The organism is Marinomonas dokdonensis, from assembly GCF_052747885.1.
The window spans coordinates 1-54,377 of sequence record NZ_JBRAND010000007.1 but is presented as its reverse complement, the minus strand read 5'-3'; the positions used below and the strand labels follow the sequence as shown (position 1 = coordinate 54,377).

General features: G+C 46.0%; 65 protein-coding genes (1 of these 65 running past the window's edge). 58 read left to right on the top strand and 7 right to left on the bottom strand.

All coding sequences use genetic code 11. From position 1 onward, the window contains the following. The 30 genes from fusA to rplQ form a co-directional block, all read left to right on the top strand. Positions 1-149, top strand: the final stretch of a protein-coding gene (gene fusA / locus ACUM5Y_RS14940; RefSeq protein WP_445977684.1) for an elongation factor G. Its footprint begins 1,945 nt before the window's first position; 149 of the gene's 2,094 nt are visible here — the last part of the coding sequence; its start codon lies beyond the left edge, outside the window; its stop codon occupies positions 147-149. Between the two features lie 35 nt (positions 150-184). After that, entirely contained in the window at positions 185-1,408 is a 1,224-nt protein-coding gene (gene tuf, locus ACUM5Y_RS14935; RefSeq protein WP_445977683.1) for an elongation factor Tu, read from the top strand. A 212-nt stretch (positions 1,409-1,620) separates the two neighbouring features. Next, entirely contained in the window at positions 1,621-1,932 is a 312-nt protein-coding gene (gene rpsJ, locus ACUM5Y_RS14930) for a 30S ribosomal protein S10 (RefSeq protein WP_067207662.1), read from the top strand. 128 nt (positions 1,933-2,060) lie between these two features. Beyond that, positions 2,061-2,699 carry a 50S ribosomal protein L3 gene (gene rplC / locus ACUM5Y_RS14925; RefSeq protein WP_445977682.1) on the top strand — a complete coding sequence of 213 codons (639 nt, stop codon included), beginning with the start codon at positions 2,061-2,063 and terminating at the stop codon, positions 2,697-2,699. Positions 2,700-2,711: 12 nt separating this feature from the next. Beyond that, positions 2,712-3,317, top strand: a complete 606-nt coding sequence (gene rplD / locus ACUM5Y_RS14920) for a 50S ribosomal protein L4 (protein WP_445977681.1) — start codon at positions 2,712-2,714, stop codon at positions 3,315-3,317. Beyond that, positions 3,314-3,610 (top strand): 50S ribosomal protein L23, encoded by a 297-nt coding sequence (gene rplW, locus ACUM5Y_RS14915; RefSeq protein ID WP_191596020.1) that lies wholly within the window; start codon positions 3,314-3,316, stop codon positions 3,608-3,610. Before rplD ends, rplW begins: the two co-directional genes overlap by 4 nt. Before the next feature lie 14 nt (positions 3,611-3,624). Next, positions 3,625-4,449, top strand: coding sequence for a 50S ribosomal protein L2 (rplB, locus tag ACUM5Y_RS14910; protein ID WP_445977680.1), 825 nt, complete (start codon positions 3,625-3,627; stop codon positions 4,447-4,449). A 15-nt stretch (positions 4,450-4,464) separates the two neighbouring features. After that, complete coding sequence (gene rpsS, locus ACUM5Y_RS14905) at positions 4,465-4,740, top strand: 30S ribosomal protein S19 (protein WP_036163121.1); 276 nt, start codon at positions 4,465-4,467, stop codon at positions 4,738-4,740. Between the two features lie 14 nt (positions 4,741-4,754). Then, a complete protein-coding gene (gene rplV, locus ACUM5Y_RS14900; protein ID WP_067020136.1) occupies positions 4,755-5,087 on the top strand; it encodes a 50S ribosomal protein L22 in 333 nt (110 codons plus the stop codon). A gap of 14 nt (positions 5,088-5,101) precedes the next feature. Beyond that, on the top strand, positions 5,102-5,782 hold the full coding sequence (gene rpsC, locus ACUM5Y_RS14895) for a 30S ribosomal protein S3 (protein ID WP_445977679.1): 681 nt from the start codon (positions 5,102-5,104) through the stop codon (positions 5,780-5,782). Positions 5,783-5,792: 10 nt separating this feature from the next. Next, positions 5,793-6,206 (top strand): 50S ribosomal protein L16, encoded by a 414-nt coding sequence (gene rplP / locus ACUM5Y_RS14890; protein WP_013659455.1) that lies wholly within the window; start codon positions 5,793-5,795, stop codon positions 6,204-6,206. Then, positions 6,207-6,398 carry a 50S ribosomal protein L29 gene (gene rpmC, locus ACUM5Y_RS14885; protein ID WP_012071928.1) on the top strand — a complete coding sequence of 64 codons (192 nt, stop codon included), beginning with the start codon at positions 6,207-6,209 and terminating at the stop codon, positions 6,396-6,398. It abuts the gene before it with no gap. 1 nt (position 6,399) lies between these two features. After that, complete coding sequence (gene rpsQ / locus ACUM5Y_RS14880) at positions 6,400-6,660, top strand: 30S ribosomal protein S17 (protein ID WP_445977678.1); 261 nt, start codon at positions 6,400-6,402, stop codon at positions 6,658-6,660. Positions 6,661-6,707: 47 nt separating this feature from the next. Continuing rightward, on the top strand, positions 6,708-7,076 hold the full coding sequence (rplN, locus tag ACUM5Y_RS14875) for a 50S ribosomal protein L14 (RefSeq protein WP_445977677.1): 369 nt from the start codon (positions 6,708-6,710) through the stop codon (positions 7,074-7,076). 17 nt (positions 7,077-7,093) lie between these two features. Further along, complete coding sequence (gene rplX, locus ACUM5Y_RS14870) at positions 7,094-7,411, top strand: 50S ribosomal protein L24 (protein ID WP_445977676.1); 318 nt, start codon at positions 7,094-7,096, stop codon at positions 7,409-7,411. A 17-nt stretch (positions 7,412-7,428) separates the two neighbouring features. Next, positions 7,429-7,968 (top strand): 50S ribosomal protein L5, encoded by a 540-nt coding sequence (gene rplE / locus ACUM5Y_RS14865; RefSeq protein ID WP_445977675.1) that lies wholly within the window; start codon positions 7,429-7,431, stop codon positions 7,966-7,968. A gap of 12 nt (positions 7,969-7,980) precedes the next feature. Further along, positions 7,981-8,286, top strand: a complete 306-nt coding sequence (gene rpsN / locus ACUM5Y_RS14860; protein ID WP_067020116.1) for a 30S ribosomal protein S14 — start codon at positions 7,981-7,983, stop codon at positions 8,284-8,286. Positions 8,287-8,416: 130 nt separating this feature from the next. Next, positions 8,417-8,809 carry a 30S ribosomal protein S8 gene (gene rpsH / locus ACUM5Y_RS14855; protein WP_445977674.1) on the top strand — a complete coding sequence of 131 codons (393 nt, stop codon included), beginning with the start codon at positions 8,417-8,419 and terminating at the stop codon, positions 8,807-8,809. 8 nt (positions 8,810-8,817) lie between these two features. Continuing rightward, on the top strand, positions 8,818-9,351 hold the full coding sequence (gene rplF, locus ACUM5Y_RS14850; protein WP_445977673.1) for a 50S ribosomal protein L6: 534 nt from the start codon (positions 8,818-8,820) through the stop codon (positions 9,349-9,351). A gap of 10 nt (positions 9,352-9,361) precedes the next feature. Beyond that, a complete protein-coding gene (gene rplR, locus ACUM5Y_RS14845; RefSeq protein ID WP_445977672.1) occupies positions 9,362-9,712 on the top strand; it encodes a 50S ribosomal protein L18 in 351 nt (116 codons plus the stop codon). A gap of 10 nt (positions 9,713-9,722) precedes the next feature. Further along, complete coding sequence (gene rpsE / locus ACUM5Y_RS14840; RefSeq protein WP_445977671.1) at positions 9,723-10,223, top strand: 30S ribosomal protein S5; 501 nt, start codon at positions 9,723-9,725, stop codon at positions 10,221-10,223. A gap of 6 nt (positions 10,224-10,229) precedes the next feature. Beyond that, positions 10,230-10,415 carry a 50S ribosomal protein L30 gene (rpmD, locus tag ACUM5Y_RS14835; RefSeq protein ID WP_445977670.1) on the top strand — a complete coding sequence of 62 codons (186 nt, stop codon included), beginning with the start codon at positions 10,230-10,232 and terminating at the stop codon, positions 10,413-10,415. A gap of 1 nt (position 10,416) precedes the next feature. Then, complete coding sequence (gene rplO, locus ACUM5Y_RS14830) at positions 10,417-10,851, top strand: 50S ribosomal protein L15 (protein ID WP_445977669.1); 435 nt, start codon at positions 10,417-10,419, stop codon at positions 10,849-10,851. After that, entirely contained in the window at positions 10,852-12,183 is a 1,332-nt protein-coding gene (gene secY, locus ACUM5Y_RS14825) for a preprotein translocase subunit SecY (RefSeq protein WP_445977668.1), read from the top strand. A 19-nt stretch (positions 12,184-12,202) separates the two neighbouring features. Next, a complete protein-coding gene (gene rpmJ / locus ACUM5Y_RS14820) occupies positions 12,203-12,316 on the top strand; it encodes a 50S ribosomal protein L36 (RefSeq protein ID WP_012071915.1) in 114 nt (37 codons plus the stop codon). 120 nt (positions 12,317-12,436) lie between these two features. Then, positions 12,437-12,793, top strand: coding sequence for a 30S ribosomal protein S13 (gene rpsM / locus ACUM5Y_RS14815; RefSeq protein WP_445977667.1), 357 nt, complete (start codon positions 12,437-12,439; stop codon positions 12,791-12,793). A 67-nt stretch (positions 12,794-12,860) separates the two neighbouring features. Then, complete coding sequence (rpsK, locus tag ACUM5Y_RS14810; protein ID WP_009836290.1) at positions 12,861-13,253, top strand: 30S ribosomal protein S11; 393 nt, start codon at positions 12,861-12,863, stop codon at positions 13,251-13,253. Positions 13,254-13,269: 16 nt separating this feature from the next. Continuing rightward, entirely contained in the window at positions 13,270-13,890 is a 621-nt protein-coding gene (gene rpsD / locus ACUM5Y_RS14805; protein ID WP_445977666.1) for a 30S ribosomal protein S4, read from the top strand. A gap of 33 nt (positions 13,891-13,923) precedes the next feature. Continuing rightward, entirely contained in the window at positions 13,924-14,928 is a 1,005-nt protein-coding gene (locus tag ACUM5Y_RS14800; protein WP_445977665.1) for a DNA-directed RNA polymerase subunit alpha, read from the top strand. A gap of 42 nt (positions 14,929-14,970) precedes the next feature. Further along, positions 14,971-15,348 carry a 50S ribosomal protein L17 gene (rplQ, locus tag ACUM5Y_RS14795; protein ID WP_445977664.1) on the top strand — a complete coding sequence of 126 codons (378 nt, stop codon included), beginning with the start codon at positions 14,971-14,973 and terminating at the stop codon, positions 15,346-15,348. A 151-nt stretch (positions 15,349-15,499) separates the two neighbouring features. Here rplQ and uvrA read toward each other — a convergent pair whose 3' ends face one another. Beyond that, the gene (gene uvrA / locus ACUM5Y_RS14790; protein ID WP_445977663.1) at positions 15,500-18,322 is read right to left on the bottom strand and encodes an excinuclease ABC subunit UvrA; all 2,823 of its coding nucleotides are present in this window, start codon (positions 18,320-18,322) and stop codon (positions 15,500-15,502) included. A gap of 157 nt (positions 18,323-18,479) precedes the next feature. Here uvrA and ACUM5Y_RS14785 point away from each other — a divergent pair, with 157 nt between their 5' ends. From ACUM5Y_RS14785 to ACUM5Y_RS14770, 4 genes are all read left to right on the top strand, one after another. Beyond that, positions 18,480-19,838 (top strand): MFS transporter, encoded by a 1,359-nt coding sequence (locus ACUM5Y_RS14785; protein ID WP_445977662.1) that lies wholly within the window; start codon positions 18,480-18,482, stop codon positions 19,836-19,838. A gap of 35 nt (positions 19,839-19,873) precedes the next feature. Beyond that, positions 19,874-20,584 (top strand): single-stranded DNA-binding protein, encoded by a 711-nt coding sequence (gene ssb / locus ACUM5Y_RS14780; RefSeq protein WP_445977661.1) that lies wholly within the window; start codon positions 19,874-19,876, stop codon positions 20,582-20,584. A gap of 260 nt (positions 20,585-20,844) precedes the next feature. After that, the gene (locus ACUM5Y_RS14775; RefSeq protein ID WP_445977660.1) at positions 20,845-21,753 is read left to right on the top strand and encodes an AbiJ-NTD4 domain-containing protein; all 909 of its coding nucleotides are present in this window, start codon (positions 20,845-20,847) and stop codon (positions 21,751-21,753) included. A 553-nt stretch (positions 21,754-22,306) separates the two neighbouring features. Next, positions 22,307-23,233 carry an energy transducer TonB family protein gene (locus ACUM5Y_RS14770; RefSeq protein ID WP_445977659.1) on the top strand — a complete coding sequence of 309 codons (927 nt, stop codon included), beginning with the start codon at positions 22,307-22,309 and terminating at the stop codon, positions 23,231-23,233. A 14-nt stretch (positions 23,234-23,247) separates the two neighbouring features. Here the strand turns inward: ACUM5Y_RS14770 and ACUM5Y_RS14765 are convergent, their stop codons facing one another. Beyond that, on the bottom strand, positions 23,248-23,706 hold the full coding sequence (locus ACUM5Y_RS14765; RefSeq protein ID WP_445977658.1) for an Lrp/AsnC family transcriptional regulator: 459 nt from the start codon (positions 23,704-23,706) through the stop codon (positions 23,248-23,250). A gap of 126 nt (positions 23,707-23,832) precedes the next feature. Here ACUM5Y_RS14765 and ACUM5Y_RS14760 point away from each other — a divergent pair, with 126 nt between their 5' ends. The 5 genes from ACUM5Y_RS14760 (at position 23,833) to ACUM5Y_RS14740 (ending at position 29,960) form a co-directional block, all read left to right on the top strand. Next, positions 23,833-24,741, top strand: coding sequence for an EamA family transporter (locus ACUM5Y_RS14760; RefSeq protein WP_445977657.1), 909 nt, complete (start codon positions 23,833-23,835; stop codon positions 24,739-24,741). Positions 24,742-24,929: 188 nt separating this feature from the next. Beyond that, positions 24,930-27,011 (top strand): DUF4962 domain-containing protein, encoded by a 2,082-nt coding sequence (locus ACUM5Y_RS14755; RefSeq protein WP_445977656.1) that lies wholly within the window; start codon positions 24,930-24,932, stop codon positions 27,009-27,011. A 170-nt stretch (positions 27,012-27,181) separates the two neighbouring features. Further along, a complete protein-coding gene (locus ACUM5Y_RS14750; protein WP_445977655.1) occupies positions 27,182-28,339 on the top strand; it encodes a winged helix-turn-helix domain-containing protein in 1,158 nt (385 codons plus the stop codon). A gap of 128 nt (positions 28,340-28,467) precedes the next feature. After that, positions 28,468-28,863, top strand: coding sequence for a VOC family protein (locus ACUM5Y_RS14745; RefSeq protein WP_445977654.1), 396 nt, complete (start codon positions 28,468-28,470; stop codon positions 28,861-28,863). A gap of 128 nt (positions 28,864-28,991) precedes the next feature. Beyond that, positions 28,992-29,960 (top strand): hypothetical protein, encoded by a 969-nt coding sequence (locus tag ACUM5Y_RS14740; protein WP_445977653.1) that lies wholly within the window; start codon positions 28,992-28,994, stop codon positions 29,958-29,960. 10 nt (positions 29,961-29,970) lie between these two features. Here ACUM5Y_RS14740 and ACUM5Y_RS14735 read toward each other — a convergent pair whose 3' ends face one another. Beyond that, positions 29,971-30,870 (bottom strand): LysR family transcriptional regulator, encoded by a 900-nt coding sequence (locus ACUM5Y_RS14735; protein WP_445977652.1) that lies wholly within the window; start codon positions 30,868-30,870, stop codon positions 29,971-29,973. A 91-nt stretch (positions 30,871-30,961) separates the two neighbouring features. Between ACUM5Y_RS14735 and ACUM5Y_RS14730 the strand changes: the two genes are divergently transcribed. From ACUM5Y_RS14730 to ACUM5Y_RS14700, 7 genes are all read left to right on the top strand, one after another. Beyond that, positions 30,962-31,699 carry an SDR family oxidoreductase gene (locus tag ACUM5Y_RS14730; RefSeq protein ID WP_445977651.1) on the top strand — a complete coding sequence of 246 codons (738 nt, stop codon included), beginning with the start codon at positions 30,962-30,964 and terminating at the stop codon, positions 31,697-31,699. 34 nt (positions 31,700-31,733) lie between these two features. Next, complete coding sequence (locus ACUM5Y_RS14725; RefSeq protein WP_445977650.1) at positions 31,734-31,994, top strand: hypothetical protein; 261 nt, start codon at positions 31,734-31,736, stop codon at positions 31,992-31,994. Between the two features lie 102 nt (positions 31,995-32,096). Beyond that, positions 32,097-32,792 carry an META domain-containing protein gene (locus tag ACUM5Y_RS14720; RefSeq protein WP_445977649.1) on the top strand — a complete coding sequence of 232 codons (696 nt, stop codon included), beginning with the start codon at positions 32,097-32,099 and terminating at the stop codon, positions 32,790-32,792. A 116-nt stretch (positions 32,793-32,908) separates the two neighbouring features. Next, positions 32,909-33,490, top strand: coding sequence for a DNA endonuclease SmrA (gene smrA, locus ACUM5Y_RS14715; RefSeq protein ID WP_445977648.1), 582 nt, complete (start codon positions 32,909-32,911; stop codon positions 33,488-33,490). A 152-nt stretch (positions 33,491-33,642) separates the two neighbouring features. Next, positions 33,643-36,564, top strand: a complete 2,922-nt coding sequence (locus ACUM5Y_RS14710) for an insulinase family protein (protein WP_445977647.1) — start codon at positions 33,643-33,645, stop codon at positions 36,562-36,564. A gap of 47 nt (positions 36,565-36,611) precedes the next feature. Further along, the gene (locus ACUM5Y_RS14705) at positions 36,612-37,718 is read left to right on the top strand and encodes a lysophospholipid acyltransferase family protein (RefSeq protein WP_445977646.1); all 1,107 of its coding nucleotides are present in this window, start codon (positions 36,612-36,614) and stop codon (positions 37,716-37,718) included. 18 nt (positions 37,719-37,736) lie between these two features. Next, complete coding sequence (locus ACUM5Y_RS14700) at positions 37,737-38,492, top strand: lysophospholipid acyltransferase family protein (protein WP_445977645.1); 756 nt, start codon at positions 37,737-37,739, stop codon at positions 38,490-38,492. A 103-nt stretch (positions 38,493-38,595) separates the two neighbouring features. Here ACUM5Y_RS14700 and fabB read toward each other — a convergent pair whose 3' ends face one another. Together fabB and fabA are read right to left on the bottom strand one after the other, a co-directional pair. Beyond that, entirely contained in the window at positions 38,596-39,810 is a 1,215-nt protein-coding gene (gene fabB, locus ACUM5Y_RS14695; RefSeq protein ID WP_445977644.1) for a beta-ketoacyl-ACP synthase I, read from the bottom strand. Positions 39,811-39,836: 26 nt separating this feature from the next. Next, positions 39,837-40,352, bottom strand: coding sequence for a 3-hydroxyacyl-[acyl-carrier-protein] dehydratase FabA (gene fabA / locus ACUM5Y_RS14690; protein WP_445977643.1), 516 nt, complete (start codon positions 40,350-40,352; stop codon positions 39,837-39,839). Between the two features lie 292 nt (positions 40,353-40,644). Between fabA and ACUM5Y_RS14685 the strand changes: the two genes are divergently transcribed. Continuing rightward, positions 40,645-41,538, top strand: coding sequence for an alpha/beta fold hydrolase (locus ACUM5Y_RS14685; protein ID WP_445977642.1), 894 nt, complete (start codon positions 40,645-40,647; stop codon positions 41,536-41,538). A gap of 45 nt (positions 41,539-41,583) precedes the next feature. Here ACUM5Y_RS14685 and ispB read toward each other — a convergent pair whose 3' ends face one another. Then, complete coding sequence (gene ispB, locus ACUM5Y_RS14680) at positions 41,584-42,564, bottom strand: octaprenyl diphosphate synthase (RefSeq protein WP_445977641.1); 981 nt, start codon at positions 42,562-42,564, stop codon at positions 41,584-41,586. Positions 42,565-42,843: 279 nt separating this feature from the next. On the opposite strand from ispB, the gene rplU reads away from it, so the two are divergent. The 5 genes from rplU to ACUM5Y_RS14655 all read left to right on the top strand — a co-directional run bounded on the left by rplU (position 42,844) and on the right by ACUM5Y_RS14655 (position 46,286). Further along, entirely contained in the window at positions 42,844-43,152 is a 309-nt protein-coding gene (rplU, locus tag ACUM5Y_RS14675) for a 50S ribosomal protein L21 (protein ID WP_445977640.1), read from the top strand. A 33-nt stretch (positions 43,153-43,185) separates the two neighbouring features. Continuing rightward, entirely contained in the window at positions 43,186-43,443 is a 258-nt protein-coding gene (rpmA, locus tag ACUM5Y_RS14670; protein ID WP_445977639.1) for a 50S ribosomal protein L27, read from the top strand. 108 nt (positions 43,444-43,551) lie between these two features. After that, on the top strand, positions 43,552-44,742 hold the full coding sequence (gene cgtA / locus ACUM5Y_RS14665) for an Obg family GTPase CgtA (RefSeq protein WP_445977638.1): 1,191 nt from the start codon (positions 43,552-43,554) through the stop codon (positions 44,740-44,742). Positions 44,743-44,781: 39 nt separating this feature from the next. Continuing rightward, on the top strand, positions 44,782-45,906 hold the full coding sequence (proB, locus tag ACUM5Y_RS14660) for a glutamate 5-kinase (protein ID WP_445977637.1): 1,125 nt from the start codon (positions 44,782-44,784) through the stop codon (positions 45,904-45,906). A 17-nt stretch (positions 45,907-45,923) separates the two neighbouring features. Continuing rightward, entirely contained in the window at positions 45,924-46,286 is a 363-nt protein-coding gene (locus ACUM5Y_RS14655; RefSeq protein WP_445977636.1) for a diacylglycerol kinase, read from the top strand. Between the two features lie 59 nt (positions 46,287-46,345). Here ACUM5Y_RS14655 and rpsT read toward each other — a convergent pair whose 3' ends face one another. Beyond that, positions 46,346-46,609, bottom strand: coding sequence for a 30S ribosomal protein S20 (rpsT, locus tag ACUM5Y_RS14650; RefSeq protein ID WP_445977635.1), 264 nt, complete (start codon positions 46,607-46,609; stop codon positions 46,346-46,348). Between the two features lie 232 nt (positions 46,610-46,841). Between rpsT and murJ the strand changes: the two genes are divergently transcribed. The 6 genes from murJ (at position 46,842) to ispH (ending at position 54,208) form a co-directional block, all read left to right on the top strand. Continuing rightward, positions 46,842-48,413: a murein biosynthesis integral membrane protein MurJ gene (gene murJ / locus ACUM5Y_RS14645; protein ID WP_445977634.1), complete on the top strand. Its 1,572-nt coding sequence runs from the start codon at positions 46,842-46,844 to the stop codon at positions 48,411-48,413. A gap of 127 nt (positions 48,414-48,540) precedes the next feature. After that, complete coding sequence (gene ribF, locus ACUM5Y_RS14640) at positions 48,541-49,476, top strand: bifunctional riboflavin kinase/FAD synthetase (RefSeq protein WP_445977633.1); 936 nt, start codon at positions 48,541-48,543, stop codon at positions 49,474-49,476. 27 nt (positions 49,477-49,503) lie between these two features. Beyond that, positions 49,504-52,326 (top strand): isoleucine--tRNA ligase, encoded by a 2,823-nt coding sequence (gene ileS, locus ACUM5Y_RS14635; protein ID WP_445977632.1) that lies wholly within the window; start codon positions 49,504-49,506, stop codon positions 52,324-52,326. Next, positions 52,327-52,833 carry a signal peptidase II gene (lspA, locus tag ACUM5Y_RS14630; RefSeq protein ID WP_445977631.1) on the top strand — a complete coding sequence of 169 codons (507 nt, stop codon included), beginning with the start codon at positions 52,327-52,329 and terminating at the stop codon, positions 52,831-52,833. Continuing rightward, a complete protein-coding gene (locus tag ACUM5Y_RS14625; protein ID WP_445977630.1) occupies positions 52,830-53,261 on the top strand; it encodes an FKBP-type peptidyl-prolyl cis-trans isomerase in 432 nt (143 codons plus the stop codon). The genes lspA and ACUM5Y_RS14625 overlap by 4 nt, the downstream gene beginning before the upstream one ends. Then, positions 53,258-54,208 carry a 4-hydroxy-3-methylbut-2-enyl diphosphate reductase gene (gene ispH, locus ACUM5Y_RS14620; protein ID WP_445977629.1) on the top strand — a complete coding sequence of 317 codons (951 nt, stop codon included), beginning with the start codon at positions 53,258-53,260 and terminating at the stop codon, positions 54,206-54,208. The genes ACUM5Y_RS14625 and ispH overlap by 4 nt, the downstream gene beginning before the upstream one ends. Positions 54,209-54,377 lie beyond the last annotated feature (169 nt).

Here is a 54,377-nt window from a genome sequence, read left to right as displayed (position 1 = left end):
GTGCTGAAGTGCCTCTCGGGGAGATGTTCGGTTATGCAACTGACGTGCGTAGTTTGTCGCAAGGGCGTGCAAGTTATGCAATGGAGTTTGAGAAATACGCTGAAGCACCGGCTAGTGTGGCAGACGCGATCATCAAAAATGAAGATTAATCATCATACTTACTAATTCTTAAGGTGTATGTATCATGGCAAAGAGTAAATTTGAACGTAATAAACCGCACGTTAACGTTGGCACAATCGGTCACGTTGACCATGGTAAAACAACACTTACAGCTGCGCTAACTCGCGTATGTGCTGAAGTATACGGCGGTGAAGCTGTAGCATTTGACGGTATCGATAATGCTCCTGAAGAGCGTGAGCGTGGTATCACTATCGCTACTTCACACGTAGAATACGATTCTCCAGATCGTCACTATGCACACGTAGACTGTCCTGGACACGCCGATTATGTTAAAAACATGATCACTGGTGCTGCTCAAATGGACGGCGCGATCCTAGTATGTGGCGCAACTGACGGCCCTATGCCTCAGACTCGTGAGCACATCCTTCTTTCTCGTCAAGTAGGTGTACCTTACATCGTAGTATTCCTAAACAAAGCTGATCTATTGGCTGAAGACTGTGGCGGTGCGGATTCTGAAGAATACGCTGAAATGCTAGAGTTGGTTGAAATGGAATTGCGTGACCTTCTTTCTGAATACGACTTCCCAGGTGATGACACTCCAATCATCCCAGGTTCTGCTCTAATGGCATTGAACGGCGAAGACGACAACGAAATGGGTACTACTGCTGTTAAGACTCTAGTTGAAACTCTAGACTCTTACATTCCTGAGCCAGAGCGTGCAATCGACGGTGCATTCATCATGCCTATCGAGGACGTATTCTCTATCCAAGGTCGTGGTACAGTTGTAACTGGTCGTGTTGAGCGCGGTATCATCAAAGTTGGTGAAGAAGTTGAAATCGTTGGTATCAAAGATACTACGAAAACTACTTGTACTGGTGTTGAGATGTTCCGTAAGCTTCTAGACGAAGGCCGTGCTGGTGAGAACTGTGGTGTTCTTCTACGTGGTACTAAGCGTGAAGACGTTCAGCGTGGTCAAGTATTGGCTAAGCCTGGTTCTATCAACCCTCACACTGAATTCGAAGCAGAAGTATATGTTTTGGGTAAAGATGAAGGTGGTCGTCACACTCCTTTCTTCAAAGGCTACCGTCCTCAGTTCTACTTCCGTACAACTGACGTAACTGGTGCTTGTGAGCTTCCTGAAGGTGTTGAAATGGTAATGCCTGGTGACAACGTTCAAATGTCTGTTACCTTGATTCACCCAATCGCGATGGACGAAGGTCTACGTTTCGCGATCCGTGAAGGTGGCCGTACTGTTGGTGCTGGTGTTGTAGCTAAAGTACTAAAATAATCCCTTAATCGATATTTAATATCGAAGCTAAGTGATTCAAAAAAAGGCTGCTCGTTAATCGAGTGGCCTTTTTTATTTTAAGCTCCATTCTTTTTAAAGTTGGTTACTTGACAACCAGTTTGTGAATGGCTAATATTCGCCGTCCTTAAAAAAGGATTGTGGCCTAATAAATGTACAATTAGGTCATTTAAAAACTGTATTTGGAGTTGGAAATGCAAAGCCAAAAAATCCGTATTCGTCTGAAAGCATTTGATCACCGTCTGATTGATGCTTCAACACAAGAAATTGTGGACACAGCGAAACGCACAGGTGCGCAAGTACGTGGACCGATTCCGCTTCCTACTCGCAAAGAACGTTACACAGTATTGGTTTCTCCACACGTAAACAAAGATGCGCGTGATCAGTATGAAATCCGTACACACAAACGTGTTCTAGACATCGTTGAGCCAACAGAAAAAACTGTTGATGCTCTAATGAAGCTAGACCTTGCGGCAGGCGTGGAAGTACAAATTTCTTTAGGTTAATCCCTAAAGCTTGGGGTGCGAGAACCGGCTGGTTATCAGTCGGCTTATGCACTAAATAGTGGAACGATCTGGAATGGTCGGCCGTAGCGGGTGATAGCCCCATACACAACTGGCAAATGAGGTAAAAAATGACTATTCAATTAGTCGGACGCAAAGCCGGAATGACACGTGTCTTCAATGAAGAAGGTGTATCCGTGCCAGTAACCGTTATCGAGGTAGAACCGAACCGCGTTACTCAGGTGAAAACTGCAGAAACTGATGGCTACCAAGCTGTTCAAGTAACTGTTGGTACTCGCCGTTCGAGCCGCGTCAACAAAGCTGCTGCTGGACATTATGCAAAAGCTAGCGTTGAGGCAGGTCGTGGTTTATGGGAGTTCCGCCTGTCTGGTGACGAGAAAGAAATCAATGTTGGTGACGAGCTAACTGTAGCTGATTTCGAATCGATCCAATTGGTTGACGTAACTGGTCAATCTAAAGGTAAAGGCTTTCAAGGTGCCATCAAGCGTCATAACTTCTCTATGCAAGACGCTACACATGGTAACTCATTGTCTCACCGTGCTCCTGGTTCCATCGGTCAATGTCAAACACCTGGTCGTGTTTGGAAAGGCAAAAAGATGGCTGGTCACATGGGCGCAGCACAAGTAACTACACAATCACTAGAAGTGGTTCGCGTAGATACAGAACGTAACCTTATCCTTGTGAAAGGTGCGGTTCCTGGCGCTGTGAACGGTGATGTTATTCTTCAATCAGCTGTTAAAGCTCGCTAAGAGGGGTAGACAATGAACTTGAATCTTACAGGTACGGAAGGAACAGTAGAAGTTTCTGAAGTAGCCTTTGCCCGTGAATACAACGAAGCACTAGTACACCAAGTAGTTACATCTTACTTGGCTGGCGCTCGTCAAGGTTCACGCGCTCAGAAAACTCGCTCTGAAGTAGCCGGTGGTGGACGTAAACCTTGGAAACAAAAAGGTTCAGGTCGCGCACGTGCAGGTACTATCCGTAGCCCAATTTGGCGCTCTGGTGGTGTTACTTTCGCTGCAAAACCGCAGGATCACTCTCAGAAAGTAAACAAGAAGATGTACCGTGCAGCAATGCGCACCATCTGGTCTGAACTTGTACGTCAAGACCGTCTTGTTGTTGTTGAAGATCTGAAGTTAGAAGCTCCAAAAACTAAGCTCTTCAAAGCAAAAATGGCAGAATTGAATGTTGAGAACGCTTTGATTGTTTCCCACGAGTTGGACGACAATCTTTTCCTAGCGGCTCGCAACATACCAAACGTAGATGTGCGTGATGCAGCGTCTATCGACCCTGTTAGCTTGATTGCTTACGACAAAGTGTTGGTGACAGTTGGTGCTCTGAAACAAGTTGAGGAGGCACTAGCATGATCGGCGAACGCATTTATAAAGTTCTGTTGGGTCCACACATCTCTGAAAAAGCGACTATCGTTGCCGAAGGTAATGGTCAGTACGTTTTCCGAGTAACTGGTGACGCAACGAAACCAGAAATCAAACAAGCTATCGAAGCACTGTTTGAAGTCAAAGTTGAGTCTGTACGTACGTTGAACCAAAAAGGTAAAACAAAACGCACAGTTCGTGGTCTAGGCAAGCGTAGCGACGTGAAAAAAGCGTACGTTCGTTTAGCTGAAGGTCAAGACATTGATTTCATGGTCGCTGAATAAGGGGAGATAGGTCAATGGCTGTTGTAAAAAGTAAGCCAACGTCTGCAGGCCGTCGTCACGTTGTTAGTGTTGTTAACAACGACTTGCATAAAGGTGCGCCTTACGCTCCTTTGCTTTCTAAAAAGAGCAAGTCGGGTGGACGTAACAACAACGGACGCATCACTACGCGTCACGTAGGTGGTGGTCATAAGCAGCATTACCGTATGATTGATTTTCGTCGTAACAAAGACGGAATTCCTGCGGTAGTTGAGCGTTTGGAATATGATCCAAACCGTTCTGCAAACATAGCATTGGTTAAATATGCTGATGGTGAGCGTCGTTACATTATCGCTTCCAAAGGTATGGTAGCTGGTTCTGTAGTTTCCAGTGGTGCAGATGCACCTATCAAAGCTGGTAATACTTTGCCTCTGCAAAATATTCCAGTAGGTAGTGTTGTTCACTGTATCGAGCTTAAGCCAGGTAAAGGTGCACAAGTTGCACGTTCAGCCGGTGCTTCTGCTCAGCTAGTTGCTCGTGAAGGTCGCTACGTTACGCTTCGCCTACGTTCAGGTGAAATGCGTAAAGTGTTGACTGAATGTCGCGCTACTTTGGGTGAAGTTTCTAACTCCGAGCATAGCTTGCGAGTTCTGGGTAAAGCTGGTGCTAGTCGCTGGCGTGGTGTTCGCCCAACCGTTCGCGGTGCAGCGATGAACCCAGTTGATCACCCACATGGTGGTGGTGAAGGACGTAGCTCTGGTGGTCGTCATCCAGTGTCTCCATGGGGTGTGCCTACTAAAGGTTACAAAACGCGCAGCAACAAGCGTACTGATAAACTTATTGTACGTCGCCGTACTAAGTAATAAGAGGAAACGACTGTGCCACGTTCACTAAAAAAAGGTCCTTTTATCGACCTTCATTTGTTGAAAAAGGTAGAGGCTGCGGTAGAGAAAAAAGATCGACGTCCAATTAAGACTTGGTCACGCCGTTCTACTATCTTCCCTGATTTTGTAGGGTTGACTATCGCTGTCCATAATGGTCGCCAGCATGTTCCAGTTCTAGTAACTGAAGACATGGTCGGTCATAAACTGGGTGAGTTCGCTCCGACCCGTACATATCGTGGTCATGCTGCGGACAAGAAAGCCAAACGGTAATTAGGAGTATTAACATGAGTGAAGTAAGCGCTTCATTAAAAGGTGCTCGCCTCTCAGCGCAGAAGGCCCGTTTGGTTGTAGATCAAATCCGCGGCAAATCTGTTAGCGAAGCACTGAACATTCTAACGTTCAGTCCTAAGAAGGCGGCAGTAATTGTCAAGAAAGTACTAGAGTCTGCTGTAGCTAACGCTGAGCATAACGAAGGTGCTGATATAGATGACTTGCGTGTTTCTACGGCGTACGTTGATGAGGCTATGACTCTGAAACGTATTATGCCACGTGCTAAAGGCCGTGCTGACCGTATTCTAAAACGCGGTTGCCATATAACAGTTAAAGTCGCTGACTAATTAGGAGAAACCCAATGGGTCAGAAGGTTCATCCAACTGGTATACGCCTAGGGATAGTTAAAGATCATACTTCTACTTGGTATGCGAACAATCAAAACTACTCTAAGCTGCTATTAAATGATCTTCAGGTTCGTGAGTACTTGGAGAAAAAATTGGTTCAGGCTTCTGTTTCTCGTATCGAGATTCAACGTCCTGCTCAAACAGCTCGTATTACAATTCACACTGCCCGTCCAGGCATCGTGATTGGTAAGAAAGGCGAAGATGTTGAGAAACTACGTAATGCAGTTTCTGAAATGATGGGCGTTCCTGTCCACATCAACATCGAAGAAATTCGTAAGCCTGAAATGGATGCGAAATTGGTTGCGCAAAACATTGCTAGCCAATTAGAGCGTCGCGTTATGTTCCGTCGTGCAATGAAACGTGCAGTACAGAATGCTATGCGTGCAGGCGCGAAAGGTATCAAGGTTCAGGTTAGTGGTCGTTTAGGCGGTGCTGAAATCGCACGTGCTGAGTGGTATCGTGAAGGTCGTGTGCCTCTACATACACTACGCGCTGATATTGACTACTCTACTTATGAAGCAAACACAACTTACGGCATCATCGGTGTTAAAGTGTGGATCTTCAAAGGCGAAATCTTGGGCGGTATTGAACAAGTGCGTGCTGATAAAGGCGCACAAAAGAAGAAGTCTAAGTAGGGGGTAAGTCATGTTACAACCGAAACGTACTAAATTCCGTAAGATGCAAAAAGGCCGTAACCGCGGTCTTGCATTACGCGGTAATCAGGTTAGCTTTGGTGAATTCGGTTTGAAATCGACTGCTCGCGGTCGTATTACTGCTCGTCAAATTGAGGCGGCGCGTCGTGCAATGACTCGTCACATCAAACGTGGTGGTAAAATCTGGATTCGTGTATTCCCTGATAAGCCGATTACTCAGAAACCTCTTGAGGTTCGTCAGGGTAAAGGTAAGGGTAGCGTAGAATACTGGGTTGCACAGATTCAACCTGGCAAGATGCTTTATGAAGTTGAGGGCGTTTCAGAACAGCTAGCACGCGAAGCATTCGCGTTGGCTGCTGCTAAGCTTCCTCTGTCCACAACTTTCGTAACGCGTACGGTGATGTAGATGAAAGCAAAAGAAATGCAAGAAAAGTCTGTAGCTGAGCTACAAGCGACCTTGATCGAACTACTGCGTGAGCAATTTACTCTGCGTATGCAGAAAGCCACTGGTCAGTTAGCGCAAACACATTTGCTCTCACAGGTTCGCCGCAATATCGCACGTGTTAAAACCGTGCTAAACGATAAGGCAGGTAACTAAGATGGCAGAAACAAAAGCGCGTACAGCTACTGGTAAAGTAGTTAGCGACAAGATGGATAAAACCATCACGGTACTTGTTGAACGTACTGAAAAACACCCTTTATACGGTAAGTTTATTCGTCGTTCTACAAAACTACACGCTCACGATGAAAACAATGAGTGTCAGATCGGTGATACCGTTAAGGTCGTAGAAACACGTCCTTACTCTAAGTCTAAGACTTGGAATCTGGTTCAAGTTGTTAGCAAAGCGGCAGCTGTTTAAGCTGCCCCTTCGTGAGACTTGTTATCTAATTTGATTGGAGAGCAGTAATGATTCAAACAGAATCGATGCTTGATGTTGCAGATAACAGCGGCGCAAAGCGTGTTCAGTGTATTAAAGTACTGGGTGGCTCACATCGTCGTTATGCTGCTATCGGTGACATTATTAAGGTCACAGTGAAAGAAGCGATCCCTCGTGGTCGTGTTAAAAAAGGGCAGGTTCTTAACGCAGTTGTCGTTAGAACTAAGAAAGGTGTTCGTCGTCCAGATGGCTCTGTAATCCGTTTTGATGTAAACTCTGCGGTATTATTGAATGCGTCAGGACAGCCACTTGGTACTCGTATCTTTGGCCCTGTAACACGTGAATTGCGTACTGAGCAGTTCATGAAAATTGTTTCTCTTGCACCAGAAGTGCTGTAAGAGGGAGAGGGGACATTATGCGTAAAATCAAACGTAACGACGAAGTTATCGTGATTGCCGGTAAAGACAAAGGCAAACGCGGTAAAGTGGTTAAGGTAGTAGACGATAGTCGAGTTCTTGTTTCTGGTGTTAACACCGTTAAGAAACACGAAAAACCAAACCCTATGAAGGGTTCAACTGGCGGCATCGTTGAACAAGAAGCACCTATCCAAATTTCTAATGTAGCTATCTATAACGATGCTACTGGCAAAGCGGATCGCGTCGGCTTTAAATTGAATGAAGACGGTACTAAGGTACGTATCTTTAAATCAAACAGTGAAGCGATCGACGCCTAAGAGCGAGAATTATAGCCATGGCGAGACTTAAGCAAGTTTATAAAGATCAAGTTGTAGCAGCTCTAACTGAAGAGTTTGCATACAAAAACGTGATGGAAGTGCCTAAAATCACTAAAATCACATTGAACATGGGTGTTGGTGAAGCAATCGCAGACAAGAAACTTCTTGAGCATGCGGTTAACGATCTTCAAGCACTTAGCGGCCAAAAAGTTGTAGTAACTAAGGCGCGTAAATCAGTAGCAGGCTTTAAAATCCGTGACGGTTACCCGATCGGTTGTAAAGTTACTCTACGTGGTGAGCGTATGTGGGATTTCTTCGACCGTTTGGTTGATGTAGCTATCCCACGTATCCGTGACTTCCGTGGACTTAATCCTAAGTCTTTCGACGGTCGTGGTAACTACAGCATGGGTGTTAAAGAGCAGATCATCTTCCCAGAAATCGACTACGATAAAGTAGACCGCGTACGTGGTATGGATATTACCATTACAACGACTGCTCGTACCGACGAAGAAGGTCGTGCTTTGCTAGCCGCCTTTAGTTTCCCTTTCAAGAAATAAGAGGTAGGAATCATGGCAAAGATCTCAATGATTCAGCGCGAAGCAAAACGCACCAAATTAGTAGCTAAGTACGCTGAAAAGCGTGCTGCTCTAAAAGCGATCATTAGCGACGTTAATGCATCGGACGATGAAAAGTGGGAAGCAACCTTGAAACTTCAAGCGCTTCCACGCGATTCATCTTCTTCTCGCCAACGTAACCGTTGTCAAGTTACAGGTCGTCCACACGGTGTTTACCGTCGTTTCGGCTTGTCTCGTATCAAACTGCGTGAAGCAGCGATGCGCGGTGACGTACCAGGCTTGAAGAAAGCTAGTTGGTAAGCAAGTAGAGCACGATCATAATACATTGCAGTGGGTGGGGTGTCTAAAAGCTGGACATTCTGCTCGCTGCTGTGTACTATGCGCGAGCTCTATTTGCTGCACAATGGTTTTTTCAATTAGGAGCTCTTAAATGAGTATGCAAGATACCCTTGCGGATATGTTTACACGCATCCGTAATGCACAGATGGCCTCAAAGACCACTGTGAGCATGCCTTCATCAAAAATGAAAGCATCAGTCGCATCTGTACTACAAGAAGAAGGTTACGTAGGTAACATCTCTGTAGACGAAGCGATCAAACCGACCCTAACTATCGAGTTGAAATACTACGAAGGTAAGCCGGTTATCGAAGAAATTAAACGCGCATCTCGCCCAAGTTTGCGTCAATACAAAGGCACTTCTGATCTACCTAAAGTAGAAGCAGGCCTTGGTGTTGCAATCATCTCTACCTCTAAAGGTGTGATGACAGACCGTGCAGCTCGTGCTGCAGGTATTGGTGGCGAAGTAATCTGCACTGTATTCTAGGAGTTAGTATGTCTCGAGTTGCTAATAGTCCCGTGACGCTTCCTAGTGGTGTAGATTTGACTCTTAATGGCCAAAACGTTGTTGTAAAAGGCGGCAAAGGCACTTTAGAGTTTAATGTTCACACAAGCGTTGTTGTGTCTAAAGAAGAAAACGTTATCACTTTCGCTGCGCGCGATGGTGCAAAACAAAGCCGTGCCTTAGCTGGTACTACTCGCGCTTTGGTTAACAACATGGTTGTTGGTGTAAGCCAAGGTTTTGAGAAAAAATTGCTTCTTCAAGGTGTAGGTTACCGTGCTGCTGTTAAAGGCAAAGTACTTAACCTGTCTCTGGGTTTCTCTCACCCAGTTGACTACGAACTTCCTGAAGGCATTACAGCTGAATGTACTTCTCAAACAGAGATCGTGATCAAAGGTGTTGATAAACAAGCCGTTGGTCAGGTAGCTGCAGAAGTTCGCGGTTTCCGTCCACCTGAGCCATACAAAGGCAAGGGTGTTCGCTATGCAGACGAAATCGTTCGTCGTAAAGAAGCTAAGAAGAAGTAGGTAAGCATTCATGAACACTAAAAAACAATCTCGAATTCGTCGTGCACGCCGTGCGCGCTTGCATATTCGTGAGTTAGGTGCGAATCGTCTTACTGTACATCGCACACCACGCCATATGTATGCTCAAGTGATTTCTCCATGTGGTAGTAAAGTTCTAGCGAGCGCTTCTACTCTTGAAGAAGCTCTACGTGCTAAAGCGACTGGTAACAAAGCAGCGGCTCAAGAAGTCGGTACTTTGATTGCTACACGCGCTAAAGAAGCAGGTGTCACTTCGGTCGCTTTTGACCGTTCTGGCTTCAAATACCACGGTCGCGTTCAAGTACTTGCTGACGCTGCACGTGAAGCCGGTCTAGAGTTTTAAGGGGTAGCAAATGGCAGTTAATGATCAACAAACTAGCGACCTCCAAGAGAAGCTAGTTCAAGTAAACCGCGTTGCTAAAGTTGTAAAGGGTGGTCGTATCTTCTCTTTCACAGCTTTGACAGTAGTCGGTGATGGTAATGGTAAGGTTGGCTTTGGTCGTGGTAAAGCACGCGAAGTTCCTCAAGCAATTCAAAAAGCTATGGAACAAGCTCGCCGTAACCTAGTGTCTGTTAAGCTTAATGGCGATACTCTTCAGTACCCTGTTAAAGCAACACATGGCGCTTCTAAAGTTTACATGCAGCCTGCGTCTCAAGGTACTGGTGTAATCGCCGGTGGTGCAATGCGTGCGGTTCTAGAAATCGCTGGCGTTCACAACGTATTGGCAAAATGTTACGGCTCTACAAACCCAGTAAACGTAGTTCGCGCTACGATCAAAGGTTTGCAGGATATGAAAGCACCTGAGCAAATCGCAGCAAAACGCGGTAAGTCAGTCGATCAAATTTTGGGGTAATGTGTCATGGCTAACAAAACCATCACAGTTCAACTAACCCGCAGCCCGATCGGTCGTCTTCCAAAGCACCGTGAAACTGTTAAAGGCTTGGGTTTAAGTAAGATTGGCCAAACTCGTCAGTTGGAAGATACTCCAGCTGTTCGTGGCATGGTTAATAAAGTTTATTACATGGTAAAAGTGGTAGGAGAATAACATGTTCTTAAATACACTTCGTCCTGGCGAAGGTAGCAAGCATGCTCCTAAACGTGTTGGTCGCGGCATTGGTAGCGGCTTGGGCAAAACTGGCGGACGAGGCCATAAAGGTCTTAAATCTCGTTCAGGTGGCTCAGTAAAACCTGGTTTTGAAGGTGGTCAAATGCCTTTGCAGAAACGTCTGCCAAAATTTGGTTTTACTTCACGTCAGGCAAAGTATGTTGCTGAGGTTCGTTTAAACGAACTTGCTGCTGTAAATGCTGAAGTTGTAGATTTGGCTGCCCTTAAGAGCGCCGATATCCTTGGTCATCAATTTAAATCTGCACGTGTTATCTTGTCTGGTTCTATCGACAAAGCTATCACGGTTCGCGGTCTTAAAGTGACTAAAGGTGCTCGTGCCGCTATTGAAGCAGCTGGCGGAAAAGTCGAGGAATAGATGGCAAAGCGTGGCTCACTACCCGCTGGGATGCAAAGTGGATTAAGCGAGCTTTGGGCTCGCATCCGCTTCGTTTTCTTAGCAATTATTGTATACCGAATCGGTGCACACATCCCTGTGCCAGGAATCAATCCTGATAGGCTGTCAGCACTGTTTGATCAAAATGAAGGCACAATTCTGAGTTTATTCAACGTATTCTCAGGGGGCGCACTCGAGCGTATGAGTATTTTTGCGCTGGGTATTCTGCCTTACATTTCTGCCTCTATTATTATGCAGTTATTGACGGTTGTGAGTCCGCAGCTAGAGCAACTTAAGAAAGAGGGTGAGGCGGGTCGTCGTAAGATTACTCAATACACTCGTTACGGTACGGTGCTACTTGCGCTTGTTCAGTCTGCTAGTATGGCAGTCGGTTTGGCAAGTCAAGGTATCTCCTTTAGCAGTGGTCTAGAATTCTACGCAGTTGCGGTAGTTACTCTGGTTGCTGGTACTGTTTTCTTGATGTGGTTAGGCGAGCAGGTAACAGAGAAAGGTATTGGTAATGGTATTTCCATCCTTATCTTCGCTGGTATCGTTGCAGGTCTTCCATCCGCTCTAGGTCAATCTTTTGAGTCGGCTCGTCAAGGCGATATTAATATTCTTGCCCTGTTGTTGATTGGCATCATAGCCATTGCCACTGTCGCATTCGTTGTTTTCATCGAACGTGGTCAGCGTCGCATTACTGTGAACTACGCTAAGCGCCAACAAGGTAAAAAAGTGTTTGCCGCACAGAAGAGTCATTTGCCACTTAAAGTGAACATGGCGGGTGTTATCCCACCTATCTTTGCTTCAAGTATCCTTCTGTTCCCTGCGTCGATCGGCCAATGGTTCGGTCAAGGTGAAGGAATGGAATGGTTGCAGAACATCTCTTTAGCACTCGCTCCAGGGCAACCGCTCTACGTGCTGTTGTTTGCGATAGCAATTGTTTTCTTTTGCTTCTTCTATACAGCGCTAGTGTTCAACCCTAAAGATGTGGCAGATAACTTGAAAAAGTCCGGTGCTTTTTTACCGGGTATTCGTCCAGGCGATCATACAGCTCGATATATTGATGGTGTAATGACCCGTTTGACATTGTTTGGTGCTTTATACATCACTCTAGTGTCACTGATGCCTCAGTTCTTTGTTGTTGCGTGGAATGTTCCATTCTACTTTGGCGGTACTTCTATGTTGATCGTAGTCGTAGTTGTCATGGACTTTATGTCGCAAGTACAAAGCCACTTGATGAGTCAGCAATACGAGTCATTAATGAAGAAATCTAATCTGACTGGTTATGGTCCAAATGGCCTAATGCGTTAAGCATAGGTTGGAGTTGAACATGAAAGTACGTGCATCTGTAAAAAAAATCTGTCGTAACTGTAAAATCGTTCGTCGTAACGGTTCAGTTCGAGTGATTTGCGTTGAGCCTCGTCACAAACAACGTCAAGGTTAACAGCGAGTTCGCTCGATGATAGGAAAGGGTGGTTGATTTATAGTCTAAATGTAGGCATAATCAGCCGCCCTAATTATGTAAAGTGATGATTAATTCATCCATAACAACGGAGTAAAGTGAATGGCTCGTATAGCCGGTGTCAATATTCCTGACAATAAACATGCGGTCATTTCTCTGACTTACATCTTCGGAATCGGTCGCACTCGTTCACGCGCAATCTGCGCTGCAGCAAGTGTTGCTGAAACTGCGAAAATCGGTTCATTAAGTGATGAAATCCTTGATGAACTTCGTGGTGAAGTTGCTAAGTATACTGTAGAGGGTGATCTTCGCCGTGAAGTCAGTATGTCTATCAAACGTTTGATGGACTTAGGCTGTAATCGCGGTATTCGTCACCGCCGCAGCCTACCTGTTCGTGGTCAACGTACCAAAACGAACGCTCGTACGCGAAAAGGCCCTCGTAAGCCAATTCGTAAGTAATTTAAACGCGTTTCGCTCTAGCTACCTAAGTTAGCTAGAGCTGAGCATTAAATAGGAAAAGTGCAATATGGCTAAGCCAGCTACGCGCAATACCAAGAAAAAAGTCAAAAAGACGGTTGTCGACGGTGTTGCTCATGTACACGCGTCATTTAACAACACGATCGTGACTATCACCGACCGCCAAGGCAATGCATTGTCTTGGGCTACTGCCGGTGGTTCTGGTTTTCGCGGTTCTCGTAAAAGTACTCCTTTCGCAGCTCAAGTAGCAGCGGAACGTGCCGGTGCTGTCGCACAAGAGTTCGGCCTTAAAAACGTTGACGTAATGATCAAGGGCCCAGGTCCAGGTCGTGAGTCCGCAGTTCGTGCATTGAATGCATTGGGCTTGCGTATCAATAACATCACAGATGTGACGCCAATCCCGCACAACGGTTGCCGTCCACCTAAGAAACGTCGCGTTTAATTGAGGAGACAGATACATGGCTCGTTATATAGGTCCAACTTGTAAGTTGTCTCGTCGTGAAGGTACCGACTTGCAATTGAAGAGCGGTTCACGCGCTCTTGAGTCGAAATGTAAAGCAGAAACAGTTCCTGGTGTGCACGGTGCACGTCGCGGTCGTCTTTCTGATTACGGCTTACAATTACGTGAGAAACAAAAAGTACGTCGTATGTACGGTGTTCTTGAAAAACAATTCCGTAACTACTACAAATCTGCAGCACGTCTAAAAGGCGCAACTGGCGAAAACCTTTTGCAACTTTTGGAATCACGTTTAGATAACGTTGTATACCGCGCAGGTTTTGGTTCTACACGTGCGGAAGCGCGTCAACTAGTTGGCCACAAAGGCATTCTAGTTAACGGTGCAACGGTTAACATTCCGTCTTACCAAGTTAAAGCTGGTGACGTTGTGTCTATCCGTGAAAAAGCTAAGAAGCAATTGCGTGTTCAAAGCGCACTAGAGCTATCTAAAAATCGCGCACCGATCCATTGGATCGAAGTTGATTCAACTAAATTGGAAGCAACTTACAAAGCTGCTCCAGAACGTGCCGATTTATCAGCTGAAATTAATGAGAACCTAATTGTCGAACTTTACTCTAAGTAAGTTGGTAATTGGGATTAAGAAATAGGTGGATCTATGCAGCGTTCAGTGAGCGAATTGTTAACCCCACGCAACATTGAAGTTCAGGAATTAGGTAACACGCGAGCTAAAGTTACACTACAACCACTAGAACGTGGTTTTGGTCACACTTTGGGTAATGCGTTGCGCCGTATTCTTTTGTCTTCAATGCCTGGTTGTGCAATTGTTGAAGTAGAAATCGACGGTGTATTGCACGAATACAGCGCAATTGAAGGGGTTAAAGAAGATGTAATTGAGATTCTTCTTAACCTAAAAGGAGTTGCGATCGCTCTACACGGGCAAGATGAAGCAACTCTTACTTTAAGTAAAAAGGGTCCTGGTGTTGTAACTGCTGCTGATATTCAGCTAGTTGCAGATGCAGAGATCGCTAACCCAGATCACGTAATTGCTCACTTAGATGATACTGCAGAATTAACTATGCAGATCAAAGTAGCTCGTGGTCGTGGTTATGAGCCTGCTGATGCTCGTGTTGCTGGCGACGATGAGACTCGTCCTATTGGCCGCTTGCAACTGGATGCCTCTTTTAGCCCTGTACGTCGTGTTGCTTACAGTGTCGATAATGCTCGTGTAGAGCAGCGTACTGACTTGGACAAACTTGTTTTAGACATCGAGTCCAACGGTACGATTGATCCAGAAGAAGCAATCCGTCGCGCAGCGACTATTCTTCAACAACAAATCGCAGTATTTGTCGCTCTTGAGAGCGAAAGCGAAGCACCTGTTGAAGAAGAAGAGGATGAAATCGATCCAATTTTGCTACGCCCGGTTGATGATCTTGAATTGACCGTTCGAAGTGCTAACTGTTTGAAAGCAGAAAATATTTATTACATCGGTGACTTGATTCAGCGTACCGAGGTTGAGCTTCTTAAGACGCCTAACCTAGGTAAGAAATCATTAACTGAAATTAAAGATGTTTTAGCACAGCGTGGTTTGTCTTTGGGAATGCGTTTAGAGAACTGGCCACCGGCTAGTTTGAAAGACGATAGCAAAGTACTAGCTCGCTAGGTCATCGTTTCCTGACCTCAGTAGTTTAGTAAGGAATGTATAATGCGTCATCGTAAGAGTGGACGTCACTTAAACCGTACTAGCTCGCATCGTAAAGCGATGTTTAAAAACATGGCCGCTTCTTTATTTGAGCACGAAGTTATCAAAACTACGTTGCCAAAAGCGAAAGAACTACGTCGTGTTGCAGAGCCTTTGATCACATTGGCGAAAATCGATTCTGTTGCGAATCGTCGCCTTGCTTTTGCTCGTACTCGTAGCAAAGATGCAGTAGGTAAATTGTTCTCTGAACTTGGTCCTCGTTACCAAGCTCGTCCTGGTGGTTATGTTCGCATTCTTAAATGTGGCTTCCGCGCAGGTGACAACGCCCCTATGGCTTACGTTGAATTGGTCGATCGACCAGTTGCTGAAGCCGCTGAGTAATATCAGCAAGTAACAAAAAAGCCGAGCTTATTACAGCTCGGCTTTTTTTGTGCCTAAATTTTAGTGTTCCAGCTCCAGCTTCTTTCCTAGAATTTTTAGTAAAAAAAATCCCTTCACATTTTTGCAAAGGGATTATGGGTTCGCTTAGCGGTTAGTTAAGCATGGTCTTTAAGAAGCGTCCGGTATGGGAACCTTCTGTCTCAGCGATCTTCTCAGGCGTGCCTTCCGCAATAATGTAACCACCACCGCTACCGCCTTCTGGCCCAAGGTCTACAATCCAATCCGCCGTTTTGATCACATCAAGATTATGCTCGATAACCACCACGGTATTGCCATGATCTCGTAGACGATGCAGAACTTTTAGTAACTGCTCAATATCCGAGAAGTGCAAACCTGTGGTCGGCTCATCCAATATGTACAAAGTGCTGCCTGTATCTCGTTTGGAAAGCTCTTTGGCCAGTTTTACCCTTTGCGCTTCACCGCCTGAGAGGGTCGTAGCGGCTTGTCCAAGGCGAATATAGCCTAGGCCAACATCGATTAGAGTTTGCAGCTTACGAGCAATGCTAGGCACAGGATCGAAGAATTCTCGTGCATCTTCGATGGTCATATCCAAACACTCGTGAATATTCTTGCCCTTGTACTGTATTTCTAGCGTTTCACGATTGTAGCGTTTCCCCTTACAGACATCACACGGCACATACACATCCGGTAGGAAATGCATTTCTACCTTGATAACACCGTCACCTTGGCAGGCTTCACAGCGCCCGCCTTTGACGTTAAAACTAAAACGCCCAGGTTTATAACCACGAGATCTGGCTTCTTGAGTCGCGGAGAACAGTTCACGCATGGGCGTAAAAATACCCGTGTAGGTAGCAGGGTTTGAACGTGGTGTACGACCGATTGGGCTTTGGTCTATGTCCACACACTTATCAAATAAATCTAAGCCCTCGATATGTTCATGAGGTGCTGCTTTTAACGTAGTTGCCCCATTAAGTGCTGTGGCCGCCAGTGGGTAAAGAGTGCCGTTGATCAAGGTGGATTTACCCGAACCAGATACCCCTGTTACACAGGTCATTACGCCGACAGGGATATTTAAGGTCACGTCGTTTAGGTTATTACCTTTTGCCCCAATCAAGCTCAGAGACTGCTTGTTTTTGGCTTGATGACGAAGTGCTGGAATGTCTATCTTACGTTTACCCGTCAAAAACTGACCAGTGACTGATTCAGGACAATCCATAATGTCTTCTGGTGTACCGCTCGCAATGATCTGACCGCCATGTACACCTGCCCCAGGGCCGATATCCACCACATGGTCGGCAATGCGAATGGCATCTTCATCGTGCTCCACCACAATCACCGTATTACCCAAGTCACGCAAGCGTGTCAGTGTGGCGATTAGGCGTTCGTTGTCTCGCTGGTGTAAGCCAATGGAAGGCTCGTCTAATATGTACATAACGCCTACTAGACCCGCACCAATTTGGCTGGCAAGTCGAATACGTTGCGCTTCACCACCAGACAAAGAGTCGGCTTTACGGTCTAGAGTGAGATAATCCAAACCTACGTTGACCAAGAAGGTTAGGCGATCGCGTATTTCTTTCAGAATCTTAGAAGCGATTTCGCCTCGTGCCCCAGCCAGTTCTAACGTTTCAAAATACTTCAAACATTCGGCAATAGGGTAGGTGACAATCTCGGGTAAGGTTTGCTCAGCAATGAAGACGTTGCGTGCTGAACGGTTCAAGCGGGAACCATGACAATCAGGACAAGCGCGAGTACTAATATATTGGGACAAGTCATCGCGTACCGAGTCAGATTCGGTTTCATGGTAGCGACGCTGCAAATTCGGAATGACCCCTTCAAACACATGGGAGCGGGTCATCTTGTCGCCCCGCTCATTAATGTACATGAACTCTATTTTGTCTTTGCCAGAACCATGCAAAATGCTCTTTTGAAATTCTGCCGGAATGTCTTTGAAAGGCGCTTCAATATCAAAGCCATAATGCTGGGCAAGAGCGCTCAACTGTTGGTAGTAATAAATACTACGACGTCCCCAACCACGAATCGCGCCTTCAGCAAGCGTCAGCGTATCGTCTTGGATAATACGTTCTTGGTCGAACATTTGATGAGTACCAAGGCCATCACAGGTCTGACACGCACCATTGGGGTTGTTGAAGGAGAAGAGTCTAGGTTCCAACTCGGTTAGGCTGTAGCCACAAACAGGACAGGCAAACTTGCTGGAAAAAATATGCACGTCGTCTTCGTCGTCCATATTGATCACTTTGGCAATACCGTCGGACAAGCCTAAACACGTCTCGAAAGATTCCGCCAAGCGTAGCTGTAAATCTGAGCGCACCTTAAAGCGGTCGACGACTACCTCAATGGTGTGCTTTTTGTTCTTTTCCAATGCAGGAGCATCGTCCAAGTCAACCACTATGCCGTCGATACGAGCACGGATAAAGCCTTTTGATAGCAAGTCATTGATAGTGTGTAAGTGCTCACCTTTTCGATCTTTAACGATCGGTGCCAACAGCATCATTTTGCTTTCTTCTGGCAGGGAGATTATCTTATCGACCATTTGTGATATGGTCTGCGCTTCAAGTGGTTCGCCGTGGTCAGGACATCTTGGCTGGCCTGCACGAGCAAATAACAAACGCAAATAGTCGTAGATTTCGGTGATGGTACCGACCGTAGAACGAGGGTTGTGTGACGTCGACTTCTGCTCAATAGAGATAGCGGGCGATAACCCCTCGATATGATCAATATCGGGTTTTTCCATCATGGATAAAAACTGGCGAGCGTAAGTTGATAAAGATTCAACATAACGGCGTTGGCCTTCGGCGTATAACGTATCGAAGGCGAGGGAAGACTTGCCCGATCCTGACAAGCCGGTAATCACGACTAACTTATCGCGAGGTATGTCTAGGTCCACATTTTTTAGGTTGTGGGTGCGGGCCCCGCGTATAGTAATGGTATCCATGTGTCTCCAATGTGAAGTTAGCTAACAGTAAATGTTTTGTTAGTTAATGAAATTACTGTCTATTTTTACAGTAGTTGAAATGGAGCTTCAACGGTATTTTTTGTAAAATTGACATATTTCTGTCTTAACCCTTTAGCTGGTTGGTTATATTTTCCTTATGGATGCTCTCGAACGTCGCTCTGTACTTGCATTAGCGCTGATCTACCTATTCAGAATGCTAGGATTATTCCTTATCATGCCAGTGATAAGTGTGGCCGCAGATGGCATAAACGGTGCCGACGCAGCGATGATAGGCATGGCCATCGGCATCTATGGTTTTACCCAAGCATTCCTACAAATTCCCATGGGCATGTGGTCCGATAAAATAGGCCGTAAACGCGTCATTATCATCGGCTTATTACTGTTTGCACTAGGTAGCCTGATTTGTGCCAACGCTAACGATATCATGGTATTAATTATCGGTCGTGCCGTGCAAGGGGCAGGTGCCATTGCCAGCACCCTAATGGCCTTATTAAGTGATGTGACCCGCGAGCAAAACCGTACCAAAGCCATGGCGACCGTCGGCATAAGCATTGGTGCCTCTTTTATGTTGTCCTTGGTGCTGGGACCATGGTTGTTTGACCTAGTCGGACTGGCGGGGCTGTTTTACCTATCCTTCTTCTTCTCGTTATTGGGCATTGGCTTAATCGTCTTCGCTGTACCAAACATAGTGCAACATACCTTTCGCCGAGACACCACGCCAAGCTTAGTCGCCCTAGGGCGTGTGCTTAAAGACGGCCAACTGCGCTTTTTGAACATCAGCGTATTATTACTGCACGGCAGCCTAACCGCCTTGTTTTTAACCATTCCAAACCTATTAATTAATCAGTTTGATTTACCCTTGGCACAACATAGCTGGTTATATCTGGCAGTCATGGGTTTTGCCTTTGTGGGTATGGTACCATTGGTCATTATTGCCGAGACAAAAGGCAAAATGAAAGGCGTGCTTATTTTTGTAGTGGCCATGCTAGGTTTCAGCGCCTTGCTACTACAGTGGGCACCACAGATTTGGATATTTGGGCTATTATTGTGGCTATACTTTATTGGCTTTAATACCCTCGAAGCGACCTTGCCATCACTCATCAGTAAACTCGCACCAGTCGGCTACCGAGGTACCGCCATGGGCGTGTTTTCCACACACCAATTTATGGGCTCCTTTATTGGTGGTTTATGTGGTGGTTGGCTATTACAGTATTATTCATCGAGTGCCGTTTTTTGGGCAGTAGGTGGCGTGTTATTGGTTTGGACGCTCGCTTGTTACTGGCAGACACCGCCAAAACAACTGAGCAGCTTAGCGTTTAGCCTAACGGAGACAAACGACCAGGCAGTCAGCGAACTCAGCGCAAAACTTGCTCAAGTCCAAGGAGTGGAAGATATGCAGATTTTTTCAGATGAGCAAACCGCCTATTTGAAAGTAGACAAGAAATTATTAGACAAAGACGCTTTGCGACAGATTGCTCCGCAAATAAATCTTTAACAGACAATATCTATTTATAGTTGGAGAACAACGTCATGGCACGTGGAATAAATAAAGTCATCTTAATTGGTAACGCAGGCAACGATGCAGAAGTACGCTTCATGCCATCGGGTGCAGCCGTTGCAAACGTTAACTTGGCGACAACAGAAAGCTGGCGCGACAAGCAAACCGGTCAAATGCAAGAACGTACAGAATGGCACCGAGTGGCCTTCATGGACCGTGGTAACTTCCGCCTAGGACAGATCGCTGGTGATTACATCAAAAAAGGTTCCAAAGTCTACGTAGAAGGCTCTTTGCGTACTCGTGAGTGGGAAAAAGACGGCATCAAACGTTACACCACAGAAATCGTTGCCAACGAAATGCAACTACTAGACGGACGTGGTGATAACAACGGCGGCCAACAAGGCGGTTACGATGGCGGACAGGGCGGCTACGGCAACAACGCTCCAGCTCAGCAACCAGCACAAGGTGGCTACAACCAAGCACCACAGCAGGCAGCGCCACAACAACACGCACCACAAGGTGGCTTTAACCAGCAACCTGCTCAAGGTGGTTACGGACAGCCTCAGCAAGCACCACAACAGGCTCCGCAACAAGCTGCACCACAATCTTTCGGTAGCTGGGGCAACGCGCCACAACAGCCAGCACCAGCTCAGCGTGCGCCACAACCGGCACCTAAAGCGCCAGAGCCAAAACCACAGCAAGCACCGAACTTCGACGACTTCGACGACGATATCCCGTTCTAAGACTTGTGGTTTAAGCTCCAAAATAGAAAGCCTCGCAACAGCGGGGCTTTTTTGTTTTTTTTGATTGGGAGATTGAATATCTGCTCGTTATGGGGGTAAATTGCAATATGAGGAAGTTGTTAATTTAACTCTGACCCGTTTTATTTGCAGTTTGATTGGTTTAGTTCGGTCGAATTATTTGAGCAATATGCTGTTTGTATTCAGTCTAGTTGACTGGTGGCGATTCAATTTATATTAGTGTTAACCCAACTAAGGAAATTATGAAGTACTTTAGTGATTCTGAAAGAGGTGCTTTGCCTCGAACAAATAATGAAATTCCCTACAATGTTTGGTATGGGTTAACTGCGTATATTCAACAGCTAATCGATACAGGATATTTCGGAGATGAATTTCCAGATATTTGTCCTGATGGGCAAGGGTGCTGTGGAACCGATGAAAGAATATTTTCGTCACATTTAAAAGCTGAAATACCGAGAATTGAATATCCATTTATTACAGAAAAAAAAGTCTCTGATGATTGGATGTCTAAAAGAGTTCCTTTTACTCCTGACTACTTAGAAGTACTAGACTTAGTGCAGTTTTGTTATGCGAATGTATCTAAGCCAACGTTGAGGCAGTTTCATTCATTTTTTGGGCATCACCACATAACATCATTTGATCGCTCGGCCGGACAAGCTGAATTTTTAGATAAAGTTGACACCATGTTCTCTAGAAATGGAGTAGCTTACCGATTGAATGCGGACGGGCAGATTACAAGAATACTCAATCCATCATTAGGTTCAGTTATTGGGCAAGTAAGCAAGACGCTTGATCAGGAACTTGACGATCTGATTGAAAAAGCAAATACGAAAATATGTAACACCGATGTCCAAGTGCGTTATGAAGCACTGAAACAACTTTGGGATGCTTTCGAACGTATAAAAACAGTCTTCAATCCTAGTCAAAGTAAAAAACAATCAATGACACAACTGCTTGATGTATGTGCATCAGATAAAGAATTCAGAGACCAACTAGAATCTGAGGCTAAAGCTCTGACTGATATTGGTAACACGTTTTTTATTCGTCACTCAGAGGTTACTCAGGTCAAATTAAATGACAGTGACCACATTGAATATCTTTTTCATCGCCTAGCAAGCTTTATTTGCTTATTGGCAAAGAAATTGGGTTGACAAACTATTAAGACTGCATAGCTAATGAAGCGATTAATCAAGAGTATGTGGAGCAATCATTTGTATAGGGTTGACTGGGTGTCTCTGCATAGCTTTCAATCCATCATATAGCTCTAAAAGGGGTACTAGTCTTGGTTTAAATGGTTGTTTTTTTACTTTCTATTGAAAAATGTAAAAAAATAAAATAGGGGTGGTTGTTTTAATTATTGAAATAAAATGGTTTTTCATTTTTACCGACCCTGTTTTTGATGAATTTGTCTTTGTTTTCCTTTCTAAGACTTGTAGTTTAAGCACCAAGATAGAAAGCCTCGAAATTGCGGGGCTTTTTTGTTTTTTGATTGGGAGATTGAATGTCTGGGCGTTATGGGAGTAAATTGGAGTAGAGGAGTTATTCATTTAACCCCATTTTATCATAGCCTAAGCTTTAGGATTTAAGTAAGCTGTTAATCATATAATCAAGAGTTGACATATTTTTAAATTCGCCTGCTTATTTGCTATTAACATGATAGGTATAAAGCTCCTAAAATTTATAATCGACAAAGGATGGTCACTTATGCTCTTAAAATCTAGTCTGTTTTTAGTGCTAATTTTTCCTCATATTATTGGGGCAGAAAATCTGTCTAACAGCATCTGGTTTGTTTCTAAGTCAATTGATGACTTTACAGAGGAGCGGTATGTCAGTGCTATTGGTTTTAATGCCGAAGAAGAGTCAGGGGTCATGATGGTGTGTAACACAGATCAAGGGTCTTTAAGCGGTGCAATATTTAATGTAGTGCGAACTAGACCAAAAGGGATAGGCAGTAAGCGTGCTTTTGTTAGAACTAAAATTGATGACTTTCCCGTTAGTCAGTCATACTGGGAATCATATGTTTCACGGTACACCCATGTAAGCAGAGTCAATCCGGATCATCTCTCTACTTTGATAGAGCAAATCAAGGTTGGGAATCTCCTATCGGTTCAGGTAGTGCTTGATAACAACGAAACTTTAATGCTTCATCTCTCTTTGAAAGGTTCCAATAAATCTATTAAGAATGCATTAAACGAGTGTTATAAAAGTGGTGATATTACACATAGTATTATTCCCCACACCATTGCCTATAACTACTTCTACGATGTGCTAAAGGGTATAGATGAAGAAGGGCGAAAGGCATCAATAGAGCGTGAAAAAGAAAATAATAATAAAGCCTTGCTTATTGTTATGGAGACAATCAAATCTAGAATAGAGAGGCGGTGGCGAATACCTGTATTTTCTGAACCGGGTACGGAAAATACGGTTAGTGTCAGATTTAACTATGATGGCACCGTACGGCACGCTCAGGTTGTCCTGCCTAGTGGAGACAAAATGTTCGATCAAAGCACTTTAATAGCGGCAAAGTCATTAAGCGGTGTTCCTAATTTTCGTAATATCTCTATCCCATTCTTCAAAGTTGTATTTCAACCACTCGAACTAAAATTTAAAAAACCATTAGTTAGTAATTAAGATAATTGTGACTGCTACCCCGCTGGCGGTATTGGGCTGTTGGCTTTGGAGTGTTTGAGTACCACTAGGGTGCGGAAGTATTTCACGCTGTCGTCTTTGTGCAGCACTCGGTTGGTGAAGTCGTCGAAGGCTTCCATATCGGTAGATAGCACTTGCAATACCACATCATGATCTCCTGTAACACACCATGAATCGAGCACTTCTGGCTCCTTGTTAACCCGAGCAAGGAAGCTGTTTATGATGGTGTTATGGTCTCTTTCGAAGGTGACCATAACGAGCATGCTTAGAGGCCAACCCATGGTTTTGGGTTTGACGATGGCCATTTCCTTTTCAATAACACCACTAGCACGCAGTTGTCTCACTCGGCGATAACAGGCAGGTTCCGACAGGCCAACTTTTTCGGCAATCGAACCCATGGAAGCTTTGGCATCTATTTGCAGCTGTTCGAGGATCTTCTTATCTAATGCGTCCATCAGGTTTTGGCCTTTCTTAGGGAGATTTTGATAAAAATTATCAAATCTAAGTGAATAATGACTTAGAAATATACGCCAAGCTGATAAATTTTATCTCATATTTTTCGACTTATTAGAGATTAACTTATGCTGATGGCATCTCCTTCGTTCAAACTCATGACTTCTGTGGCAGCATTGCTGCTGGCCATTGTTTCGATTACCGCAGGGGCGGCCTTGGCGAAATCCATGTTCTCGCTGCTCACGCCAAAAGATGTCACAGTGCTGCGTTTGTCTGTGTCGGCGGTGATCTTATTCTTCCTGTTAAAAGCTTGGCGGGTGCGCTTTAACCGCAACAGCTTAGGGACGGTCTTGGCTTACGGCATAACCGTTGCCGGTATGAATCTGTTCTTTTATATGTCCATCAAAACAGTGCCGGTCGGTGTGGCATTGGCGGTGGAGCTGATTGGCCCTTTGTGTGTGGCGGCGTTTTATTCGAAAAATCGTTCCGATTATCTGTGGGTGTTATTGGCGGCAACGGGGATTTTTTTGCTGCTGCCAAAGTCAGCGCAAGTGGAAAGCCTCGATGTGCTAGGGCTGTTCTACGCGCTGGTGGCAGCGTTTTTCTGGGGAGCTTATATCCTCATGGGCAAGAAGGCGGGTAAGCGCTTTGGCAGTAAAGCGCCATCGCTCGGTTTGGTGGTCGCTTCCTTGATCGTGATGCCCGCAGGTGACACAGGCTCACTTTCCCAAATATTAGAATTTAATGTGTTTTTGTTAGTGGTGGTGATCGCTCTGTTATCCAGCGCCATACCTCTGATGCTTGAGATGTTTGCTCTGCGCAACTTGCCCACCCATATATACGGCGTCATGGCCAGCGGCGAGCCGGTGATGGGGGCGATCGTCAGCTTTTTGATATTAGGGGAGCAGTTGTCCTTACTGCAATGCTTGGGCATTGGCGCAATCGTGGTGGCTTCTATAGGTATTGTGTTGTCGCCTTTCACCCCTAAACCCGCATTGAAACAGGCTTTGGAGGGAGAGCAATCGTTAAGCGAGTGAGTGCTACGCTCATTTGTATGACAATTAAAGAAAACAACGTTAAAATAGCCGCCAGTGCAGGGTGTGATACCCATTTTAATAACAAGATTACACAAGCCTGAATGAGCTTAGCGGTTAATACGCTGTGCTCAATTGCCATTGAAAACGTTAAGGCTTGTGACTGCTCCCTTTTTAGAAAGAGGTTTTGAATGTCTGATAAGAAATCTTTTGACGCCATTAAAGCGATCAAATTAGAAAACGATAAGTCCGCGGGTAATCTAGTGGATGTCATGCCGATTAAGGTACAAGAAGCCGATATCGACCTTTCTTTTTTGGATAACTTGAGTGTCGAGCACCCACGTTTATTAGTACAAAGCAAAGGCCTAGCGGCCTTTCGTGAGAATCTAAAAAAGGATGCCAGCTACTGCAAGTTCGACGCCTTTATGAATAACTCCACACTCAAATTTATCGATGTGGAGCCTTATGCCGAGCCGCAACCTTACCCTGAAGAAACCGTTGGCAAGGCCTCTTTATGGCGTCCTTACTGGCGTCAAATGTACGTTAGCTGCCAAGAAGCTTTTAACGCCACCCGTAACTTGTCCATTGCTGGTATCGTGCTAGAAGACCAAGCCATGATCGCGAAAGCCAAAGCTTGGACATTACAACTAGCCTCTTATGACCCAGAAGGCGTGACTTCGCGTGGTTATAACGATGAAGCGGCTTTCCGTGTGATTGCGGCGATGGCTTGGGGTTACGACTGGTTACACGCTTACTTCACTGAAGCGGAACGTGACACCATTAAACAGGCGCTTATTGCTCGTTTAGAAGAGATCATGCATCACCTGCAAGTAACAGTGGATCTATTAGCGAACCCATTAAACAGCCATGGGGTGCGCAGTATTAGTTCCGCAGTGATCCCGACTTGTATCGCCCTTTACAATGAATACCCGAAAGCGCGTGAATATATCGAGTACGGCATCGAGTATTATGCGAAACATTATCCGCCATGGGGTGGACAAGATGGCGCATGGGCAGAAGGCCCAGACTACTGGAATACTCAGATGGCATTCCTTGGTGAGTCGTTCGATCTGCTGAAAAGCTACACGTCCATCAATATGTTTAATAAAGAGTTTTACAAAAACACAGGGGATTTCCCGCTCTACTGTATGCCGGTGCACTCTAAGCGTGCCAGCTTCTGTGACCAATCCAGTATTGGTGATTTCCCCGGTTTGAAACTGGCCTACAACATCAAGCATTTTGCGGGTGTGAACAACAAGCCTGAGTACATCTGGTATTACAACCAATTGAAAGCTCGTGACACGGAAGCACACACCAAGTTCTATAATTTTGGCTGGTGGGATTTCGGTTACGATGATTTGCGCTTTGATTACCTATGGAACGATATGCCAGAGGTTGCGCCGTCTAACGAGCCGTTACTAAAAGTCTTCCCGATTACTGGCTGGGCCGCTTTCCATAGCAACATGACGAAGCGTGATGAGCATATCCACATGGTGTACAAATGTAGCCCATTTGGTTCGATCAGCCATTCACACGGTGACCAAAACGCTTATACCTTGCATGCCTTTGGCGATACGTTGGCGGCCATTACGGGTTACTACGGTGGCTTTGGAGTAGACATGCACATTAAGTGGCGTCGTCGCACCTTTTCTAAAAACTTGCCATTGTTCGATGGCAAAGGCCAGTATGCCGAGAACACTACGTCGAACTTCGAAGGCGAGCACCAAGACCGCTACTGTATTGAAGCGGGCGGTAAGATCAGTGATTACGACACTGAGTCAGAGGTTTTGTTTGTGGAAGGGGATGCTTCAACGTCTTACCAATTCCATAACCCAGAGTTAGAAAGCTACAAGCGTAAGATCTGGTTTGCCAAGGGCAAGGTGTTCGTAATGCGTGATACCGCGACGCTAAAAACGGAACAAGATTTAACTTGGTTGTTGCACACAACTTTCCAAACACAAACCAGCGATGCGTCTTTCCAGATCATTGGTGACAATGCGCTATTGGATGTGACTTTCATCAATGACTGCACGGACGATCTATTATCCATCGAGAATGTCGAAGGCTTTGGTGAAGTAGACCCAGCGGAATTCCAAGACTTAGAAGTTCATCGCCACATTGAAGCCAAGTTTAAAGCGAAGAAATCGCATAATATTTTGACTCTGCTGGTACCAAGCAAAGTCGATGGGGCAAAAACGCAAGTGTCTCATAAGCTGGTGGGTAATACCCTAGAGCTGACCATTGATGGTGAGCAGGTAGTGATCGAGCTATAACCTAGGCTGATCAAGACAAGCGAAATACAAAGGCTGCCAAGCAATTGTTTGGCAGCCTTTTTTATGTCCCCGTGAAAGGATTTTAAGGTCTGGTTTTGCATACTGGAATTAAGGCAGGTAGCTTTAACCTCTGGCGAACGTTTATTTATATTGGGTGTAACACAAAGGTGATGATGTCTTTATCTCTTGAACAGGCGCAGAAAATTGTTCTCTTATCCCAAGGCTTGCTGACTAAAGCCCCTGCAGGCTCGGCTTATCAGCAGACGTTGGCGGAGCTAGAACGATTGGGTTATGTGCAAATCGACACCATATCTGTGGTGCAAAGGGCGCATCATCATGTGCTTTGGAGCCGTAACGCCAAGTATCAGCCAGAGCATTTGGATCGCTTAATTAAAGAGCGTAATGCGTTTGAGTATTGGTCTCATGCGGCGGCGTATCTGCCGATGCAGGACTATCGCTATTCACTACCGCGTAAACAGGCTATCAGGTCGGGAGTGCAAAGCCATTGGTATAAAAGAGATGCCAAATTGATGGACTATGTGCTCGACCGCATTCGTGCAGAAGGGCCGCTAATGGCCAAAGACTTTGAGTCCAGTGTGGCAAAGCGTACGGGTTGGGAAAGCAAGCCGACCAAGCAAGCGCTCGAAACCCTGTTTATGCAGGGGGACTTAATGATCAGTGAGCGGCAAAGTTTTCATAAGGTTTATGACCTCACCGAGCGGGTATTGCCAGCCGGCATTGATACCAACCTGCCAAGCCCAGAAGAACATGCGGAACACTTGATCCTGAGTTACCTTAGCGCCCAAGGTTTAGGCCAGTTGCAAGAAATGATTTACTTGCTAAAAGGAGTGAAGCAAGAGGTGCAGGCCGCCTTGAGTCGCCTAATGGAAAAAGGCGTGATACAGCAAGTGAGCGTTCAAGATAATGTATATTATGTAACTCAAAACTCCCTAGACTTACTTGACCAAAGGTTGAAGCGTAACAAGGTTTGTATATTGTCACCCTTTGATAACCTCGTGATTCAAAGGCCGCGCTTAAAAGCCCTATTCCAATACGACTACACCATTGAATGCTATGTGGCTGCCAACAAAAGGCAATTTGGCTATTTCTGTTTACCTATCTTATGGCAAGGTCAGCTGGTGGGGCGTTTGGATTGCAAGGCTCATCGCAAAACTAATACTCTGGAAATCAATCAGTTATTTATTGAGAAAGAGCTCAACAACGAAGACGCTTTTAGAGCGGAGTTTGCCGAACAGTTACAGGCTTTTGCTGATTTTAATCAGGTGGCGCCGCCTGCAAATTTTAGTCTGCAATATGTGTCTTCATAGGGCCAACAATAGTTTGATTGGGCAGGGCTCGGGATGTCAACTCGTCAGTCGCGTTACAGCGTGATCGATTAAAACCCTGTAAACTGCTCCCTCAGACGATCAAGTTAAGTAAACAATAGGATGATTTTATGCTGTTAGGCGTCACTCTTGGCACTAATGATTTAGAAAAGGCAGGGGCGTTTTACGATACTCTGCTCGCCACTCTTAATATGGTACGTACCATGACGGTAGAAGGCGAAATCGGCTATGGCCCTGTGGGTTGCCCGAGTTGTTTTTGGGTGCTGACACCCTTCAATAAACAGCCTGCAAGCGTGGGGAATGGTGTGCAAATCAGTTTTCAGGCACAGAGTAACGAAGCGGTGGAACGCTTTTATCAAGCCGCCTTAGCAGCGGGGGGAACAGATGAAGGTGCTCCCGGTTTCCGTTATCGCCCCCATTATTATGGCGCGTATTGCCGTGATTTGGATGGTAATAAGCTCCATGTAATGCATGAAGCTGTGCCCGGCGAATCATCGATTGATTAGCTGAGTTCTTGCTAGTGAGTTGAGTGCAGGAGAACTTTACGCTTTTCCTCAACTCGCTGACATAGATTTACGGATAGCTGGTTATAATCGAAAATATTAACCGACAACTTGAAGAAGGATGAATCCGTATGTCTAAAATTCAAATTAGCCCGATAGGGGCCATGGTCCTGTTAAGTCTAGGGCTGTCCGGATTAGCGGCGGCCAGTTCACCTTCTGCTTATCAAGGTACAGGCAGCTTAACGCAAGGCTCTGCCACTACCTTAGTGCCAAATTTATTTGAATGTGCCAATGGCTATAGCCGCGTTTCTCCTATGGGGGAAATCACAGACCTGAACGGTAAAGTTTGGACTGTCCCGGCGGATAATCACTTCCAGACGGGCCCCAAAGCTCAAAACCTATACGAAGAGTGCCAGGGCCTTACGCCTGCAAACTTAGGGCAGGTGGATCAGGCTTCAGTGCCTGTGGTGGAAGTGGACCCAGACGGTGAAGTGATAACAGGTTATATCTTTGCCGATAACTACTTTGAGCTTTACGTGAACGGTCAGCTTATCGGTGTCGACGCCGTGCCTTTTACGCCTTTTAACTCCAGCATTGTTAAGTTTAAGGTTAGCAAGCCTTATACCTTGGCGGTTAAAGTCATCGATTGGGAAGAGAACTTAGCTCTAGGCTCAGAGCGCAATCGTGGTACTCAGTATCATCCGGGGGATGGCGGCTTCATCGCCAGCTTTAGTGATGGCACAGTAACCAATGGCGACTGGCAAGCGCAAACCTTCTATACCTCTCCGGTTTATGATCTAAGCTGTTTAAGCGAAAAAGCGGGAGCGAGACTTTCTGATTCCTGCCAGACCCGCGGACAAAACGACCAAAGCGGTGTCTATGGGGTGCATTGGGACGTTCCTGAAGATTGGGCAACCCAAGACTTTAACGACAGCACTTGGCCTCAAGTCACTCTATACACTGAAGATGCCATCGGCGTGGATAATAAACCCAGCTACATGAATTTCATTGAGCAATTTAGTGGTGCCGGTGCGCAATTTATCTGGTCGAGCAATGTGGTGCTCGATAACGAAGTGCTATTAAGATATCAAGTAAAGTAACGAAGTTTACTCATTGATTGAAGTCTAGGTCTTTTAACCACTCGATAAATGCTTTTACTCGGGGAGAGTGAGAGCGATTTCTGGGGTACAACAACGAAACAGGCGAGGGGAGTGGTGGTGTATCCGCGAGGATAGTGACTAATTCTCCCTTCGCGAGTTCCTGCTCTATATGATATTTGGGAACTTGTATGATGCCCAAGCCGAGTTTGGCAGCCGCAACAAAGGTTTCTGCCGAGTTGACCGTCATGGACGTGGGCACACTTAGTTCGATGATCTGTTTGTTATGAGTGAACTCTAAGGGCATAGGCTTGCTATGGCCTGATGCCTTAAAGCCGACCATAACGTGCTGCGTTAGCTCTTCAATATTTTTCGGTGTGCCATGCTTTGCTAAGTAGCTAGGAGCCGCCACTGTCACTTCGATCAGTTGAGTGATTTCTTTAGCAACGAGATCCTCTGCTTTGAGTTTCCCCACCCTCAATACGCAATCAATGCCTTCTCGCACTAGATCAACCAGCTGATCGCCTTCGCTCATGAACACTTCTATATCTGGATACTGAGCCAAAAACTCAGGAAGCTTTGGTAATAGGAAGTGCCGCGCAAGTGAACCATGTACATCGACTCGTAATTGCCCCTTTGGCTGATGCCCAGAAAAAGTGCTTTCAGCGTCTTCGACATCATTAATGATGGCGATGCAACGATGGTAAAAATGCTCGCCGTCTAATGTGGGGGTGACTTGTCTGGTTGTACGCTCAAGTAAACGCACACCTAATTTAGATTCTATCTTTTTAACTGCTTCCGTCACTGTCGATCTAGGCAAGTTGAGGTCTGTCGCAGCTAGGGTGAAACTGCGTAATTCTAAAACGCGAGTAAACACTCGCATGGCGTCTATTCTGTCCATGATTGTTTGCATTTTTCGAATTCTGATAACAAATTTTAGATGATTATTCGTGAAAAATGAAGTGATAGTCTGTTGTCATTCAATCGTAGAAGAGGGTGGAATCATGACAGCAAACAGAAAAGTAGCGCTTGTAACGGGGGCATCAAAAGGCATAGGGGCGCAAATCGCCAAACACTTGGCAATGAAAGGTTACCGAGTCGTGATTAATTACAGCCAGAATAAGCAGACAGCAGAATTGGTAAAGGAAGAAATAGAGGCTAAGGGGGGCGAGGCAAGCTTGTATCAAGCCGATGTTTCAGACCCTCAGCAGGTAGATGACATGTTTGCGGGCGTTATTGCGGAATGGGGAGGCGTTGATTTTCTTATTAATAACGCCGGGGTAATGGCTTTATCACCTTTGCAGGACACCTCGGATGAGTCCATTGATAGACATATAAACATCAATCTAAAAGGCTCACTTTATACCATGCGAGCAGCAGCAAAGAGACTTAATCAAGGGGGCAGTATCGTAAATTTATCGACCAGTGTGGTCGGACTAAAACTGGAAAATTACAGTGTTTATGCCGCCACGAAAAGCGCAATAGAGACAGCCACTGGCATTTTAGCCAAAGAGCTTAGAGGCCGACAAATTACGGTTAACGCTATTGCCCCAGGGCCAACGGCAACGGATTTGTTCTTGCAAGGGAAGCCCGCTGAACTCATTGATAAGATGGCAAAAATGAGCCCTTTAGAGAGGCTGGGTGAGCCCCAAGATATCGCCAATCTGGTGGCATTTTTGATCGGCTCAGAAGGTAGCTGGGTGAATGGTCAGGTCATACGAGCGAACGGTGGTGTGATCTAACTAGGGTTATTGGTCAAAAATTGATGGAGCAGACATGCACACATTATTGATGCTGACACTGGGCTTATTTATGCTGCTGTGCTGTGTTTTACTGGGGGATTTGTGTCCCTTGAACAAAACGGCAAGAGACAAGGCGCTGGTGGCTTTTATACCCATATGGGGTCTTATTTCTCTACTAAATATGACGGTAGGAGTGATCAAGGGTTTTCCTCTTGTGTTTGAAGCTGGCATTTTTATTCTGGTGTATCTGCCTCCTTGTTTAATCGCTTACTTCCTATTGAGAAGGGCTAGGTAGCCGCTTTAAGATTATTTACTAAGCTTTACATTAAAAGGCCATGACAGTGTTTTTGAATTGTGATTGCATAGCGGTCATAGTGGACAGTTATAGAGTGTATTTATGCAGAAGCGTGCTTGGTCTTTGACAGTAGTAATGACAGGGTTGTTAATGGGGTGTTCTGAGCCGCTTATTCAACATAGTGAAGCAACAGAAGAAGAGGTTGTGATCTTGCCTCATGGAAGTTGGCAAATAGAAGCCCTTGATCAAACGGAAGTGAGCGGATCTCGCCCGCTCACTTTAGTGTTCTCGGAGGACGATCGGGTGTCTGGTTTTACCGGCTGTAATCGCTTTACCGGTAAAGTAACGATAAATACAGATAGCCTAGTGTTTACCAATATAGTGTCCACCAGACGAGGCTGCCCAGTTGAGATTGGCTCCCAAGAGCAGCGTTTTTTCTCCGCGATCAATGAAACCGTGCGCTACACGCTTAAAGCCGATAAGAAATTAAAGCTTTACGATAGTGATGGCCTGCTAAGAATGAAATTTAGTAAAGCGACTGAAGTCGCTGTTGAAGACCCAAATAGAACTTCCACCTACCAATATCAGTGCGACAGTTTGGGGGAGGTTACCCTTGCACAGCAAACAGCTGAAACCGTTAAATTGATGGTTGGTCACAGTAGTGACGTGTTACAGCGTTCACCCACTGCTTCTGGCGTGCAATACGTTAATACCGAGATGAGCTTCTGGCAAAAAGGCCAACAAGCTATGTTTACTCATCATGGGCTGCAGCACCGCTGCACTATGATTAACGCTTAGGGAGCAAACTTTCTTACTCCCTTGCTACAGGCAAACTTGATAATCGGTATAATGGAGCCATTTTAAGACTAAGCCGTTGCAGCGTTTGCAGCGGGATGATGTGTAGAGGTGGCATTGTGCACGAGGATGATGAAGCTTCCTTGTTTGCTCAAGAAGTAGCGGGCATTCAACAATTACAAACCCAAGAAGTATATCTGGGTAAAAAAGGTCCTCAGGTAGATTTTGATGCTCGAAAACAGGCAGCATCAATCGCTCAAGAAGCGGACCGAAATCACCTTTCTCAAGACTACGTAGAAAAAGTAGAACCCAATGATGTGCTGGAGTTTAAACGCTCTGGTATGCAAGACGGTGTGTTCAAGCGTTTGCGCCAAGGTAAATATGGCATTGAGGCGCGTTTAGACCTTCACCGGCATACGGTTGCACAAGCGCGAGAGCAGGTCTATCAGTTTGCCGAAGACTGTGTCCGTCATGATATACGTGTGGCAATTATCGTGCATGGCAAAGGAGATAGAACGCCAGATCCGAATGATCAAGCCATGATCAAGAGCTACATCAATAAATGGCTGCGAGACCTCGACAGTGTGATGGCATTTCACAGCGCCCAGCGTCATCATGGCGGCTTAGGGGCGGTTTACGTGTTATTCAAGAAAAGTGACAAAGCCCGTCTAGAAAACTGGGAAAAGCAGCAAAAACGTTAGTAAATAGCCTGTTTTCTTACGAAACCTTTCACGTTTATTCGTGCAGTAAAAGCGACAATTTTGCTATAATCCCACCACTTTTGCGGCCAGTTATTATTTCTGGCTGCGATTACCCGATTTTGACATCGTATCCGAATTCCAAGAGGTAAATAATGGTCGACCACAATGGGCATCACCCTGCGTTCACATTTATTCGTAGTGAGTTTATTGACGCACTTAATGTGACGGTTCAAGAGTTTGAACATACCGTTACGGGTGCGAAACATTTTCACATGGCATCAGACAATGACGAAAATGTTTTCTTGGTTGGCTTAAAAACCGTACCGACAGATTCTTGTGGTGTCGCCCACATTTTGGAACACACAGTATTGTGTGGTTCGGAACGCTTTCCGGTACGTGACCCTTTCTTCATGATGATACGTCGTTCCTTGAACACCTTCATGAATGCTTTTACTTCTTCTGATTGGACGGCTTACCCTTTTGCCAGCAAAAACAAAAAGGATTTCAGCAACCTGTTGGATGTTTATCTGGATGCTGTGTTCTTCTCACGCCTAGATGAATTGGACTTTTCTCAAGAAGGCCACCGCTTAGAATTTGCAGAGCCCACCAATGCAGAGTCTGATCTGACTTTCAAAGGCGTGGTATTCAATGAAATGAAAGGTGCCATGAGCTCAACAACGTCTGTGTTGTGGCAAGCGTTGACCAAATACTTATGCCCTAATAACACTTACCACTTCAACTCTGGCGGCGAGCCGACGGATATTCCAGATTTGTCTTACCAAGATTTATTGGCTTTCTACCGCACTCACTACCATCCTTCCAATGCTGTCTTCATGACCTTTGGCGATATTCCAGCAGAAACACTACAAGCTGAATTCGAAACCAAAGTATTAAGCCGTTTTGAGCGTTTAGAAACACAAGTTAGCGTGCCAAATGCAAAGCGCTATTTTTCACCTGTACGAGTTGAAGAAGGCTATGCCGCAGACGAAGTAAAAGCGGATGCGAGCCATGTGGTTGTCGCTTGGTTGCTTGGAGAAAGCACAGACTTAAGCAAACAGTTTGAAGCGCAATTGTTATCCAGTGTATTGCTAGACAACAGCGCCTCACCTTTGCGTCGCGTGCTGGAAAGCAGCAAGCTTGGCCGTGCCCCATCACCTTTATGTGGCCTAGAAGACAGCAATAAAGAAATGAGCTTTATGTGTGGCCTTGAAGGCGTGGAACGTGAGCGCAGTGGCGAAGTGGAAGCTCTTATTATTAACACCCTTGAAGACATTGTTGCTAATGGTGTTCCCCAAGACATGGTCGATGCCATGCTGCATCAATTGGAACTAAGCCAGCGTGAAATTGGTGGCGATGGTTACCCTTATGGCTTGCAGCTTATCCTCGCGGGCTTGTCTACCGCTGTGCATTCAGGTGATGTGATTGCCCAGTTAGATCTTGACCCAGTGATCGCGCAAATGCGTGAAAAAGTCTTGGATAAAGCCTACATCCCAAGCCTAATTCAAAGTTTGCTAATGGATAACGCCCACCGCGTCACCGTGACATTAAGCCCAGACGACAAGTTGGAAGGCCGCCGTAACGAAGCTGAAGCAGAGCGTTTGAGACAGATCAAAGCGGCTTTGTCGGACGCTGAGAAACAACAAATTATTGAACGCAGTGAAGCTCTTAAAGCGCGTCAGGCACAAGTGGATGACATGAGCATCTTGCCAAAAGTTGGCCTTGAAGATGTGCCTGCCAAACTGCCTGAATATGAAAAGCATCAGCAAGCGGGTGATCTGCCCGTTACTTTTTACCCACAAGGCACAAATGGTTTGGTGTATCAGCAATTAGTGATCACCTTGCCAGCGCTAGACGAAGAAGAAATGCGCCATCTGCCGCTGTTCTCATCTTTGCTAACTGAGCTTGGTGTGGGCGAGCTGGATTATTTGGCCGTGCAAGAGCGTCAAGCGCAAGTGTGTGGTGGCTTCGGTGCTTCTACCTCTATCCGTGCAACGCTGCAAGATCGCCAAACGGTTAATGGTTACTTTGTGTTGAACTCGAAAGCCTTGGTATCCAATGTTGTGGCTATGAGCGAACTGCTGAAAGACACCATGCTGAATGTACGCTTCGATGAGATATCTCGCGTCAAAGAGCTGGTGGCACAACGCCGTGCTCGCCGTGAACAATCCATCACAGGGCAAGGTCATTCTTTAGCCATGACCGCCGCAGCGAGTGGTATTTCTGGTTACTCTGCTCAACAAGAAGCTTGGGGTGGTATGACGGGCATACGTGCGGCCATCGCTCTAGATGACGCGATGAAAGCGGATGATGCAGCGGTAAGCCAAGTGTTGTCTGTCTTTGCGCGTATTCACGCTAAGCTATTGGCGGCGGATAAGCAGTTGTTAATGGTGGCCGAGCCACAACATGAAGCGCAAATGATGGCGGATGTGAAGCCAGTATTTGCTGACTTGCCGAAAGGTCAGGTCGAGCAGACGTTTGCTTTTAACCCTGTTGAGCGCAGTGTGAAAACGGCGTGGTTAACAGCAACACAAGTGAACTTCTGTAGTAAAGCCTTCCGTACAGTATCGGGTGATCACCCAGATGTGGCGGCCCTTACAGTGCTGGGTGGCTTCTTGCGCAATGGTTTCTTGCATCGTGCAATTCGTGAACAAGGTGGTGCTTACGGTGGTGGTGCGAGTTTCGATGGTAGCTTAGGCGCTTTCCGTTTCTACTCTTACCGCGATCCTCGCTTAACAGAAACCTTAGCGGATTTTGATGCCTCGATTGAATGGTTGCTTAGTAAATCTCATACCGAAGATGCTTTAGAAGAAGCGATCTTAGGGGTGATTGGCTCAATGGATAAACCTGGTTCTCCTGCTGGAGAAGCACAAAGTGATTTCTATGTGGCGCTGCATGGCCGTTCTTTGGCGTATCGAGAAAAATACCGTGCGAACATTTTGGCGGTAACCATCGAGCAGTTACAGCATGTGGCTCGCACTTACTTAGTAAAAGAAAACGAGAATGTAGCGGTAGTGTCTTCTACGGCTAAGCGTACAGAACTCGAAGCATTAGGCTTTAATATAGAAACACTATAAAAAATTCTAATAACAAATTGCGATTGTAATAACTTACGGAAAATTAAATGGATCAGTTTCATGATATACGCCCCTACAACGACGATGAAGTTGTAGAGGTATTGCATAACTTGGTTGAGACGCCAGCTTTTATCAATACGATTATTGATTTTCGCTTTGCGAAGTGGCCTAAATTTCTACGCAGCCCATTAGGTTTTGCTGTAAAAATTGCCCTAAAACGTCAGATATCAAGTATTGCCAACGTTCACGATTTCCAGATGCGTGTGGCAAGCTACATGGAACGCATGATTAAAACCACGACCACGGATGTTGAGTATCGTGGTATCGAAAAGCTCGACAAAAACAAAGGTTACTTGTTCTTGTCGAACCATAGGGACATTGCGATGGACCCAGCTTTTGTAAACTACGGTTTGTATTTAGCTGGCCTTAATACTGTACGCATTGCCATAGGTGACAACCTATTGCGTCGACCATTTGTGTCGGACTTGATGCGTTTGAACAAGAGTTTCATCGTGAAACGTTCGGCCAATGGTATTCGTGAAATGATGGCGGCTTTTGGTCAGCTTTCTGGCTATATCAGTCACTCTATTATGGAAGAACAGTCCAATATTTGGATTGCCCAAAAAGAGGGGCGTGCGAAGGATGGTTTGGACCAAACGGATCCTGCCATTATCAAGATGTTTTACATGAGCCAGAAGAAAGCCAAGGTGCCGTTTGCCGAAGCCATGGGTAATTTAAACGTCGTGCCTGTGTCTATCTCTTATGAATATGATCCGTGTGCCTTTGATAAAGCTCGAGAGCTGCATCAAAAATCCACCACGGGGAACTATCAGAAAGGTGAGTTTGAAGACATTGATAGCATTAAGAATGGTATCGTTGGGCAAAAAGGCAAGGTGGTGGTGACCTTTGGTGATGTGATGGACAATAGCTTTGAAACGGCGGAAGATTTCGTCGCGGAAGTGGATCGCCAGATTATTTCTCAATACGCCATTCATTCTAGTAACGAGGCGGCTTTAGCTTTACAGCAAGGCTTACCTACGACAGACAAAGCCTTTTCTGCGTACCTTGAAACTTGCCCTGAAGATTTACGAGAGACGGTTCTCGCTATGTACGCTAACCCATTGAAGCAACAACAGAAACAGCTTAATTCATAATAGAGGTCTGCCATTACAATGAATTTGTGCACGTCGATAAGAGCTTGGATTGGCTCAACGATATTTTTTGTTTATTACGCAATTTCAACTATCTTGTTTGGTCTGTTGGCGCCATTAGCCACATTGTTATTGCCGAAGAATGCTCGTCAGCCTGTGTTGAATCAACATAACAAAGGCTTGCTGTGGGTGTTTCGCGTGTTTTGTCGTGTCAAAGTCGAGATTGTGGGGCTAGAAAACATTGAAAAAGGACGTCCTGTGGTATTGGTGGCAAACCATCAAAGCGAGTGGGAAACCTATGTGCTGCAAGTTTTGATGGCGCCTGTATCGACAGTATTAAAGAAAGAACTGTTGTCGATTCCATTTTTTGGTTGGGGGCTGCGTATGGTACAGCCGATTGCGATTGATCGTTCGAAGCGCTCGAATGCGTTAAAGCAGATTATTAGTCAGGGTAAAGAGCGTTTAGAAGATGGCCGTTCTGTGCTGATCTTCCCAGAAGGCACGCGCATTAAACCGAATGATGAACAAGCCTTTAATAAGGGTGCCGCAATGCTGGCGACTTCGGCCAATGCGCCGATTTTACCTGTGGTTCATAACGCGGGCTATACTTGGCCGAGCAACAGTTTCTTGAAATACCCAGGTACGATTCGTGTTGTGGTTGGCCCTGTTATCGAAGCCGAAGGCAAGAAAACAGGCGAGCTTCACAATGAAATGGATGCTTGGATGCGTGACGCCATGGGGCAATTGCCGAAAGGTCATGATTTCCCTTTGAAGTAACTCTTCCTTGTATTGAGTGTCTGCCTGTTAATCCAGTTATTAACAGACGAAAAAAAACCGCATTAGATGCGGTTTTTTTTTGTGCTAACAAAAGGCGGGTAGCTTAGTCTTCGTATTTCTTGAATACTAGACTAGCGTTGGTGCCACCAAAGCCAAAGCTGTTAGACATGATGTGTTTCAAGCCTGCATTGTCTTTGCGAGTCGTTACAACAGGGATTTTACCTGCTGCTGGGTCTAGCTCATCAACGTTTGCAGAAGCTGTGATGAAATCGTTTTCCATCATTAGCAAGCAGTAGATTGCTTCATGCACACCCGCTGCACCCAAAGAGTGGCCAGATAGAGACTTAGTAGAGCTCACTAATGGAATGTTGTCAGCGAATGTTTCGTTAACAGCTTGTAGCTCTTTCATGTCACCAGCAGGAGTACTTGTACCGTGGGTGTTGATGTAATCAATCTCACCGTCAATTGTGCTCATCGCCATTTGCATACAACGCTTCGCGCCTTCACCAGAAGGAGCTACCATGTCGTAACCGTCAGACGTTGCACCGTAACCAACAAGTTCTGCGTAGATTTTCGCGCCACGTGCTTTTGCGTGCTCAAGTTCTTCGATTACTAACATACCGCCACCGCCTGCGATAACGAAACCATCACGGTTTGCATCGTAAGCACGAGACGCTTTGTCAGGTGTTTCGTTGTACTTAGAAGACAATGCACCCATGGCATCAAACATACATGTTTGAGCCCAGCTTTCTTCTTCGCCGCCGCCAGCAAATACAACATCTTGTTTGCCTAGCTGGATCAACTCCATTGCATTACCAATACAGTGAGCACTAGTAGAACATGCTGAGGTAATGGAGTAGTTAACGCCTTTGATTTTGAAAGGTGTTGCCAAACAAGCAGAAACAGTACTGCCCATGGTTTGTGTAACGCGGTATGGACCTACACGCTTAACGCCTTTGTTGCGTAGCGTATCTGCAGAGTCCACTAGGTTTTGCGCTGACGCACCACCAGAACCGGCAACAAGACCTGTGCGGATATTGGAAACTTGCTCTTCAGTAAGACCTGAATCCGTAATCGCTTGCTGCATAGAAACATATGCATAAGTCGCTGCATCGCCCATGAAACGGCGAACTTTACGATCGATAGATTCTGAATCCAAATCGATGCGACCACAAACATGGCTACGGAAGCCATATTCTTTGTAATCTTCAGCGAAACGAATACCAGAACGTCCTTCGCGTAAGGAGTTTAGAACGCTGTCTTTGTCATTGCCTAGGCAGCTGACGATACCAAGACCTGTTACTACTACACGACGCATAAGAGTGCCTCTTTTTACTTAATCTGTTAGAAGTTATCAGTTGATGTGAACAAGCCTACACGCAAATCTTTTGCAGTGTAAATTTCACGACCGTCAACTTTTACGCTTCCGTCTGCTATACCCATAACCAACTTGCGTTCGATAACGCGTTTTAATTGGATGTGGAAGGTAACTTTTTTCGCGGTTGGTAGGATTTGACCTGTGAATTTCACTTCGCCAGAACCTAGTGCACGACCACGACCTTTGTTGCCTTTCCAGCCTAAGAAAAAGCCAACAAGTTGCCACATAGCATCTAAGCCAAGGCAGCCAGGCATTACTGGGTCGCCAGGGAAGTGGCAAGCAAAAAACCAAAGGTCTGGGTTGATATCAAGTTCAGCGATAATTTCGCCTTTACCGAATTCACCGCCTTCCGTTGAAATGTGAGTGATGCGATCCATCATTAACATGTTACCAACTGGAAGTTGTGCATTGCCTGCACCAAACATTTCTCCGTGGCCACATTGTAATAGTTCGTCTTTTTCAAAAGATGAAGCTGTAGTCATTATAGTCCTATATCCACATAGCAGCTGAAAGCTTAGATAGCTTGGCTGGGTTCGCGTGGTTCAGTTTGCAGTATAAAATCTAGCTGATTATATCGGTTTGAGGATCTAATATGAATCTTTAGCTCCAAAAAAAACAAACTCAAATTGTAAAAAAAGGCTATTTACTGTCCGATCTGTGTAAAAGTCTAAATCTAGCGACGATTAGTTTAACTATTTTTGTCCTGAATGATGGTTTTTTGAATTTCTGTGAGAAAATAATCAGCCATGTTTTGAATCAAATTTGAGTATTTCTATGAGTTCTCCCCAAGAACATGCGTTTATCCCGTGGCGTTTTGAGTATCAGGGTGGCTTTTTACAAGGCTATCGTAGCGATCTTGCGGATGCGGAAGCGAGTATTCACTTCCTGCATGGTAACGGTTTTGCCGTGCGTACCTATAGTGAGTTTCTGTCTAAGTTAGAAGGTTATAACCTCATTCTTCAGGAAGCTGAGGGGCATGGTGGGTCCAGCGTGGGTGAGCACTTTATCGGCTGGAATGAAACCGCCCAGCGTTTTTACCAGTCGTTGCAAGCCCAGCACAGTGCAAAGGATGGTGAACTTATCGGCGTAGGGCACAGTTTTGGCGGTTGCATGACGGCGCTCATGAGCGTTCAGGATCCAAGCCTATTCAGTCGCATGGTGCTACTCGACCCAGCATTTTTTTCGCCACGCCAGTTATTTTTACTGCGTATCACCCAATGGTTAGGCTTGATTGGTAAAGTGCCTGTGGTACGACAAGCGAATCGTCGTCGTACCCAGTGGGATCATGTCGATAAGGTGAAAGCGAACTACCAAGGGCGTGGTACTTTTAAAGGCTGGCAGGACAAATGTTTGGAGGATTACATCGAGTATTCGATTCGCCAAGACGAGAATGGGCATTGTGAACTGATCTGCCCAACTTGGATGGAAGCCGCCATATTTGGTAGTACGGCTAAGGGCTTGTGGCGCAATATCCTAAGAATTTCTGTGCCGACTTACATAGTGATGGGCAAAGATACCTTTCCAATGTTCAAAAAGGCGTATCGCCTGGCAGCGAAGCTGAATCGAAATATACGGTTGGTGGAAACGGCAGGTGGTCATTGCTTTATGCAGGAAGATCCACAGGTCACTGCCAAGCTGGTACAGGATATTTTGAATATCGAAGAGTAAGACCTGTGCGCCAAAGTCTTGGCCTTGGCGCACAGCGAATGCTTCTTAATTGCGGCGTTTTACCGATGCGTGAGCAAGGTTGATCAAGGCCGTTTTGTAATCCGATTCAGGCAAACAATCTAGGCTTTTAATGGCCAAGTCCGCTTGTTGTTGAGCTCTTTGCTGTGTGAACTCAATGGCACCACAAGATTGTACGTCTTGGATGATAGTGTCCAGTTGCTCTAGTCCACCGGTAACAATGGCTTGGCGCACTCGCTCGGCGGCCTCTTTAGTGCCATTTTGCATGGTGTAAATGAGCGGCAGGGTAGGTTTGCCTTCTGAAAGATCATCCCCGACACTTTTGCCCATTTCTTCAGCGGTGCTGACATAATCCATAACATCGTCAATGAGCTGAAAAGCGGTGCCAACATACATGCCGTAATCTTGCATAGCTTGCTGGTACTGAGTGTTTGCGCCTGCGATCACGGCACCACAAAGTGCTGCACCTTCAAATAGCTTGGCAGTTTTGTACTGGATAACCTTTAGGTAGCTTTCTTCCGTGGTGTCTGGATCGCCACAGTTAATGAGCTGCTGTACTTCCCCTTCGGCAATGATATTGGTGGTCTTTGCCAAAATATCCATGCATTGCATGCTGCCTACATCGACCATGATCTGAAACGCACGGGAATAGAGGAAATCACCAACCAGAACGCTGGGTGCGTTGCCCCATTCTTCATTGGCGGTTTTTTTACCACGGCGCATGTCGGACTCATCCACTACATCGTCGTGAAGTAGGGTTGAGGTGTGGATGAATTCAATGATGGTGGCCATCTTGATGCTTTGTTGTAGAGCATCATCACTAAGATCATTGCTGGCGCGGGCCGCAAGTAGAACCAAAAGTGGTCTAAGGCGTTTACCGCCATTACTGATAATGTAATAGCCGATTTGTTCTATTAAAGGAATATCGCTAGTAAGTTGCGACATTATGTATTCGTTGACCTGACCAAATTCACTGGCGACAACATCATGGATTTGTGTGGATTGCATGCAATTTCCGAAGCTAAAAAGTCTCACGCTGAACAGCAAGTGGCCCCCATGCTAGGTAAGGCCGCCGTCGCGGTCAACCTAAAATATGAAAAATGCATAAAGCAATCGCTTTTCCCTTGTTTTAAGTGGTTTGATTTTGTACAATCTCGCGTCCGATTTATCCACATTTTGCTCCCTATCATATGGCAAGTGTATTTCTATAAATTTATAGGTACTCCAGCCACTAGAAGTAGGTCAAATATCATTTCAGTAGCCGGATAAATCTTATTGGAGAAGAACATGTTTGCAGTGATCAAAACTGGCGGTAAGCAATACCGTGTAGAAGAAGGCCAAACCCTTAAAGTTGAGAAATTGGCTGTTGAAGAAGGTGGCGTTATTGAATTTAACGACGTTCTTCTTGTAAGCAATGGCGACGACGTTAAAGTTGGCGCACCTGTTGTAGAAGGCGCTAAAGTAACAGCTGAAGTTGTTTCTCACGGTCGCGGAGATAAAGTTAAAATCTTGAAATTCCGTCGTCGTAAGCACTCTATGAAGCGTATGGGTCATCGTCAGTGGTTCACGGAAGTGAAAGTAACTGGCATCAACTAAGCGTTAATTAATTCATATTTTAAGGAGTAAGTCATGGCTCATAAAAAGGCGGGTGGTAGTACTCGTAACGGTCGCGATTCCGAGTCGAAACGATTAGGTGTCAAACGTTTTGGTGGTCAAGTTGTGATCCCTGGTAACATTCTTGTTCGTCAGCGTGGAACTCAATTCCATCCTGGTGAAGGTGTTAAAATCGGTAAAGATCACACTTTGTTCGCTGTTGCTGAAGGCCAAGTGAAGTTTGAAGTGAAAGGTAAATTTAAGCGTCGTACAGTTTCTGTAGTAGCTGCTTAATACCTGCTAAAAAACTTAAAAAGAGCTCCGCAACGCGGGGCTTTTTTTTTGGAAGAATTCTATAATCAAGCTTATTAAGTTTGATAAACCCACCGAAGGGGTGTTTCTGTGAAATTTGTTGATGAAGCCAGTATCTATGTTCGAGCCGGTAAAGGCGGAAACGGAGCGTTGAGCTTTTGGCGTGAAAAGTTTGTAGCTAAAGGCGGTCCCGACGGCGGCGACGGCGGTAATGGCGGCAGTGTAATTTTGGTAGCGGACGAGTCGTTAAACACTCTGATCGATTTCCGTTACACCAAAAAGTACATTGCGGAAAATGGTCAGGGCGGTCAAGGTCGTGATATGACCGGATCAAAAGGTCCTGATTTAGAAATTAAAGTGCCGATCGGTACAACAGTAATCGATGAAGATACTGGTGAAACACTGGGTGACTTAGTGCGTGCTGGGCAAACTTTAAAAGTTGCTCAAGGCGGACATCACGGTTTAGGTAATACACGTTTCAAATCCAGTACTAACCGTGCGCCACGTCAGACCACCAAAGGTACTGTGGGTGAAGAGCGTACCCTGAAGTTAGAAATGAAAGTCTTGGCAGACGTAGGTTTGCTTGGTTTGCCAAATGCCGGTAAATCCACTTTCATTCGCTCAGTGTCTTCTGCAAAGCCAAAAGTGGCGGATTATCCTTTTACTACCTTGGTGCCAAACCTTGGTGTGGTAAAAGTTAAGAAACACCAGAGTTTCGTTATCGCGGATATACCCGGCATCATCGAAGGGGCTTCTGAAGGTGCGGGTCTTGGTATTCGTTTCTTGAAGCACTTGGTGCGCAACCGTATCTTGCTTCACATTGTCGACTTGGCGCCGTGGGATGAAGTGACACCAGCGGAAGCGGCCATGATAGCGGTAAATGAATTGCAGCAGTTTAGCCCAGCTTTAGCAGAACGTGAGCGTTGGTTGGTATTGAACAAAACCGACATGGTGCCTGCGGATGAGTTAGAAGAGCGCTGCCAGAGTGTAATTGATGCACTCGGTTGGGAAGGCAAAGCTTACCGTATTTCAGCGATTTCAGGTGAAGGTACGGAAGTGCTGTGTCTGGATCTTATGACGGCACTTGAAGCACAGCGTGAGCTATTGGCAGAAAGCCCGGAAGAGCGTGAGAAAGAGAAAGCGATGCGTGCCTTGATCGATGAAGAAGGTCGTAATCGTATTATGTCGTTGCGTGAAAAACGCCGTCAGGCTGGCCAGCAGCTAGATGACGACGATTTTGATGATGACGATTATGATGTAGATGTTGAGTACGTCGGCTAACGACAGTGTAATCACGGTATTGATGAGTGAAGTAGTATCATGGAAATGCGAGAAAAAATAGCGAAGGCGCAACGCTTAGTGATCAAAATAGGCAGCGCATTATTGACCAATGACGGTCAAGGATTGGATGTTGCTCGAATTGGTCTTTGGGTTGAGCAGATCGCACAACTTCGAGCGCAAGGCAAAGAAGTTGTCTTGGTGTCTTCTGGTTCCATTGCGGCGGGTATGAAGCGTCTAGGTTTTGCTTCTCGCCCCACACAAGTAAACGAACTGCAGGCTGCGGCGGCGGTTGGTCAAATGGAGCTTGTGGGAATCTATGAATCGCATTTTGAAAAACATGGCTTGTGCACGGCGCAAATTTTGTTAACCCATGATGACTTATCAAACCGTCGACGCTATCTGAACGCACGATCTTCGTTGCGTACGCTGATAGGCTTTGGTGTTGTACCCATTGTTAATGAAAATGACACGGTTGTAACCGACGAGATTCGCTTTGGTGACAACGATACCCTAGGTGCACTGGTAGCCAACTTAGTGGAAGCGGATGCTTTGATTATTTTGACGGACCAGCAAGGTTTATTCGATAAAAACCCTCGTGATCATAAAGATGCAACATTAATCACGCATGCTCTAGCCTCCGATGACAGTTTAGAGGCTATGGCAAGTGGCGGTGCCGGCGTGTTGGGCAGTGGTGGTATGTTGACGAAAGTCCGTGCTGCTCGTTTAGCTGCTCGTTCAGGGGCCGATACGCTAATCGTTTCTGGTCGTGAGCCTGATGTGGTCATGCGAGTAATGCGGGGTGAAATGTTGGGTACTTGGTTGCAGCCGGAGCATGAGCCTTTAGCGGCTCGTAAGCAATGGTTGGCAGGGCACTTGAAGAGTCGTGGCGCTTTAGTGTTGGATGATGGTGCGGTGGCGGCTTTACGTCGTTCCGGTACTAGTCTCTTGCCTGTAGGTGTGAAAGACGCCCAAGGCAGCTTCTCGCGGGGCGATATGGTCTTGTGTGTCGACCAAAAGGGTGCGCTGGTTGCGCGTGGCTTGGTGAACTACAGTGTGGCGGAGTCGCTTAAATTGCTAGGGCATGCCTCTTCAGACATCGGTGATATTTTAGGGTATGAAGGTGAGCCCGAGTTAATTCATCGGGACGATTTGGTGATCATTTAAAGTAAAGTGGGTGTGACATGGCGAAGCCAGATAAGGGTGGTTTTGAGCGGGTGTTGGACGCGGCAAAGTACTCTGTGCAAGGGTTACGTGCCCAATGGCGCTATGAGGCATCCTTTCGCTTAGACGTGCGTTTGTTTCTGTTAGCTTTGCCCCTGGCTCTTTGGTTGGGCGATTCCGGCATTGAGCAGGCGCTTATGATTTTCTCTGTGGGTTTGGTGTTGATCGTTGAGACGCTGAACTCAAGTGTTGAGGCGGTGGTGGATCGTATTAGTGATGAACACCATGAACTATCAGGACGAGCAAAAGATTTAGGCTCTGCAGCTGTGATGCTGACGCTAATGTTGGCGGCTGTAGTATGGGTTATTTTATTGCTGAACTAGAGTGATGGGATAACAAGAGGGTATAAAAAAACCGGCATGAGCCGGTTTTTTTATAGATATTAGGCCAGTGCTTTGATTTTAGCACTCAAGCGACTCTTATGACGAGAAGCTTTGTTTTTGTGATATAGGCCTTTATCAGCGGCTTTATCTAGCTTAGAAGTTGCTAGAACGTAAGCTGCTTGTGCTTCAGCTTGATTGCCTGCTTCGATAGCTGCATCTACTTTTTTCAAGTAAGTGCGAACCATTGAGCGAAGGCTACCATTGTGAGCGCGGCGTTTGATTGCCTGGCGTGCACGTTTTTTTGAACCGGCGGAGTTTGCCACGGTCTGGCTCCTTTAATATTTGTACATGAAACGACCTAGCACTTTGCTGTGTCGTGAAATTAATGTCAAGTTTCAACTTGAGAATCTCGCGGCGGATTTTACCAGTTTTTCACGATGCCACAACCCTATTATACAAATAATAGTCAAATCAGCTGAGATTATTGGTTATGTAGGGCATAATTCAGCCGTTATGTTCCGCAACATTGTCTTTCTTTTATGTGTATAAGGTCGTATGTCCAAACTCAATTCAACTGCCAAGAAACCTTCTAAATCCTTGTCTTTATTACGATCTGGCATGCTGGTTTCTATCTGTACCTTCCTTTCTCGAATCCTTGGTTTGGCGCGAGATGCGGCGTTAGCCTCAGTTTTGGGGGCAAGTGGCAGTGCTGATGCTTTTTTTGTGGCGTTTAAAATACCTAACTTTTTTCGACGCTTATTTGCTGAGGGTGCCTTTGCTCAGGCGTTTGTCCCTGTGCTCAGTGATTACCGAGTGAATCAAACCAAAGCCGAAGTGCGTGCATTGGTGGCGGCGGTGACGGGTTCGTTGACCTTGGTGTTGCTGTTGGTGACGGTGATCTTTATGGTGGGAGCGCCCTGGGTGGTGTATGTGTTTGCACCAGGCTTTACCGCAGGCAGTGAGCAATCAATATTAACCGCAGAATTGCTGACCATTACGTTTCCCTATCTATTGTTTATCTCTTTGACGGCATTGGCGGGTGGAATCCTGAATGCCCATGGGGAATACGCAGTACCGGCGATTACCCCTATCTTTTTGAACATCTCCTTACTGGTTGCCACGCTTTGTTTTGCGCGCAGTGCTGTGCAGGCAGAGACGGCTGTTGCTTGGGGGGTGTTTGCGGCAGGGCTTATTCAGTTGTTATTTCAAATACCTTTTTTGGGTCGTTTGAAATTGTTGCCAATGCCAAGGTTGGGTTTTCGCCATCCAGGGGTTAAGCGCATTTTATTGCTGATGGGGCCGGCGCTATTTGGGGTGTCTGTTAGCCAAATAAATTTGCTATTAGACACGGTGTTAGCGTCTTTTCTGCAAACCGGTAGTATTACTTGGCTGTATTTGTCCGATCGTCTTTATGAGCTGCCGTTGGGTATTTTTGCTATCGCCATTAGTACCGTGATTTTGCCTTCCTTGTCCCGTAGCTTTGCGGGTGGCGACGGTTCGCGCTTTTCGGTGACCCTAGATTGGGGGTTACGACTCTTGCTGCTCATTGCCGTGCCTTCTGCCATCGCCTTGTTCATGTTAGCTGAGCCCTTGATCGCGACCATTTTTTATCGAGGTGAATTGACGGTGACGGATGTCACCAATGCGGCGTTGAGTTTACAAGCGTATTCCTTGGGGCTGATATTTATGATGCTGATTAAGGTGCTGGCGCCTGGCTATTATGCTCGCCAAGATACCCGCACTCCAGTACGAATCGGTATTATCGCCATGGTGTCGAACATGGTGCTGAATTTGATCCTTGTGTGGCCGTTTGGCCATGTAGGGTTAGCGCTGGCGACCAGTTTGTCGGCCTGTCTAAATGCATTTTTACTATGGCGTGGGCTGCATAAGCAGGGGTATCACAGTTTTACATCCGAGTGGAAAAAGTTGGTCCGGATTCTAGTGCGCGCCAGTGCCGCGTTAGTGATTTGTCTATGGGCGTTTTCTCAGTTGGAGCTAGTGTGGACGCAAATGGGCGACGCTCAGCGTGTCGGGTATATCTTGCTGATTGTTCTGGCAGGTGTTGCTGTGTATGGAATAAGTGCCTTTGCGGCAGGTTTGCGCGCCAGTATTCTGAAACATTCATAGGCTTTTTCTATTTTCTGTGCGGTGGTGGCTGGCTTGTTCATGTGCTGGCCTACCTTCGCGTGGTGAACTGCTATATAATCGCGGTTATTTTTTCGACGCTGAGTGAGATGGTTTTGTACGGGGTTCTATGGAGTTAATTCGCGGTATTCATAATATCCGTTCAAAGCATAAGAATAGTGTGCTGACGATAGGAAACTTCGACGGTGTGCATCTTGGCCACAGTGCTATCTTGTCTCGGGTCAAAGCCTTGGCGGCTGAGTATCAGTCACCCGCTGGTATTATGATTTTTGAGCCGCAACCGCGCGAGTTTTTTGCAGCGGAGACGGCCCCTGGGCGGATTGGCCGCTTGCGAGATAAAGTGCAGTTGTTACAAGGGCAGGGCATCGATTTTGTGTTGTGTTTGCCGTTTAACCCTAAGTTACAGCAGTTAACCGCTGAATCTTTTTGTCAGCAGATTTTGCTGCAGGGCCTTTCGGTGAAACATTTGGTGGTGGGTGATGACTTCCGTTTTGGTTGTGATCGCCATGGAGACTTCACGTATTTACAGACTTTTGGCGAGCGCCACCAATTTGATGTCGAAAATACTCCCTCGGTGTTAAATGCCTCAGGACTACGAGTGAGTAGTACCTTGGTTAGGCAGGCACTTGAGTGTGGCGATGTGCAAGGCGCGGAAGAAAACATGGGCCATGCGATGACGTTAAGTGGTCGTGTAGTGCACGGGCAACAGCTTGGCCGAACCTTAGGCTTCCCTACCGCTAATATACATTTAAAAGGTATTAAATCTGCTTTGGCGGGTGTGTATGCGGTGACCTTGCAAGTGCAAGGCGTTAGTCACCAAGGGGTAGCAAATATTGGTGTGCGACCAACAGTGCAAGGCAAGACGCCCATATTAGAAGTGCACCTGTTTAATTTTAACGGTGATCTGTATGACCAGTATGTACAGGTGACCTTCTGTCAGTTTATTCGGGCGGAACGTAAAATGGCCGGCTTAAAAGAGCTGGAACAACAAATTCAATGTGACAAAGAAGAAGCAATTCGTTTCTTTGCCGAATCAGTGAACTGATGATCTTTGAGGATAAAGCAAAAAACCATGAGTGATTATAAAGCGACGCTTAATTTGCCACAGACAGACTTCCCGATGCGTGGAGACTTGGCAAAACGTGAACCTGCAATGTTGAAACGTTGGCAGGATATGGATCTATACAAAAAAGTACGTGATGTTAGTAAAGGTCGTAAGTCTTTCATTCTGCATGATGGCCCTCCGTACGCAAATGGCAGTATTCATATTGGTCACGCGGTTAACAAAATCCTCAAAGATATTATTGTTAAGTCTAAAACCGTTAGTGGCTACGATGCGCCTTACATCCCTGGTTGGGATTGTCATGGTTTGCCGATTGAGCACAAAGTAGAGCAGTTGATTGGTAAGGCTGGTGCTAAGGTTTCTTATAAAGAGTTCCGCGCTAAATGTCGTGAGTATGCTTACAGCCAGATAGAAGAGCAGAAGAAAGATTTCATCCGTTTGGGCGTCATGGGTGATTGGGAAAATCCCTACCTGACTATGAACTTCGCTACGGAAGCCAATATCGTTCGTGCGTTGGGTAAAATTGCTGAGAACGGTCACCTAGTAAAAGGCTTCAAGCCAGTTTACTGGAGTGTCGTAGGTGGTTCTGCCTTGGCGGAAGCGGAAGTTGAGTACCAAGATAAAACTTCTTTGTCTCTTGATGTGCGTTACGCGCCACAGGACGAAGCGGCATTGTTGGCAAAATTTAGCGATGTAGCTGGCGAAGGTAAGGTCTCGGTTGTTATCTGGACGACGACCCCATGGACGCTTCCTGCAAGTCAGGCGGTTTCGGTTCACCCTGAATTTAACTATGCCCTAGTGGAAGTTGATATGGGTCTGGGCAAAGAGCGCTTGATCGTGGCGGAAGACATGGTGGAAGGTCTGATGACGCGTTACGAAGCGACGGATTACCGTATTGTTGGTCGCAGTGTGGGCGCAGACTTAGACGGCACTGTACTACAGCACCCATTCTTTGAACGTGATATTCCTGTCATTCTTGGTGAGCATGTCACCACAGAAACAGGTACTGGTTGTGTGCATACAGCACCAGATCATGGTGTAGATGACTTTAATGTTGGTCGTGCTAATGGTTTGTCGACTATGAACCTAGTGCAAGATAATGGTGTTTACAGCGAAACTGCTGAGCAGTTTGCTGGCATGCATGTTTATAAAGTAGATGGTGCGATCCTTGAAGCGCTAAATAGTCACAATGCCTTGGTGAAAGAGTCGAAAATCTTCCACAGTTACCCTCATTGCTGGCGTACAAAAACACCTTTGATCTTCCGTGCGACACCTCAGTGGTTCATCAGTATGACCGAAGAAGGTTTGTTAGATGCGGCAAAGCATGCTGTTGACGGTGTGAAGTGGGTGCCAAGCTGGGGACAAAACCGCATGGAAGGGATGTTGAATAACAGCCCAGACTGGTGTGTGTCTCGTCAGCGTACTTGGGGTGTGCCAATCGCACTTTTCATCAACAAAGAAACACAAGAACTTCACCCAGAAACACCACGCCTAATCGAAGACGTGGCGAAGCGTATCGAAGTGGAAGGGATCGATGCTTGGTTCGAGCTAGACGCCAGCGAATTGCTTGGCGACGAAGCAGAATTATACAGCAAGGTAACTGATACTTTGGATGTATGGTTTGATTCAGGGGTGACGCATTACTCCGTGATCGATCAGCGTGATGAGCTAAGCTTCCCAGCAGATCTTTACCTAGAAGGCTCGGATCAGCACCGTGGTTGGTTCCAGTCTTCATTGAAGACGTCTATCGCTGTGCGTGGTGTGCCGCCGTATAAACAAGTACTAACCCATGGTTTCACTGTAGACGGTGATGGTCGTAAGATGTCCAAGTCTTTGGGTAATGTCTTGTCGCCGCAAAAAGTGATGGATACCTTGGGTGCAGACATTATTCGTCTATGGGTAGCTGCGACGGATTACACTACGGAAATGACGGTGTCTGATGAGATTCTAAAGCGTGTTGCAGACTCTTATCGTCGTATTCGTAACACTGCCCGCTTCATGTTGTCGAACTTAAGTGGCTTTAACCCAGCGACAGATGTTGTGCCGAGTACGGAAATGCTTGCGCTGGATCGTTGGATTCTGGATCGCGCGGCTCAACTACAAGAAGAGTTAGATCACGCTTATTCAGAGTACCAGTTCCACACAGTGAACCAAAAGATTCAAAACTTCTGTTCTGTGGATCTAGGTGGTTTCTACTTAGACATCATTAAAGATCGTCAGTACACCACTCAGCCAGACAGCTTGGCGCGTCGCTCTGCACAAACGGCTCTTTACCATATCATGGAAGCTTTCACTCGTTGGATCTCTCCTATCTTGAGCTTCACTGCAGATGAATTATGGCAGTCTATGCCGGGTGAACGTGGAGAATCTGTTTTCCTAGAAACTTGGTACCAAGGTCTTGAGACACTAACGGGTGATGAGGCTATGGGACGCGAGTTCTGGAAGCAAGTGTTGGAAGCCAAAGTAGCGACAAACAAGGTGCTTGAAGCCGCTCGTAGCGAAGGCAAAATGAAAGCTAGTCTGAGTGCGGAAATTACCCTGTACTGTGATGAAAATTTACAGTCAGTATTGGCTCGTTTGGATGACGAATTGCGTTTCGTATTGATTTCATCTGACGTCAAGGTTCTGCCTCTAAGTGACGCTGGGGAAGAGGCGGTTGCGACGGACCTAGAAGGTTTGAAAGTATCGGTTGTGCTAAGCGAAAACGCTAAATGTGTTCGCTGTTGGCACCACCGTCCAGAGGTCGGTGAGCGTGAAGCTCATCCGGAGCTTTGTGATCGTTGTATCAGTAACTTGCCAGATGGAGAGGGCGAGAAACGCCTATTTGCTTAGATGATTAAGCTCGCATCATGGCAGAATGCCCAGCGCTGGTGGTTATTGGCGCTGTGCATTTTTGTACTGGATTGGGTCACTAAACAGGCCGTTGAGTCTTCATTAGCTTATGGTGAAGAAATTGCGCTGTTGCCATTTTTTGATTTAACCCTGCGCTACAACACAGGCGCCGCTTTCAGCTTTCTGGCTGGGGCTGGCGGCTGGCAGCGTTGGTTCTTCTCATTGATCGCTTTTGCTGTGGTGACAGGGATCAGTTGGCGTCTAATTAAAATTGGGCGCGAGAATCCGTGGGAAGCCTTATCTCTAACCTGTATTCTCGGTGGCGCTGTCGGCAATTTATACGACCGCTTGGTATATGGGCATGTGGTGGATTTTATTCAGTTCCATTGGCAGCAAGCTTGGTACTTTCCAGCGTTTAATGTAGCGGATAGTGCGATCACCCTAGGTGTTATCTTGATGCTGCTAGAAACTCTGGTAGTAAAGAAACCGGAAGGTAAAAAACAATGAGTTTAGTTACAAAGAATAGTCGCGTCACTTTGCATTTTGAATTGTCTTTAGAAGACGGTGCCATTGTTGATTCGAACTTTTCGAAAGCCCCTGCCTCTTTTGTGTATGGCGATGGCAGTTTGTTGCCCGCTTTTGAAGATGCACTACTAGGTATGCAGGTTAATCAAGAAGCCAGTTTTAACATGCCGCCTGAAAAAGCATTTGGTGCACGCAATGAAAATAACATCCAAATGATTCCTCGTTCCCAGTTCGCTATGGATTTGGAAGAGGGCATGGTGGTGTCATTTGCAGATGTTGGTAAGAATGAATTACCTGGCGTTATTGCGCAAATCGGCGAAGAGCAGGTGCAAGTGGATTTTAATCACCCTTTAGCGGGGCGTACGTTAACCTTCAAGGCACAAATAGTAGCTATTGAGGATGCAGTATGAGTTTTGCTATCCAGCTGGCCAACCCACGAGGTTTCTGCGCAGGTGTAGATCGCGCGATCGAAATCGTAAATCGCTGCCTAGATTTATTTGAGCCCCCTATCTATGTACGCCATGAAGTTGTACATAATAAATTTGTGGTGGAGTCTCTAAAGAATCGTGGCGCTATCTTTGTTGAAGAGCTGCATCAAGTGCCAGACGACAACATTGTGATTTTCAGTGCGCATGGTGTTTCTAAAGCTGTTCGTGATGTTGCTACGGCACGTGGATTGAAAGTCTTTGATGCGACGTGTCCTTTGGTGACAAAAGTACACCTTGAAGTATTGCGCTATTCAAGAGATGGCATGGAATGTGTGCTCATCGGTCATGATGGTCATCCAGAAGTGGAAGGCACCATGGGGCAATACGACGACAGCAAAGGTGGTGCCATTTACCTAGTGGAAAACCCTTCGGATGTAGCCAAGCTGAAAGTAAAGAATCCAGAGCGTTTAGCTTTTGTTACGCAAACGACTCTTTCTATGGATGATACTTCCGTCGTGATTGATGCTTTGCGTGAATATTTTCCAAAAATAGTCGGGCCAAAGAAAGACGATATCTGCTATGCCACACAAAACCGACAAGATGCGGTGAAAACCCTAGCGGTTGAATCTCAGTTGGTGTTGGTGGTTGGCTCGGTTAACAGTTCCAACTCAAATCGTTTGAAAGAGCTGGCGGAGCGCATGGGAGCAAGAGCTTTCTTGATCGACAATGCTGGTGAGATAGATGCGACTTGGTTGCAAGGTGTGTCGAGTGTCGGTGTTACTGCTGGGGCATCCGCGCCAGAAGTTTTGGTGAACGAAGTGATCCAGTGCCTAGTTGCCTTAGGTGGAAGTGCACCACAAGAACTTAAAGGTCAGGAAGAGAATGTGTCTTTTTCTATGCCGAAAGAACTGCGTATTGTCGAACTCTAATTTGGCGGCTTTAGTGTTAAGTAAAATAATTTCAAAAAATTATCAAAAAACACTTGCACTAAATCTGTAGATCCTTAATATACGCCCTCGCTGACACGGACAGGGCTTCACTCTTTAAGAGAAACGAAGCAGCTTAAGTGTAACGGCAACGCTCTTTAAAATAGATAAT

What these genes read in the sequence shown, in the direction of transcription:
- tuf (WP_445977683.1), top strand. Translation starts at nt 185, where the DNA reads ATGGCAAAGAGTAAATTTGAACGTAATAAACCGCACGTTAACGTTGGC.
- rpsJ (WP_067207662.1), top strand. Translation starts at nt 1,621, where the DNA reads ATGCAAAGCCAAAAAATCCGTATTCGTCTGAAAGCATTTGATCACCGT.
- rplC (WP_445977682.1), top strand. Translation starts at nt 2,061, where the DNA reads ATGACTATTCAATTAGTCGGACGCAAAGCCGGAATGACACGTGTCTTC.
- rplD (WP_445977681.1), top strand. Translation starts at nt 2,712, where the DNA reads ATGAACTTGAATCTTACAGGTACGGAAGGAACAGTAGAAGTTTCTGAA.
- rplW (WP_191596020.1), top strand. Translation starts at nt 3,314, where the DNA reads ATGATCGGCGAACGCATTTATAAAGTTCTGTTGGGTCCACACATCTCT.
- rplB (WP_445977680.1), top strand. Translation starts at nt 3,625, where the DNA reads ATGGCTGTTGTAAAAAGTAAGCCAACGTCTGCAGGCCGTCGTCACGTT.
- rplV (WP_067020136.1), top strand. Translation starts at nt 4,755, where the DNA reads ATGAGTGAAGTAAGCGCTTCATTAAAAGGTGCTCGCCTCTCAGCGCAG.
- rpsC (WP_445977679.1), top strand. Translation starts at nt 5,102, where the DNA reads ATGGGTCAGAAGGTTCATCCAACTGGTATACGCCTAGGGATAGTTAAA.
- rplP (WP_013659455.1), top strand. Translation starts at nt 5,793, where the DNA reads ATGTTACAACCGAAACGTACTAAATTCCGTAAGATGCAAAAAGGCCGT.
- rpmC (WP_012071928.1), top strand. Translation starts at nt 6,207, where the DNA reads ATGAAAGCAAAAGAAATGCAAGAAAAGTCTGTAGCTGAGCTACAAGCG.
- rpsQ (WP_445977678.1), top strand. Translation starts at nt 6,400, where the DNA reads ATGGCAGAAACAAAAGCGCGTACAGCTACTGGTAAAGTAGTTAGCGAC.
- rplN (WP_445977677.1), top strand. Translation starts at nt 6,708, where the DNA reads ATGATTCAAACAGAATCGATGCTTGATGTTGCAGATAACAGCGGCGCA.
- rplX (WP_445977676.1), top strand. Translation starts at nt 7,094, where the DNA reads ATGCGTAAAATCAAACGTAACGACGAAGTTATCGTGATTGCCGGTAAA.
- rplE (WP_445977675.1), top strand. Translation starts at nt 7,429, where the DNA reads ATGGCGAGACTTAAGCAAGTTTATAAAGATCAAGTTGTAGCAGCTCTA.
- rpsN (WP_067020116.1), top strand. Translation starts at nt 7,981, where the DNA reads ATGGCAAAGATCTCAATGATTCAGCGCGAAGCAAAACGCACCAAATTA.
- rpsH (WP_445977674.1), top strand. Translation starts at nt 8,417, where the DNA reads ATGAGTATGCAAGATACCCTTGCGGATATGTTTACACGCATCCGTAAT.
- rplF (WP_445977673.1), top strand. Translation starts at nt 8,818, where the DNA reads ATGTCTCGAGTTGCTAATAGTCCCGTGACGCTTCCTAGTGGTGTAGAT.
- rplR (WP_445977672.1), top strand. Translation starts at nt 9,362, where the DNA reads ATGAACACTAAAAAACAATCTCGAATTCGTCGTGCACGCCGTGCGCGC.
- rpsE (WP_445977671.1), top strand. Translation starts at nt 9,723, where the DNA reads ATGGCAGTTAATGATCAACAAACTAGCGACCTCCAAGAGAAGCTAGTT.
- rpmD (WP_445977670.1), top strand. Translation starts at nt 10,230, where the DNA reads ATGGCTAACAAAACCATCACAGTTCAACTAACCCGCAGCCCGATCGGT.
- rplO (WP_445977669.1), top strand. Translation starts at nt 10,417, where the DNA reads ATGTTCTTAAATACACTTCGTCCTGGCGAAGGTAGCAAGCATGCTCCT.
- secY (WP_445977668.1), top strand. Translation starts at nt 10,852, where the DNA reads ATGGCAAAGCGTGGCTCACTACCCGCTGGGATGCAAAGTGGATTAAGC.
- rpmJ (WP_012071915.1), top strand. Translation starts at nt 12,203, where the DNA reads ATGAAAGTACGTGCATCTGTAAAAAAAATCTGTCGTAACTGTAAAATC.
- rpsM (WP_445977667.1), top strand. Translation starts at nt 12,437, where the DNA reads ATGGCTCGTATAGCCGGTGTCAATATTCCTGACAATAAACATGCGGTC.
- rpsK (WP_009836290.1), top strand. Translation starts at nt 12,861, where the DNA reads ATGGCTAAGCCAGCTACGCGCAATACCAAGAAAAAAGTCAAAAAGACG.
- rpsD (WP_445977666.1), top strand. Translation starts at nt 13,270, where the DNA reads ATGGCTCGTTATATAGGTCCAACTTGTAAGTTGTCTCGTCGTGAAGGT.
- ACUM5Y_RS14800 (WP_445977665.1), top strand. Translation starts at nt 13,924, where the DNA reads ATGCAGCGTTCAGTGAGCGAATTGTTAACCCCACGCAACATTGAAGTT.
- rplQ (WP_445977664.1), top strand. Translation starts at nt 14,971, where the DNA reads ATGCGTCATCGTAAGAGTGGACGTCACTTAAACCGTACTAGCTCGCAT.
- uvrA (WP_445977663.1), bottom strand. Translation starts at nt 18,322, where the DNA reads ATGGATACCATTACTATACGCGGGGCCCGCACCCACAACCTAAAAAAT.
- ACUM5Y_RS14785 (WP_445977662.1), top strand. Translation starts at nt 18,480, where the DNA reads ATGGATGCTCTCGAACGTCGCTCTGTACTTGCATTAGCGCTGATCTAC.
- ssb (WP_445977661.1), top strand. Translation starts at nt 19,874, where the DNA reads ATGGCACGTGGAATAAATAAAGTCATCTTAATTGGTAACGCAGGCAAC.
- ACUM5Y_RS14775 (WP_445977660.1), top strand. Translation starts at nt 20,845, where the DNA reads ATGAAGTACTTTAGTGATTCTGAAAGAGGTGCTTTGCCTCGAACAAAT.
- ACUM5Y_RS14770 (WP_445977659.1), top strand. Translation starts at nt 22,307, where the DNA reads ATGCTCTTAAAATCTAGTCTGTTTTTAGTGCTAATTTTTCCTCATATT.
- ACUM5Y_RS14765 (WP_445977658.1), bottom strand. Translation starts at nt 23,706, where the DNA reads ATGGACGCATTAGATAAGAAGATCCTCGAACAGCTGCAAATAGATGCC.
- ACUM5Y_RS14760 (WP_445977657.1), top strand. Translation starts at nt 23,833, where the DNA reads ATGCTGATGGCATCTCCTTCGTTCAAACTCATGACTTCTGTGGCAGCA.
- ACUM5Y_RS14755 (WP_445977656.1), top strand. Translation starts at nt 24,930, where the DNA reads ATGTCTGATAAGAAATCTTTTGACGCCATTAAAGCGATCAAATTAGAA.
- ACUM5Y_RS14750 (WP_445977655.1), top strand. Translation starts at nt 27,182, where the DNA reads ATGATGTCTTTATCTCTTGAACAGGCGCAGAAAATTGTTCTCTTATCC.
- ACUM5Y_RS14745 (WP_445977654.1), top strand. Translation starts at nt 28,468, where the DNA reads ATGCTGTTAGGCGTCACTCTTGGCACTAATGATTTAGAAAAGGCAGGG.
- ACUM5Y_RS14740 (WP_445977653.1), top strand. Translation starts at nt 28,992, where the DNA reads ATGTCTAAAATTCAAATTAGCCCGATAGGGGCCATGGTCCTGTTAAGT.
- ACUM5Y_RS14735 (WP_445977652.1), bottom strand. Translation starts at nt 30,870, where the DNA reads ATGCAAACAATCATGGACAGAATAGACGCCATGCGAGTGTTTACTCGC.
- ACUM5Y_RS14730 (WP_445977651.1), top strand. Translation starts at nt 30,962, where the DNA reads ATGACAGCAAACAGAAAAGTAGCGCTTGTAACGGGGGCATCAAAAGGC.
- ACUM5Y_RS14725 (WP_445977650.1), top strand. Translation starts at nt 31,734, where the DNA reads ATGCACACATTATTGATGCTGACACTGGGCTTATTTATGCTGCTGTGC.
- ACUM5Y_RS14720 (WP_445977649.1), top strand. Translation starts at nt 32,097, where the DNA reads ATGCAGAAGCGTGCTTGGTCTTTGACAGTAGTAATGACAGGGTTGTTA.
- ACUM5Y_RS14710 (WP_445977647.1), top strand. Translation starts at nt 33,643, where the DNA reads ATGGTCGACCACAATGGGCATCACCCTGCGTTCACATTTATTCGTAGT.
- ACUM5Y_RS14705 (WP_445977646.1), top strand. Translation starts at nt 36,612, where the DNA reads ATGGATCAGTTTCATGATATACGCCCCTACAACGACGATGAAGTTGTA.
- ACUM5Y_RS14700 (WP_445977645.1), top strand. Translation starts at nt 37,737, where the DNA reads ATGAATTTGTGCACGTCGATAAGAGCTTGGATTGGCTCAACGATATTT.
- fabB (WP_445977644.1), bottom strand. Translation starts at nt 39,810, where the DNA reads ATGCGTCGTGTAGTAGTAACAGGTCTTGGTATCGTCAGCTGCCTAGGC.
- fabA (WP_445977643.1), bottom strand. Translation starts at nt 40,352, where the DNA reads ATGACTACAGCTTCATCTTTTGAAAAAGACGAACTATTACAATGTGGC.
- ACUM5Y_RS14685 (WP_445977642.1), top strand. Translation starts at nt 40,645, where the DNA reads ATGAGTTCTCCCCAAGAACATGCGTTTATCCCGTGGCGTTTTGAGTAT.
- ispB (WP_445977641.1), bottom strand. Translation starts at nt 42,564, where the DNA reads ATGCAATCCACACAAATCCATGATGTTGTCGCCAGTGAATTTGGTCAG.
- rplU (WP_445977640.1), top strand. Translation starts at nt 42,844, where the DNA reads ATGTTTGCAGTGATCAAAACTGGCGGTAAGCAATACCGTGTAGAAGAA.
- rpmA (WP_445977639.1), top strand. Translation starts at nt 43,186, where the DNA reads ATGGCTCATAAAAAGGCGGGTGGTAGTACTCGTAACGGTCGCGATTCC.
- proB (WP_445977637.1), top strand. Translation starts at nt 44,782, where the DNA reads ATGGAAATGCGAGAAAAAATAGCGAAGGCGCAACGCTTAGTGATCAAA.
- ACUM5Y_RS14655 (WP_445977636.1), top strand. Translation starts at nt 45,924, where the DNA reads ATGGCGAAGCCAGATAAGGGTGGTTTTGAGCGGGTGTTGGACGCGGCA.
- murJ (WP_445977634.1), top strand. Translation starts at nt 46,842, where the DNA reads ATGTCCAAACTCAATTCAACTGCCAAGAAACCTTCTAAATCCTTGTCT.
- ribF (WP_445977633.1), top strand. Translation starts at nt 48,541, where the DNA reads ATGGAGTTAATTCGCGGTATTCATAATATCCGTTCAAAGCATAAGAAT.
- ileS (WP_445977632.1), top strand. Translation starts at nt 49,504, where the DNA reads ATGAGTGATTATAAAGCGACGCTTAATTTGCCACAGACAGACTTCCCG.
- lspA (WP_445977631.1), top strand. Translation starts at nt 52,327, where the DNA reads ATGATTAAGCTCGCATCATGGCAGAATGCCCAGCGCTGGTGGTTATTG.
- ACUM5Y_RS14625 (WP_445977630.1), top strand. Translation starts at nt 52,830, where the DNA reads ATGAGTTTAGTTACAAAGAATAGTCGCGTCACTTTGCATTTTGAATTG.
- ispH (WP_445977629.1), top strand. Translation starts at nt 53,258, where the DNA reads ATGAGTTTTGCTATCCAGCTGGCCAACCCACGAGGTTTCTGCGCAGGT.